This is a genomic window from Streptomyces sp. NPDC001832, assembly GCF_040297265.1.
GTDB lineage: Bacteria > Actinomycetota > Actinomycetes > Streptomycetales > Streptomycetaceae > Streptomyces.
Genome location: NZ_JBEOYU010000034.1, coordinates 1 through 57,671 on the forward strand (window position 1 = coordinate 1; position 57,671 = coordinate 57,671).

Consider the following 57,671-nt stretch of genomic DNA (forward strand, 5'->3'; position numbering starts at 1 on the left):
AACCGCAGCACGTCAGGCGCACTGAAGTCGCCGGCGACACCCTCCGCGATCAGACGCCCCATCACCTCGCCGGCGTCCGCACACCGCAGCGCGACTCCCCGCTCGGCATGGGCACCCGGCGTCACGACGTCGACCCGCTCTTCAGGTACGTACCGACAGCATCACCACGGCGCACGCCACGTGCGCCTGACGAAGTACGGCAACGCATCCGTCGTTCACAGTGCTGCGAGGACGAAGGTCAGCAGTGCCAGGGAGATGGTGGCGCTGCCCGCGAAGGCCAGGGCACCCCGTAGCAGGGCGGTGGCGTAGGTGGCTCCGTCGATGCGAGCAAGCAGGCCGGCCGCTGCTCCTACGAGGGTGCAGAAGAGCGCGATGACCGCCAGGAGCAGGACCAGGAGCATCAGGTGGATGGGTGAGGTGTTCATGGCTTCTTCCCGGGACGTTCGACGACGGTGACTCCGGGGAATTTCGCGGTTTTGCCTCGTTCCTGTTCGCGGTGCCGTTCCGGGCCGGACCGCGCGGACGCGGCTGCGGATGCCGCCGAGGTGGCGGTGGAGACGGGACTGCTCGGGTGGATCGGGCGGGGGATCACAGGAGTTGCGCGGCTGGTGCTGCGCGCGCTCGACTGACCGGGCTCACACGGGCGTGGCGCGGCGGCCAGGGTGTGGCCGGGCGGGGAACGGCTGTTTCGGCCGTCAACCGGCTGCGCGGGGGGCTGATCAACGCCGGGGAGGTGGACCTCGCCCGGACCCCGGCGGCCGGCCGGCGTGCGATGCGGTACCGGGCTCCCCACCCCGCCGTCGTCCCGCCGCGCGCCGCCGCTGCGCTTCTCGGGGACGTCCTTGCCCGGCCAGGGCCAGCCTGGCCGGGAGGTCCCGGGTCCGGTTTCCGAAGCCGCCGGGTACGGGGTCAGAGCATGCGCGAGAACATCTGCTCGCCGGGGAGTGGTGAGGCACCGACGCCGGTGTGCTTGGAGCCGCCAGCGAGGAAGACCGGCTCGCCCGGGGCATGGTGAACCCCTGGCGCTGGTAGAACCGGGCCAGGGCGGCGTCCCCGGCGGTGAACTGCCCGTACGCGAAGAACGCGCTGCACCCGGTGCCCGAGGACGACCAGCAGGCGCACCGCCCGCAGGAGCCCGGACCGCACCGTGGCCGGGAGGCCGGCCACTGAATGCACCCGATGCCGCGCCCCCGATGCCGTGCATCCCACCGGCGATGCACAACATCCGCGTTGTCAGTGGCCCTCGTTAGTCTCCCCTCATATCGCAGTTCAGGGGCTTCGTGGCCCTTGGTTCGGGCTGCGCTGACATCTGATGGACAGGCGGAGGGGCACGGCTGATGGCGTGGCTGGCAGCGGGTGAGGGGTACGAGATCACCCTCGAGGACGGGCGCGTGGTCGCACGGCGAGTCGGGGGGCGGCAGTTGAAGGCGCTGCCGAAGGCGTTGCGCGACAGTCCCGAGGTCGACCGGCTGAGGCAGCTGGCCGAGTGGCTGGACCGGCACGAGGCCTCGTGCGTGGCTCAGGTGGATGCCTGGATGGTGTCGTCGCTTCCGGTTCCGACGGAGCTGATCGCGCGGGTGTGGCCGGACGAGGCGTGGCAGGCGGCGCTGCGTGACATGGCCGTCGTGGGCGACGATCCGGACGAGGTCGGCTTCCTGCGGGACGTCACCGGCGGCGGGGAGCTCAAGGTGGTCGACCTCGACGGTGAGACCGTGCGGCTGTCGCCGCGCACGGTGACGCTTCCCCACCCCGTGCTCCTGCCGGACCTGGACGACGTACGGGACTTCGCGGCCGACCTCGGCATCACCCAGAAGGTGGAGCAGATCCACCGGGCGACCTGGACCAGGCCGGACGGGCCGGATGCCGCGCGTCCGGAGACGGCGACGGAGGTACGGGACTACGCGGGCGGGAAGTTCGCCTCGCGGTTCGGTCTCGCGGCGCGCGCCACAGGCCTCGGCTACCGGGTGTCCGGTGGCTACGCCACGTGCAAAGTACGTGATGGGGGCCGCAGCACGGAGGCGTCGGTGTGGATCGGCGAGCCGTACTGGGACGGGGAGTCGGAGACCGGCGGGCTGAGCTGGCACGACGAGGACGGCCGCGCGGTGCGGCTGACCGAGGTCGGGCTGGTGGCCTGGTCCGAGGGGATGCGCATGGCCGCTGCGCTGTACGCCGGCCGCACGATCGAAGAGGGTGGGGACGCGTGACCGGGACGGTTGGGAACGACAACAAGGAGCTGCTCGCGGCAGGCGCGGTCCTCCCGGCCGACGCGCGGGGTGCGGGCCCCTCGGCGGTCGAACTGACCGCACGGGCCTATCGCCACGCGGTGCTCGGCGAGGATCGGGTCGTCGTGCGGCTTGCCTCGGCGGAACTGGGCCCCGCCGAGGACCTCGCCGCCGGCTTCCTCGGACTCGAGCCGCAGGGCGAGCCGGCCGTGGTCGGTCTCGGTTGGCGCCAGGAACTCGGCTTTCCCGAGTGGGTGCTGGTGCACCACCCCGAGGACGGGCACCACGCCCTGGCGGTCGTGCCGGAGCTGGACCGGCTGGCCCGGCAGGCCAAGACCAAGCCCAAGGCCGCCCTGGACGCCTGCCACGAGCTGGCCGGGCGGCTCGCCTCGGCCGTCCCGCACTTCCTGCCCGTCTTCTACGAGCAGGCCGCGCGGATCTTCCTCGGCGTCGAGAACAGCACGTACGCCGGCCAGCTGTTCGGCCGTGCCCGCACGAGCGAGGCGCAGCACGGGCTGACAGTCGACGAGGACCGGCTCGACGCCCTGTTCCTGGAGTTCGCCCTGGCCGGCGCGCTGCCGGTGAAGGTCCTGACCGGTTACGGCAAGGACCTGTCGGCCCGGCTCGCGCCCGTCGAGGCGTACGAGCGGTTCCGGCGGCTGTGCGTGCGCCGGACCGCCGGCGGTCTCGCGCCGTCCGCCCAGGCCGCGGTGGAGCTGAAGCGGCTCGCCCGCGCCGCGGCCCTGTCCGGCAACGAGGCGGAGCAGGACTACCTCGCCGAGCTCCTTCCGCTGCCGGCCACCTTGCGGGCCGCCGCCGGTTGGTGGAAGTCGCACCGCGGCGCGCTGGTCGCGCTGGCCCGGCGCGTTCCGTCCGCGCGGGGCACGCTGCTGTCGATGACCCCGCCCGGGGACAACGGGGATATGACCGAGCTGTGGCTGGGAATCATGGCGGAGTCGGGGGCCGATGCCGGTCTCGTGGACGCCGGCCTGCCGCAGGAGGAGCGGTGCTCCGACGGCGCGGCGGGCTGGCTGGAGCGCTTTCACGGTGCCCGGCATCGCGGTTGGGGGCCGCGCCCGACGCCGCCCGCCCTGCTGGAGCTGGTCGAGCGGGCGGCCGGCCGGCTGCGTGCCGATCTGGCGGCGCGGCCCGAGAGCGAGCGGTTCCTGCGGATCGGTGTAGAGGACGTGAACCTGCTGGACCTCCTGCTCTCGCTGGAGATCGCGGTCGCTGACCCCGAGGAGAAGTCCGCCCACCACCAGCGCGGCAGCGCCCTGAACCTGTCGGACTGGGCCCGCGGCGAGGAGCCGCGGGACCTGGTCGCGCTGGCGGCCGACCCGCGCTTCCGGCCCGCCTTCGGACGCGGGGCGAACAGCTACAACAGCGCGTCCTCCGGTGCGGACGTGATGCGGCGGCTGGCCGCCTCGCCCGGCGGCCGCCCGATGCTCACCGAGTGGATGCGCGAGGTGGCCGCCTCGTCGGTGGCGGCCGGGCTGCCCGGACTGCCGAAGGCGATCGAGCGGCTTTCGTGGCTGCCCTCCGAGGCTCTCGCGCTCGCGCCGCAGGAGGTCGCGGCCGCGGCCGGTGCCGATCTCGGCGAGGCCGTGGCGCGCACGCTTCGGGGCGGTCTGTGGGAGGAACTGCGCTGGCCGGCGTGGGAGGAGGCGCTGACGGAGCTGGCACCGGGGCACCACACCACCGAGGGTCTGACGGTCGTCGAGGCCTGGCCGTATCTGATCGTGGCCAACGCGACGCAGGTGCGCGTCATCGACGCCGACTCCACCGTTCTCGTGCACGATCTGCGGCTGCCCACCACGTCCGTGTGGCGGACGGGCTTCCACTACGTGGACGGTGCGTTGCTGGTGTTCTGGAGCACGTACGGTCGAGGCGAGCCGCAAGGCTACTGGCACACCGCGCCCGACACGGTGTTCGCTCTCGCAGGAGCCGGCGCCGGCTCCTGGGCCATGCGTTCGGATCACCTCAGCCTGCAACTGCCCGGCGGCGGCCGCACCACCGGCGGCGGGGTCCTCCACAGCGGCGACACGAAGCTGCCCGCGGAGCGCGCGCTGCTGTCCGACGGCACGTCGTACTGGGTGTGGCAGGACAGGGACGGGGAGGACAAGGGCGGCTGGCTCGAATACGACCCCGTGGGCGGTGCGTACGGCCGACGCTCGCAGCCCGGTTTCCTCGCCGACGCGCTGCTGCGGCACGCCCCCGGGGCCGAGTTGGCGGCCGGCTCGTGCTGGCTGCGGCCCGCCCCGGTGGTGGCGGGTTCGGCCCAGGGGACGTCCACGGACGGACTCCTCGGCTGGCGTGTCCTGCGGCTGTCCGACGGCGGCCACCACGGCGAGGACACCACCGGACGGGTCGTCACCCTTCCGAAGGGCGCCGACAGGCCGGTCGCCGCGCTGACGTTCCCCGGCGACGACCGGCCGCGGGCACTGACCCAGCAGTGGCGCGAGCTGTCGCTCAGCGACCCGGAGGGCACGGTCACGACGACGGCCCAGTGCGACCACCGCAACGAGCTGTACGGGACCGCGGCTCAGGCCCTGCCGCCGCTGCCGTACCTGTACATGCTGCGCGCGCGTGATCCGCAGGGGTCGGCGGCGCTGCGGGGCGCCGACGCGGAGTCGGCCGGCGCCCTGCTGAAGGCGGCTGTGCTCGCGGAGCGGGTGGCGGACCTGCCCGAGCTGGTGAGCGCCGCGCTGCCGCAGGTCTCGGCACCCGAGCTGATCGCCGGCGTGGTGAAGGTGCTGCGCTTCGCGGTACGGCAGCAGAAGGCGCTGGACGCCGTGGCCGCACGGCTCGACCCCGCCGCCGAGCCCACGGAGGTCCGGGTCCAGGGACCGAGTGACCACGTGCTCGCCAAGGCGCTGCACGGCATCGTCAATACCGGCTACTACCGGTACGGCGCGGACACCGACGTGACCCACCAATACCTGGAGACTCTGGCGTCCGTGCGCGCGGACACCGCCGCCACGGCCCTGCCGGGCCGGCTGCACTTCGATCTGCCGTCGCTGCCCTACTCGGGACTGCCCTTCGTCTCGCTCCTGGACGAGCCGGCCGCGATCGCCTACCGGGCCGTCGCGCCCGGCAGCGGCCCAGCACACCGGGCGGCCCTGCTCGAAGTCCTCGGCCGGGTGGACGTGCTGGGGCTGGCCTCGACGGCGGCCTCGGCCGGTCACTGGCGCCGGGTCCTGGTCCGCCTGGCGACGCCCCACCTGCACACGCCGGACGGCCAGCGGCGCAACGTCACGCACCGCAGTGTGCTGCCCCTGGGCGGCGGTGCTGCGCTCGGCTTCACCGAGCACAACTCCGACGTCGACGACGGGTGGGAGTTCGGCGCGCTGCTCCACGACCCGAGCGGCCGTTTCGAGGTGCCCGGCCCCTACACCGTGAGCGGTGACGCGCCGGTGGGCGATCGGGTGCGCGGCGCCGACTGGCTGACCGGCTTCCTCGGGGAGGCGCGGTCCCGTGAGGCAGTGCCCTTCCTGCCGGAGGCCGCCGACGAGTTCAGTCGCCGCACCGGTGTGTCCCGGGCGCTGGCCCGGATCGTTCTCGCGGGCATGCCCGACGTGGACAGCTGGGAGAACAACTTCCTGCCGACCGAGCTGCGCAAGGCGCTCGGTCTGAAGGTGGCCGAGGCGGGACACGCCCGCGACGAACTGCGCGCGCTCCCGGTCGAGGTGCGCCGGGCGGTGCTCGCGGCGCTCCTGCCCGACGACCCGGCACGGCTGTGGAGCGAGGGCCCGGACGTGGCGTCGGCGGCCGCCGTGTGGAACGAGAAGGTGGGACGGCGCCGGCAGGTGCCCGACTGGCTGGCGGCGGAGGCTGCACGCGCCGCGCGCAGCGGCTGGCCCGTGCACCGGGCGCTCCCGGCGCTGCTGGAACCGGCGTCGTCGCCGGAGCTCGGCGTCGACGTACCGTGGCGCATCGAGGGCGATCACCCGGCGACGGCGTCCCCCACCGATGCGCCGTTCACCTCGGCGGTGCTGGCCGGCTCGATGAGCCTGACGGCCTGGTTGGCCCACCGGCTGCCCGCCGGCGATCCGGTGCGGGCGGCGCTGCCGAGTGCGCTGACCGCCGTGCGGCAGCGTCTTGCGGCACCCGAACTGCTGCTCTCCGCTGGGCACTACACGAGCCTCGCGGACTTCCGGAAGGTGGCCGGCGCCCCGACGGAGACGGCACCGGACCACGAGCGGTACGGCGCGGTGCTCATGGCCACGCAGGACGGCCAGCCCCAGCCGGCCATACGGCCCGCCCTACTGGACTCCACCGGCTCCGACCCGTACCTGGTGGCACTGCGCGGCGCCGATCAGCAGCAGACCGGGGTCGAGACGGCCCTGCGGCGGGCGTACGACCCGGCGTTCGCACGGCTGCTGGCCGACCCGGGCGCGCCCGCGGCCGGCGCGGCGGACGACGGGGGCCAGTGGTGGCCGCAGGATCCGTCTCGTTCGGTGCCCGAGCGGGTGGCCGAGGTCGCCGAGACGCGCGGTCTGACCGCCGACGCGGCGACGCTGTACCTGATGCTGCTGGCCATGCCCGACCCGACGGACCGCAACACCGCGCGATGGACGGGGTGGAAGCCGGCCCGTCTCAAGGCGGCACGGGCCGAACTGGCCGAGACCGACCTGGTGGTGTCGGTCGTACGGGCCCGGGCGGGACGCTCGCTGGTTTTGCCGGGCGCCTGGGCGGAGCAGTCGGCACCCGTCCTGCCCGTGGAGCAGTGGAAGCTGCCGATGTACGGGGTGGTCTCGGGCGGCCGGCCGGTGCTGGGCGCCCTGGTGCCGATCGAACCGGCCGCGGAGCTGTTCGCCCGGGCCTGGCAGCGGATCCGCGACGGCGACCTCCCGCGCTTCGAGGAGCTGAAAGTGCGGCGTACGAGGCGCCGCCGCTGAGGCACCGTCACTGTGGCGCCGCCGAACGGCACCTGATCCGCCGCTGACCGGCCGCCCGTCGTCAGCACGGCGCGGCGCGCCCGCCCCCCCCGGGCGCGCCGCGCCGGTTCCCCGACCCGTACGCAACACCTGTCGAACCATGACGAAGGAAACCCGCATGACCGTCACCGAACAGACCGCACCCGTCCGGCAGGGCCAGCCGGCCGAGGAGCGCCATGCCGCCGAACTCGCTTTCCTCGCCGCCCAGGAACCCGGCCCGCGGCCGCCCGGCTGGGCGCTCACCCCACGCGCGGTGGTCACGTTCGTCTGCGGAAGCGACGGCGTGGAGCTGGCCCTGCCCCGGCGTCGCGCCGGTCTGCCGTCGAAGCTGGTGATCGCCCCGAAGTTCGTCGGCGAGCGCGCGCTGGTCGAACGCTGTGTGGTCACCCTCGCCGGAGAGCGCGGGCTGCTGCTCACCGGTGAGCCCGGTACGGCCAAGTCGATGCTGTCGGAGCTGCTCGCGGCCGCTGTCAGCGGGACCAGCGCCCTGACGGTGCAGGGCACGGCGGGCACCACCGAGGACGCGTTCCGCTACGGATGGAACTACGCCCTGCTGCTCGCCCAGGGCCCCTCCCCGCAGGCCCTGGTGGACTCCCCGGTCCTCGCCGCCATGCGGGCCGGACGGGTGGCGCGGGTCGAGGAGATCACCCGCTGTCTGCCCGAGGTTCAGGACGCCCTCGTCTCCATCCTGTCGGACCGGCGGATCAGCGTACCCGAGCTGACCTCCACCGAGGACGCGGTCGTCCGCGCCGCCCCCGGCTTCACCGTCATCGCCACAGCCAACCTGCGCGACCGGGGCGTCTCCGAGATGTCGGCCGCGCTGAAGCGCCGTTTCAACTTCGAGACCGTCGACCCGATCGCCGACGCCGACGCTGAGGCGGTCCTGATCCGCCGCCAGGCTGTTGCCGCCGTGCAGCGGGCGGGCGCGGTCTTCGCCGTCGATGAAGCCGTCCTCGACGCCCTCGTCACCGTCTTCCGAGACCTGCGCTCCGGCCGCTCCAACGAGGGATGGGACGTGGAACGGCCGGGCACGGTCATGTCCACCGCCGAGGCCGTCCAGGTGGCGGCGTCGCTCGGGGTCGCGGCCGCCTACCTGCCCGGCGGGGATGTGCTCGACTTGCTGCCGGGACATCTGCTCGGAGTGGTCCGCAAGGACGACCCCGCCGACCACGCACGGCTGCTGGGCTACTGGGACGGCCCGGTGCGCCGCCGCGCAGAGAACGGCTCGGCGATGTGGCGCCGGCTCTGGGACCTGCGCGGGAGCCTGCGTTGACAACCGTCGATCCACGCACGGCCGTGGACGCACTGGCCGCATCGCGTGCGCCGTACCTGCTGGGAGTGCGCCACCACAGTCCGGCGCTGGCCGCGGTGGTACCCGCCCTGCTGGAAGAGGCACAGGCCGAGGTGGTCTGCGTCGAGCTGCCGACCGACTTCCAGCCCTGGCTGGAGCACCTGGCGGACCCCGAAACCGTCGCCCCGGTCGCCCTGGCCGGGGCGGGCGAGGGGGGACGGCTTTCGTTCTACCCGTTCGCGGACTTCTCACCGGAGCTCGCCGCGGTCCGCTGGGCCAGAAGCCGCGGGGCGGAGGTCGTGTGCTGCGACCTTCCCCTCGGCGACCCGCGCTGGTCGGCGGGGGCACTCGGACCGGTGCGCGAGCCGGACGGGAGCGAGGCCGTACGTCCGGAGGCCGATGCGCCCCTGGGTGCCGCGGGTGCGCTCGACGCCGGTCCTGACCCTGCTCCCGGCGACGGGACGGCGCAGGTGCAGCGCTCGTACGCCGAGGCGCTTGCCGCCGCCGGGACCGGTAGGGACGGTGACGACCTGTGGGATCGCGCGGTGGAGGTGCTGGCTCCGGGGTGCGCCCCGGACGCGGTGCGCCGAGCCGCACTGGGCGTGGGCTGGGCCCTTCGTGCCGACGCCGCCGTACCCGCCGCCGACCTGGCGCGGGAGGAACGGATGCGGCAGGTGATCGCCTCTGCCTCAGCGGACGGGCGCCGGGTGGCAGCCGTGATCGGCGCCTTTCACACACCCGCACTTCTCGCGTCCACGCAGGCGGACGCCGGAGCGGAGGCCGGGGCCGGGACGACGGGCGTCTCCGGCGCTATGGGGCAGGCGGCCGTCCCGTCCGAGGCCGGGCCGCGCGGTGCGGGGCCCCGCACGTGGGGGTCCGGTACGGACGCGGCAGGGGTTTGGGCGGCTGGCAGGGCCGGGGAAGACCGCACCGCAGCGACCGAGGGCTCGGCGGTGACCTCCCTCGTGCCGTACTCGTTCGACCTGCTCGACTCCCGGTCCGGCTACCCGGCCGGAATCCGCGACCCGTTGTGGCAGCAGGCAGTGCTCGCCGCCGCCGGCGATCCGGAACGGATCCGGGAGGCGGCTGCCGACGCGGTGACCGGCCTGTGCCGCGAGATGCGCCGCGGCGGTCACACCGCGGGGACCGGCGAGGCAGCCGAGACGCTGCGCCTGGCCTGTGACCTGGCCGCCCTGCGCGGACTGCCCGCGCCCGGGCGCGGCGAACTCCTGGAGGCCGTCACCACTGTCCTCGGCCAGGGCGAACCCCTCGGCCGGGGCCGGGCCCTGGCCCGCGCGCTGGAGGCCGTGTTCGTCGGCACCGCACGCGGCCGGATCAGCCCGCACGCGCCCCGGTCCGGTCTCGGCCCCTCGGTCGAGGCCGAGCTCGCGGAACTGCGGCTGCCCCGACCGGACGACCCCGACCGCCGCGACCTGCGCCTCGACCCGCTCCGTTCGCCTCTGGACGGCCGCCGCGAAGTGCTGCTCCAGCGGCTGCTGGTGATCGGCGCCTCGTACGGCGAACCCCTGGACGTGGCGAGCACGGGCGACGGCACGGCGCTCGGCACCAGATGGCGTCTGACGTGGACGCCGTCCGTGCCCGCGCGCCTCGACCTCGCGGGCGTGCGCGGGGTGACCGCGGCCCAGGCCGCTGCCGGCACGCTCGCCGCGACCGCGCGCCACGAGGCCGCCGAGGGCGGCCCCACCCCGGCCCAGATCCTCACCGGGTTGACCGCCGCCGCGCGCTGCGGCCTGCCCGAACTGGTCGACGTGCGCCTGTACGAGGCCTCCGCCGTGCTGCCCGACAGCGCCGACCTGCCCGAGCTCCTCCAGGCCCTGGACCTGTTGGAGGGACTGCGGCGCGGCCACTACCCCGGCACCATGCAGGACGCCCGCACGACGGCCGGCGCGCTCACGGAGGAACTCCTTGAGGCCGCGGTCCGGTCCCTGCCCGGCCTCACCGGGAGCGACAGCGGCGCCGACGCCGGGGCGCTGGTGGCGCTGGCAGACCGGACGGCCGCCCGTCACCTGGGCCTGCGACTGGACCGGGCGCTCGCCGAGCTGGCGGCCGAGGGCTCCCCGCTCATCCAGGGCGCGGCCCTGGCCGTACGCGTGCTGCTCGACCTGGACGACGCGGCCGGGCTGGGCGAGCGTACGGCCGGCTGGATCGACGGGGCCACGGCTCCGGACACGCGCCGGGCGCTGGCGAAGCGTCTTACCGGGCTGCTCACGGCCGCCGGTCCCCTGCTCCAAGCGTCGCCGGACGCGCTCGCCGCGCTCATGGACCGGGTTGACGCGCTGGCCGACCAGGACTTCCTCGACCGGCTTCCGGCACTGCGCGGCGGCTTCGACACGCTGGCCCCGGCCGCGCGCGACAGGCTACTCACCACTGTGACGGAGCGGCTCGGCGACCGGCTCGACCTGTCACTCGACGCCCCGCCCGAGCTGCTCGCCCTGTGGGCGGCGGCCGACGCGGCCGGATCGGCAGCGCTGAAGGCCCTGGGCCTGCCGGCCGCGGACACCGACGCAGGAACGGACCCGGGCTCGGATTCGGCCGACAATCCCCGCCCCGCACCCCCACCCGCAGCGGACAGCGCCGCCGCGGACGACGCAAACCGACGGCTCGGCCGTACCGACCGCTGGCGGCTGCTGCTCGGCCGCCACAAGGAACGGCTCACTGGCGACGCGCGCCGCTACGCCCACGCCCTGGACGAGCTCTACGGCCGCGGGCGCGGCGAAGGCGCCCAGGACCTGGACGGCGGCGCACCAGGTCAAGGCGGCGGTCAGGACCCGTCCTTCCCCACCGCGCGGGAGTGGGCACAGGAGCTGGAGGCCCTCTTCGGCACCGACGTACGCGAGGAGGTCCTCGCGGAGGCCGCCGACGCGGGCCGCACCGACGTGCTCGCGCAGCTCGATCCGGCGTCGGTACGCCCATCGGTGGAGCTGCTCGGTTCGGTGCTGTCCCTGGCCGGAGGAATGCCCGAGGCTCAACTCGCGCGGCTGCGTCCGCTGGTGAAGCGGCTCGTCGACGAGCTGTCCCGGGAGCTGGCCACCCGCCTGCGCCCGGCTCTCACCGGTCTGGCCACCCCGCGCCCGACCCGACGGCCCGGCGGGCGCCTCGACCTCGCCCGTACCCTGCGAGCCAATCTCGCCCACACCCGACGGACGGAGGACGGCCGGCTCGTCGTCGTACCCGAGCGCCCGCTGTTCAGCACGCGGGCGAGCAAGGAGGCGGACTGGCGCCTGGTACTCGTCGTCGATGTCTCAGGCTCGATGGAGGCGTCGGTTATCTGGTCGGCGCTGACGGCCGCGGTTCTCGGAGGGGTTCCGACCCTGTCCACGCACTTCCTGGCCTTCTCCACGCAGGTGATCGATCTGACCGACCGGGTCGAGGATCCGCTGTCGCTGCTGCTGGAGGTCCGGGTCGGCGGCGGAACGCACATCGCGGCCGGTCTCGCGCACGCGCGTTCGCTGATCACCGTGCCGAGCCGCACGCTCGTCGTCGTGGTCAGCGACTTCGAGGAGGGTGCACCGCTCAGCGGGCTGCTGGGCGAGGTGCGTGCCCTGGCGTCCTCCGGCTCCCACCTGCTGGGCTGCGCGGCGCTCGACGACACTGGCACGCCGCGCTACTCGGTGTCCGTGGCGCGCCAACTCGTCGCGGCCGGTATGCCGGTGGCCGCCCTCAGCCCGCTCGAACTCGCCCGCTGGGTGGGCGACCGCCTCCGTGGAGAACCCCGTTGAGCACCGAACTCCTGCCTCCCGTCGCCCCCGACGTCCTCGCCGACACCGTGCAGCAGCTCAGCGCACGGCTGCGCAAGAAACTCGACGCGGCGATCTCGGGCTGCGCCGACCAGGCCTCCGCCACAGCCGACGGGGCGGTCGAGGTCCACTTCGGCGAGGACGCCACGGTCACGCTGCGCCCGGGCCCCTCCGGCACGGTCACGAACGCGGAGCAGGCCGTGTGCACCTGCCTGTTGGCCCCGCGCTGCCTGCACCGGGCCGCGGTCCTGGGCGCGGCACCCATCACCGATAGGGAGGGCGACGCGGGCGGGGGTGACGACTCGGGTACGGGTAAGACCGCAGGCTCGGGCACAGCCTCCGACACGGGCGCGGGGCCAGAGGCGGCCTCACCCACCGCCCCCGCCGCCGACGTTGCGGCCACGGCGGTCGCACCGGCCGCCCTCACCGCGGCGCAGGTCCGCGCCGCCACGGCGCTGTGGGACGCCGCCGCCGAGGCCCTGTCCGCCGGCGTCACGGCGGGCGGCGCCGTGGTGCAGGCCGAGCTGCTCCGTGCCGCCCACACCGCGCGGCTGGCCGGGCTGCCGCGGGCCGAAGCGGCTGCGCTGCGAGTCGTACGGAGCCTGAGGGCCGCGCGGGAGCGGAGCGAGGGACAACGTCTCGCCGACCTCACCGGAGCCTTCCGTGAGCTGCTGGCCGGCACCGCCCTGCTCGCCTCCGGGTCGGCCGACACGGAGGCGGCGGGCTCCGCGCGCCGGGTCTACGAACAGGGCGGCAGCCTGCGGGTCTACGGCCTGTGCCGGGAGCCGGTGCTGTCCGCGACGGGGTACGGCGGAGTGACCACGCACCTGGTCGGTTCGGACGGCGCCGGTTACACGGTGTCCGACGTGCGCCCCGGTGGCCTCGCCCGCGTGAAGGGCGCAGGGTCCGCGGCCGTGGCGCTCGGCGGTGCCGTCCTCGACCATGCCGGGCTGGCGCGCGGGGGTCTGCGGATCGTCGGCGCGACCGTCTCCGCCGACGGGCGGCTCGGGGCAGGGCGGGGGGTCGGCGCGACGCCACTGCGCGGGGTGGACTGGTCCGAGGAACCCGCCGCCGCCCTCTTCACCCGACCAGTGCAGGAGGCGATGGCCGCCGTGCTCGCCGACGGCGCGCCCGAGACGGGCGGGCCCGGCAGTACGGCGCCGAGTTTGCTGGGCTGCGACGTCGAGGTGATCGGTGCGGCCGGCGACTCTGTCGTCGTCCGCGTCGCCGGTGAGGGGCCGCTGCTGCGGCTCCGCCCCGCACACCCCCACCCGGAGCTCCCGCACGCCGCCAACCTGCGCCGGATCGCCGAACACCCGGGGCTCGCTCTGCGTCTGCTCGGCCGTCCCGACCTAGGCAGGGCGGCGACGCTCCTGTCACTGGCGGTCGGGCCGGTGCCGGGGGCGTCCGCCACGCTGCGGCTGCCGGACGAGTGGAAGGGCCGTGCCGACCTGGGCTACGACCGGCTCCAGGGCGAGCACTTCCCCCGCGAGACGGCGGGACCCGCGGCCTGCGGGCCGGTCACCGCGGGCCCCGACCCGCTCGCGGAGGCACCGCTGTGGCGTGTCCGGCGCCTGCTGGAGACGGGCGTCGCGGGCGGTCGCCGTGCCGTGGCTGAGGCGGGCCGCGGCACGGACGCGGCCTCGCTCTCCGCCCGCCTGACCCGCGCGGAACTCGGCGTAGCCGCCCACCTCGCACAGGCCCTGACAACGGAGGCGGGCCGCCGTCCCCGCGACACCTTCGGCCGTCTGACCGACCCCTCGGCCGACGCCTACGCCAGGGCCTGGCTCGCCTCCGCCGTGCACCTGGCGGCTGCGGAACGCTCGCTGGTGGCCGCATCCTGGTCGTGACCTACCGCTGAACCCACCGGGCCGCATGGGCCGCCCGGTGGGATCAGGCGGTAGCCGAAGGGCCCGGGTCCCGATCCTTCCGGCGTTCCGCACGACCGCCGCTCGGGCCGTACCGACTCAAACGGGACCGGCCACAGGAGCCCCAAAGACCCGCGTTTACGAAGCCCAGCCGCGCTGACGTACTCCAGCTCGACGTACTCTGCCGACACCTCGTTCACATTCACCGGGCCTCCGGTTCGACGCCGATCAGCCACGACGACCGTAGTCAGCGCAGAGGCGGCGTACCCGGAGAAGACCGGGGCATCCCACCAAATGCCTGGAGATGACTGAGACGTCAGCTCACTTGCCCGGAGATCTCCGAGACTGCCCGGACATCACAGAGAACAGGACAACCACCTTCGCTGCGAGAGATCAGGAAGTGTGGACATCTCAGCCCCTCAACTCCGACGGAATGCAATGCGCACGCACTTCGTACGCTAAACGTACGCGCTTCGTACGTTCCGCGGGGTAGAGTGTGGGGGCAGGAGGTGTTTCATGTCCGAGTTGTTCGACGCGGTCGACGCATTGCTCGCGTCCCGTGCCGCGCTGCCGCCGCCGGCGGAGCGTAAGCGGCTGCGTGCCGCGCACGGCCTGACGATTGACGAGGTGGCAGGCGCACTGAAGGTGCGCCGGGCCACGGTCAGCGCGTGGGAGTCCGGCAAGACCGAGCCTCGCCCGCCGGAGCGGGACGCGTACGCCCGGCTGCTGGACAAGCTCGCGGAGCTCTACCCCGCCGACGCCACCGCGCCCGCCCAGGACACCTCGGTGCCGCCCGCGCTCGCCGCCGACCCCGCCCCGGCACAAGCGCAGCCGCGATCCACAGGCCCGGCATCCGAGGCTGCGGTCATGACTGCACCCGAGAACACCCAGACCACCCCCGCCCCCGTCGCTGCTGCTCCGGCTGCCGCGCCGCGTCCGGCGCGCACCACCAGGCCGACATCGTCGACGTCACGCCGCCCGGGTACGAAGAAGGCGGCCCCGGCCGCCATCCCGGCGGGTATCGACCCGCGGTTCGAGAACGGGCCGCTGGCGGTCTTGGACGTCGAGGACGGGAAGGTGCTGGCGTACTGCGTCGGCGGCCTGGTCCTGGACGTGCCCGCCAAGTCCCTGCCGTCCCTGGTGGACTGGACGCTCAAGGAGGCGAAGCTCGGGCAGCCGAAGCTGTCCGGGCCGGGCAAGGACGCCGACCCGCTGCTCGTGCTCACCGAGGCCGCACTGGAGCGCTACGGCCTCCCGGCGACGCTCACGGAGAAGGAGAAGCTTGCCGGGCGCCTGCCGGAGGGCCACAAGGTCATCAAGCACCTGGTGCGCGCGGAGTGGAAGCTGACGAAGCGTGGGTTCGGGCCGTGGGCGCGGATCTACCGTCCGGCCACCGGTTCGGAGCGGGCCTGCGTGCAGCTGTGCATTCCGTCCTGGCAGGCGCTGGACACCCGGCACTGGGGCACCGCCGGGCAGTTGCCGCCGGCGGAACTCGCCCGGGTCCTGGGCGTGTACGCGTCCCGGGTGATGACGCCGCGCGGCTCCACGGCCGTGACCGGCCTGGAGCTGATGACCGCGCTGCACCCGGCGACCCGCGCCTCCGAGCCCGACGTCGACGGCAAGCGGCACTCCGAGCACAACCCCGGCAGCCTGGGCAAGGACCCGGTCGACCCGGCACCGTGCGAAGCCCCCGACGGCCACCCCGTCCTCAAGGACCTGCCCCGGTTCCACGTCCGCGGCCCAGCGGAGAAGCTGTTCGAGGAGGCATACGACTGGGCGCGGCCGATGACCGATGCCGAGTGCACCCTGCGGCACCTGGTCGGCATCGACGTGAACATGGCCTTCGCGGCGGGCGCCAATGGGCTGAACGTCGGCCTCGGAGCGCCGACGCACGTCAAGGCCCCAGTGTTCGACCCGAAGCTGCCCGGCTCGTGGCTGGTCGACCTGAGCCACGTCGACCTGTTGAAGGTGAAGATCGGCAAGCAGTGGACGGACCTGGACGACGAGCTGCTGCCCAGCCCGTTCACGCCGAAGGGCGAGCGCCCCGAGGGGCCGGCCTGGTACGCGACGCCAACCGTGGCGTACGCCGTGGAACTCGGCTACGAGGTCCGGCCGGTGGAGGCGTGGGTGCGGCGCGAGAACGGCCGCTACCTGGACGGCTGGTACAACCGCCTGCGGGACGCCTACCTCGCCACGATGGCCGACCTCGGCGTCGACGCCGACCTCCCGCCGGCCGACTTCCTTGCGGCGATGGACGGCTACAAGAGCCGCGACCCGGAGCTGGCCATCGTCGTCTCGGCGGTCAAGGCGACGGTCAAGGGCGGCCTGGGCAAGCTGCGCGAGCGCCCCCGCAGCGAGGGCTGGCGGCCCGGCGAGCCGTGGCGCGCCCTGTCCCGCCCCACCTGGCGGCCGGACATCCGCGCGGCGGTCATCTCCCGCACCCGGATCAACCTGCACCGCAAGATCGTGAAGCACGCGGCGTTCACCGGGCAGTACCCGGTCGCGATCCTGTCCGACTGCGTCGTGTACGCGGCCAACGGGCCCTCGCCGCTCGACTTCCTGCCCTACCGCGAGGGCAAGCCGCTGCCCGGCGGCTTCAAGCTCGGGGTCAACCCCGGCCTGGTCAAGTGGGAGGGCACGCAGAGCGTGCTGTGGGGCGAGGGCGTCCGGGAACAGTTCAACGCCCCGGAGCTCAACCTCGCCCGGTACATCAAGGACGGCACCGTCACCGACAAGGACAACGGAGAGTAGGTAGACCGCTATGAGCATGTTCGGGGACGGCCTGGACCAGGCGGTGCAGAAGGCGTTCACCCGCCCGATCCCGAAGTCGGCCGGCGCGCAGATGCGGTACCTGGTCAAACAGCTCAAGGGCACCAAGGCGGTCGCCCAGATGCTGCGGGTCTCTCAGCGGACCGTCGAGCGGTACGTGAAAGACCAGATCAAGAAGCCCCGCCCCGATCTCGCCGCCCGCATAGAGCGCGAGGTGCAGGCCCGATGGCAGCCGCAGATCCGGGCGAAGGCCCGCGAGCAGGCGGCGAGCACCGGCGGCATCGTCATCGACACCCGCGCCCGCCTCGGCTACACCGCCCCGATCGGCTCCACCGACCAGGACCGGATCCGGCACCTCACCGTCGCCCTGCCGCCGCAGTACGCCGCCCGCCTCTTCGACGCCCAGGAGCAGGGCGCCACCGACCAACAGCTGCGGGAGATCGCCGCCGAAGCACTCAAGGAGGTGTACTTCCAGGACGGCGGCCGCCGCGCCGGCTCCCTGGAGGAAGTCCGCTTCACGGACATCGAGCACCTCGAGTTCGACCTGTAGCAGCCGTACCCCGAACAGCGAGCGAGCCCGGACCAACTGGTCCTGGCTCGCTCGCGCATCCGTGGGGTGGCGGATGTTCATGCACGCGACGTCGCTCAACGACACCGTCGTGCGGTGGTCACCCTGCGCCCGTGGTCGTGCCGGGAGAAGGCCGGCCTTCCTGCGGGGCGAGCGTCTTGTCGACGAAGGCCCGTACGAGCGCGGCCACCTCGGACGCCGTGACGTCCTTGGTCCAGTTGTCGGTCGCGTGCCAGCCGCCGCACTCCAGCTGGAACCGGTGGACACCGTGCGTGCGCTGCAGCTCGCGGGCGTACGGCTGCCTGCGGCAGCGACCGTGCCGCTCGGTCCGCTCCAGGTGCGCGCGGACCACGTCCAGGTGGAAGCGGCGCGGCAGGGTCCGCTGTTCCTGGCAGCCGCGGCACTCCAGGAGGTGCAGCGTGCCGCCCAGACCGGCGGTGACCTGTACGCGGTCATCATCAACGTGGCGGTCAACGCCTGGATGGCCGGCCACATCCACGGCGAGGACGGCTGCACCGGGTGCGACAGCAGCCGCGGCGACGTCGGGCACGACTGGCAGGCCCGGATGCGCGCCATCACCGAGATGCAGCCCAATATCACCAAATGGTTCGACCACCGCGACGTGTGGACCGCCGCTGTCAACGACAGCGGCTTCACCGTCACCCGCCGCTGATCCACAGCTCAGCTCTCGCCGAAGCCCTCGCCGTTGAAGCCCTTCAGAACCGGGTCCAGTTCAGCCGCCGCGCCGCACAGGGAGCACAGCCGGGTACCAGGGCGCTGCGCCGCATCCAGCGCGCGCTCCTGGTTCAGCACCGGCGTTCCTCCCGGGCTTCCTCGCAGTCGACCGCGTGCACGACACCTCGGCCGGGCCCGCGGCCGCCAGCCCTCGCCAGCACCCAGCCGGACGGACGGCGCGGCCCCAGCGCCTGCTCCACGACCGTGGGCGGCTCCAGGTACTCGGTGGGCACGTCGTCGTAGGAAACGCCGCCAACTCCCACCACCGCAGCCACACCACGCAAACCCAGGCACTGCACCGCTACCTGCGCTGGCGCAACGCCAACTTGCCGCCCAACGCAAGGAACGCGCCCGCATCCGCAGCGAGAAGGGCATCCGCTGGGGCAGACGCCCCCTCAACGCCGCAGCCTGACCGATTGCGAACCGCAGCCCCGGAGTGCCGAAAGAGACAAGTTCACGAGAAGGACAGCGACAGAAGGACGACTCAGGAGGCGGACGGCTCGATCTCCCCCGCAAAGACGATGACCTGGTCGATGAGGCTCCGCCGCAGATGGACGACGTCCGTTCCCGCCAGGCGGGGGCCTCCATCCGGCGTGGTGAAGACCCACTGGTACCGGGCCCACTCGTCAGGCATGTCCACCGCTGAGCAGCGCACCATCGTGCCGGTCCCCGCCGGGTGGCGCCGGATGTCCAGCACGAACCGCTCGACCACCGCGATTCCTTCGCTGCGACCCAACGGCCCCCAGAAGACCACGTCTGAGGTCAGGGCCTGGGAGAGCAGGGCAGTCACATAGCTGTCGTCTGAGGCGTTAAACGCGGAGATGAACGTGTCGATCGCGGAGCGTGCCGTCTCTTCCTGCATGCCCCAGTAATACCAGCCGTTGCGCGTGCGCTCGTCCCGCGAGCCGCCTTCCGATCACGGTGGACCATCCCGGTCACAGCACTAGAGCACGGCCGTGACCTGCGCGGATGCCGGTCGGAGCGGGGTCAGGACGCGGGGAGCGGCAGAATCCCGTGGATGACCAGCCGCCGCCCATAGGGAGTGGGTAGGGGCTCCATCTGGACGCCGGTGCGCAGCGGCTTCACAGAGAAACGGAAGCCCTTGATCGGGCCGTGGCAGATGAACCCCAGCGGTGTGGGGATGCCGATGCCGTCGGGGGAGACGGTGAAGCCGAGCCCGGCGTAGAAGTCCGTCAGCTCTGGCTCGTGCGTCACGTACAGCACGGCCGCGCCGAACTTCCCTTCCTCATGGGAACCGGCCGCGCGCTCCACGTCGGCGACCAGGGCGCGCGCGATGCCCTTGCCACGCCGTGCTTCGACCACCGCGAGGGAGTCCAGGGTGGCGACCAGACCGGCGATGATGTGCGCGTTGGGCGACCCCAAGAGCATGGGGTGGGTGAACGCCCAGGCCGCCGGCAGCGCCATCGCGCCGCCGACCAGCACGCCGGACTCGGTCTTCTCCACCGCGCGGACGCGGGTGTACTCGTCGGCCTCAAGGCTCTGGCGGATTGCTGTAAGCAGCTGCCGCCAGGAGCCATCGGGGTTGTCCGGGTCGGCCAGCCGGATCACGGGCTCCAACGCGGCCGCGTCGGACGGTGTCGCGTCCGGATCACCACGCCATCCGGCAAGGCCGGGACGCTCACGGGGATGACCTCGCCCGGTTGCACCGCAGCCCTGGGGGCCGAAGCGGCCTACATCCGCTCGCCCAACACGTTCCCCGAGTACAGCTCCGCCTCGCGGCGCGCCGGATTCCCCGACCGCCTGGCGCCCTTGCGCGCCCCGTTCCGCTTCCCCACGGCGTTCCTCCCCTTGTCACCGCAAACCTCCCCCACCCGGCCCCCACCTAACACCCGGCGGTGACAGGTAACTTGGACGCGGGAGCCCGGCGACTGTCCACAGGCGAACCATGGTCCCTGGAGGTATGAGTGCGTTGTGGCAAACCGGATCTCGTTCGAGGTGTGCGGCGCGGGTGATCATCCGGACGGAGGTACGGGTGCGGCCGCGGGCATGAAAGAACGGGCCCCTTGGTAGTGACGCGGTTACGACACCCAGCACGACCAAGGAAGCCCGTTGCCTGATCAGTTGAGCAGTACCACTGTGCCTGCGTCCACCGCGGTCACCCCTGGGTGTGACTGGTACGTGCACCGGTTCGGTTCGATCGCTCCAGGGCGGCGGGCAGCCTGCTATCCGAGTGACATGACGGATGCTGAGTGGGCCGAGGTCCGCTTCGCGATGCCGGTGCCGGCCTGGCTCCTCAAGCGTGGCGGGCGCCCCGAGGCGTTTTGCCACCGCGAGATGCTCGACGCGGTGCGCTACCTCGTTGACAACGGCGTGAAGTGGATGGCACTGCCGGCCGACTTCCCGCACTGGCGGGCGGTCTACGACTTCTTCCGCCGCTGGCGGGCCTACGACTACGCGCGTGAACTGTACGAACGCATGCGACGTTCGGCGCGGGAGCGGAATGGGCGCAACGCCGAGCCGTCCGGCGGGATCATCGACAGTCAGTCGGTGGACGCCTCCGAGACCGTCGGCGAAGACAGTCGCGGATACGACGGCGGCAAGTCACGTGACGGACGCAAACGTCACATCCTGACCGACACCGAGGGCCTGCTCCTGGAGGTGACCGTGACCACGGCCGATGTGCACGACTCCAAGGCCGCCCCCGCGCTGCTGGAGACGTTCATGGCCGATCCAGGCCGATTGCTGAAACTGGTGTGGGTCGACAGCGCCTACCAGGGTCCGGCGCTGGCGCAGGCGTTCGCCCGACACGGAGTCCGCATCGAGGTCGTGCGCCGACCCGACGGACAGCGCGGATTTGTCGTACTGGCCCGCAGATGGGTCGTGGAGAGAACGCTGAGCTGGCTCTCCCGCTCCCGCCGCCTCAACCGCGACCACGAACGCCGCCCCGACCACCACGCCCAGATGGTGTGGTGGTCCGCTGTGATCAGGCTGTCCCGGCGCCTGGCCGGAGACGCTCCGCGCTGGCCGGAGAAGCGCCCCGGCCGACTGCTCCAGACGCGGGTGTGAAGCGTCCGTCCTTCGCCCGCACCAGCCAGCCCCGCTTCTCCAACGCGTAGGCACGGTGACGGATCTTCTCCACCTCGTTCTTGATCGCCGCTTCCCGGCCCACCGCCCGCGTCAACTCCACCCCGTTCACCGGCCCCGACGAAGCCACCGCAGCGGCGAACACCTCCCGATACAGGCCGCTGAGCACCTTCTCGCCCATGCCCGACCGCCACACCGGCGGCCGCTTGCCATGCCCCGAGCCGGAGCCGCTCGATCTCATGGCGGCAGCCACCTCACCACCAGACGGCACGGAAACCGGCGTATTCACTGTGCCCTCCTCGGCCAGCACCGACACGAGCTCCTCACGCCCCACCCGGGCCCGCTCGACTCGCTCCCGCGCGGCATCCACCTCCACCTGAGCCTGCTCCAAAACTTCCGTCCAGGACTCCAGATCCTGCCTCGCCCGCGCCTCACGCCGTTCCATCAACCCCAGCACCGACGGCATCGCAACCTCCTCGATCAAACACAAGCCGCCCGCTGCCTGCCCCTACCCCAGGGCGATCATGCCCTGCACGCGAAGAAGCCCCTGCTCATCGAACAGGGACTCCCTTTGCCACAACGCACTTAGCCGGGTCCTTGCCGATGACTGTCGTAACGCTTGCCGAATTCTTGCCGTTGGCTGACCGTCATATCGAGTCAGCCGGACGCACGGGAGGCGCCCGCCATGGCGAGAAAACGACCATTGCCCACCTCGCGGCTTTCATGTTCGGGCCGCGCACCTCCCACGATTTCTCGCCCGAAAGCTGCACAGCGATGACCTCGTGATCGTCCCAGTGCAGATGGAAGCCGTTGGTTTCACCGACCGCGAGGTATGCGTTCGCGGAGGTCAGTTCGCCCGACCACCAGCTCAGGGCCCGGTAGGCGACTTCCAGCGTCGGGTCGAAGGAGTCCACGTGGTCCAGGACCACCGTGCCACCAAAAGCGCGGAACTGGTCCCCATGGCGAAGCTCCCGACCATCGCCCGTGAGGGGCGTCTCGAAGGGCCGCGGCGCGACGCTCCCGGGCGCGTTCAGGGGCTTCAAGAGCCCTCGGGGCTGAGGAGGAGCTTGCCCGTGGAGCGGCGCTGCTGGAGATCGCGGTGGGCGCGGGCCGCCTCCTCCAGCCGGTAGGTCCCGCCGACGGAGGCGTCGATCTCACCGTCGCGTAGCCAGCCGAACAGCTCCGCCGAGCGCTCCAGGAGTTCGGCCGGGTCGGTCGCGTGGTTGTTGAGTGTCGGACGGGTGAGGAAGAGCGAGCCGTGGGAGGCGAGCAAGCGCGGGTCGAATGCGGACACGGGGCCCGAGGCTTCGCCGAAGAGGACGAACGTGCCCCGCGGGCAGAGCGCTTTCAGCCCCGCCTCGAAGGTGTCGCGGCCCACGCCGTCGTAGACGACGTCGACACCGCGTCCCCCGGTCAGGTCGCGTACCTGGCCGGCGAGGTCGGTACCGCCGGCGGTCACCAGGGTCTGCCAGGCGCCCAGCGCCCGGACGGCCGCGGCCTTCGCCGGCGTGGAGACGGTGGCGATGACCTTGACGCCGTTGCGGGTGAGCATCTGGGTCAGGAGGCGGCCGACGCCTCCGGCGGCCGCGTGGACCAGGGCCGTCCCGCCTTCGCGCGCAGGGCGGGTGGAGGTCGTGAGGTAGTGGGCGGTCAGGCCCTGGAGCAGCAGGGCCGCCGCGTCCCGGTCCGTGATGTCCGCCGACAGGGGGACGGCGGCCCGCACGGGCACCACGACCTTCTCGGCGTAGCCGGCAGGGGCCGTGCACCAGGCTATGCGGTCGCCCGGCACGAGGGAGGTCACTCCCTCGCCCACGGCCGTCACCGTGCCCGCGCCCTCGGAGCCGGGAGTGAAGGGAGGGGACGGCTTCCCGCGGCCTTCACGCTCGTAGATGTCCTTGAAGTTGACGCCGATGGCCGAGGGACGAGCCAGCACCTCTCCGGGCCCGGGCGTCGGGGTGGGCAGTTCGGCGACGGTGAGGACCTCGGGGCCTCCGTACTGGGTGACGACGATGGCGCGCATGGTTCCTTCCGGGGCGGTGTGCGGGGGTGTAGAGGTCAGGGACGGGGGACGCGGAGGTCAGGGACGGGTGGTGTGCGGGGCGCGGGCGCGGGAGGGCAGAGCCGCGGGTACGGCCATGACGACGACCAGGAACGCGAGGGCGACGAGGGCGAGGCAGATCCGTAGCCCCGCCGGCCCGGGGGAACCGTCGAGCAAGGCGCCGAAGAGGGCGATCGCCACTGCCCCGCCGATCTGGCGCAGGGCGTTGAGCGCGCCGGAAGCCAGGCCCGACCGGTCGGCGGGCACTGCGCTCAGGACCACGGCGGGCAGGCTCGGCCCCATCAGCCCCGCGCCGAGCCCGAGCAGGGCACTGCCGCAGAAGAAGATCCACCAGCCGGGGTGTCCGCCGAGCGGCAGGAGCGCGCAGGCGCCGGCCGCGGCGGCCAGTGCACCGCCGATCAGCAGCGGGCGCGGGCCGGTACGGGTGACCGCCCGGGCCAGGACGAAGGAGGCCAAGGCCCACAGTGCGGCGAAGGGCACGAAGGACAGTCCCGCCCCGAGCGCATCGAGGCCCCAGGCGCTCTGCAGCCGCAGGGAGAGGGCGAACTGTGCACCGTAGGCACCGAACTGGAACAGCGCGCCGATGACCAGGCCGCAGGCGAACCGCGGCCGGGCGAGCAGGCCGAGGGGCAGCACGGGTGCCGCCGCACGGCGCTCGACAGCGACGAACACCGCGGCCGAGGCGAGGGTGACCGCCAGCAGCGCCCACGTCACGATGTCGGTCCAGCCTTGGGCCCCGCCCTCGATGAGCGCGCCGATGCCGCAGCCGACGACCATGACGGCCAGTGTCTGCCCGGCGGGGTCGAGGGCAGCTTCGCGGGTGGCGGAAGGCGGCACCTGCAGCCTGGTCAGCCACCAGGCCAGCAGTCCGACGGGCACGTTGATCAGGAAGACCGAGCGCCATCCGACGGCCGTGGTCAGCACTCCGCCGAGCACGGGGCCGAACACAAGGGCGAGGGAGCTGACCCCGCCCCAGACGGTGAGTGCCCTGGCCCGCAGGGCGAGGTCCGGGTACATGCGGGCGATCACTGCCAGTGAGGCGGGCAGCAGGCCGCCGGCGGTGACGCCCTGAAGCACCCGGGCGGTGACCAGGAAGCCCAGGCCGGGGCTCGCCGCGCATGCCGCCGAGGTCACGACGAACCCCAGCAAGGAGACTTCGAACACCCGCCGCGCGCCCCAGCGGTCGCTGACGGCCCCACCACTGAGCAGGAAGGCGGCCAGGGTGATGGTGTAACCGTTGATGAGCCACTCCAGGCCGGCCAGGCTTCCGGCGAGGTCCCCCCGGACGGCGGGCAGCGCGACGTTGAGGGCGCTGCTGTCCATGAGGACCATGAAGAAGCCGAGACAGACGGCGAAGAGGGCGAGCGGACCGGTGGGCCGGGAGGCTGCACCCGCTGCGCCCGGGGGCATGCTCCCGCCGGCCGCGTCCTGGCGGGATGGCGGGCGGCCGGGCATGACACACCACCGTGCTTCCTGGGACGTCTAAGGTATTTGACGGAGGTCGATCACCATGAATGTAAGACCAGAGTCGAACACTTCGTCAACCCCCCCGCCTCGCGCGCCGGATGAAGGGCGCGCCCAGTCACAGCGGGCCCGGAACCTCTCGCACGTCCATCCCGCCGACGTGACGCTGAGCGATGCGCTCACGGCCCTCGCCGATCCCGTACGGCGCACCATCGTGAAGGAGCTGGCGGGCGGGCCCGACTGGACCCGGGCCTGCGGCACGTTCGACCTGCCGGTCACCAAGGCGACGCGCAGCCACCACTTCGCGGTGTTGCGCCAGGCCGGCGTGATCGAGCAGCGGGACGTGGGTTCGCGCCGCCTGAACAGGCTACGCAGGCCGGAGTTCGACGCGGCCTTTCCCGGCCTGCTGGATCTGGTTCTGCACGAGCGCCGAGCGAGCCCCGGCGAGTCCTGAGCGATGAGTTCCGAAGACGGGTACGGCGGCGGGAAAAGATGGAAGACGTTCCTTTCATGACCGGATCCTAACCGGATGTGGTCCGGCCGTAAACGCAGTTCGGGTTTATAGGAACCTCACCACCGAAGCGCTCCGGTGAACCTGGCGAATGACCTCCACGCCATCGTCGCAGAGCGCCCTGGAAGCATGGGTAAAGGCACCGCCGACCGCCTGCTCCGACGGGCGCTGAAATTCATCCTGATGGCGTGGCACCGACCCCGCACCGGCGCCGCGCCACAACCTGGCTCCCCCTTTTCGCGGTTGCCCTTGCACACATCCGTCGAGCTGCTGTGATCGGCCGCAAAACCGGCCGCCGGACCGATTGTGAGTCGATTGTCGACCCGGCCTAAAAAATGGAACCAAGGGGAACTAAGGATTAGTTTAAATCTTCCAAGACTGGGGAAATCTATGCCTTTTAAAGTCGTTACATTCCCCATATCCGCTAATCGAATGAAATGTCCATGCATGGTGCATACATTTTACGGAGTTTTGATGGCGGCACCGAGCGACCGAAGTGCAAGCTTGTTCTACTGGTCCACGCGTATTCCGTGATACTGCACTTAATGGTGGTGTTATTGTGATGACGGGAATCATCGGTACTGAAACTGCTGAGCAAGAAATATGGCACGAACAACGCCGGCGCGTCGGCCTGTTAACCGAGCGGGAATGCCAGGTATTCCTTCTGCTGGGGGCTGGGTATTCGAACCGCAGAATTTCCGCACGACTTCAGGTGACCGAAGGAACAGTCAAGGCGCACATGGCGCAGATTCTCAGCAAGCTCCGTGTCGAGTCCCGGCTCCAGGCAGGTCTGGTCTCCCTCACGCACCAACTCTTCAACAAAGGTCCAATGGTTGCCGACCGCGAGGTCCGATAGAAATCTCCAGGGCGACGGCCGGACGTTCCATCCCGGCTCCCATCGGGATCGGGGACCGGGATCAGCCCCCGCGACGTCGATTCCCGCGGCCGTCGCCCCTGTTCGCCCTCCGGAAGGCGCAGGAGGACCGTTCCAGGAAAGTCCAGGAATGACAGACCCGGATCGACCTAGGAGAGCACGTGTCCGTTACCGATACCCATCCGCGGCAGGCGGGGCCGACCGCCGGCGCGGCCCCCGACCCGAGAGAGACCATGAGGAGTCTGCCAGGGCCCCTCCAGTCCCTACTCACCGTCTTCACGGGCAAACCCCTGGCCGGACAGGCCCCGTTCGGCTGGTCACCCACCTACCACCTGGCCGCCGCGGCCGCCGCGATGATCGTGGGAGCCGTCATCGGTGCGACCGGATGGGCGCTGGGGTCCTGGTTCCTGTTCCTGCTGCTGCCCGGCTGGGCCGTCACCCTGCACGGCATGCGCAACCTGCGCATGATGGTCTACCACCAGTGCTCCCACAAGAACATGTACCGCAAGCGCAAGCTCGACGCCGTCATCGGCCGGGCGACCTCCAGCCTCCTGATCATCCAGAACTTCGAGCGGTACAGCCGCGAGCACGTCAGCGACCACCACGCCGCTCACCACATGACCCTTCGGGACCCCACCGTGCAGGCGTTCCTCGTCAGCCTCGACCTGCACCCTGGCATGACACGACGCCAGATGTGGCGCCGTGTGCTGGCGAAGCTCGGCTCACCGCACTTCCACCTCGCGTTCGCCTTCGCCCGAACCCGCTCTTTCTGGAACAAGTCGGCCATGAGCGAGAAGGCCACCTCCCTGGTGCTCTACGGTGCCGCGGCCGCCGCCACGATCGCGACGGGCACGTGGGACGCCCTGCTCGTCGTCTGGTTCGTCCCGCTGATCCCGCTGTTCCAGGTCAGCAACACTTTACGCCTGTGCGTCAAGCACACCTTCCCCCCGGTCAGCACTGAAGTCCGGCGCGGCCGCGAGTACTTCGCCTCCCTGACCAACGCCATATTCATCGGCGAGCCGGCGCCCGACCGGGCCCTCCCCACCGGACGGCGCACGCTGGCCTGGGCCCGCTGGACCCTGCGCATGCTGTTCGTCCACGCCCCTTCCCGCTACCTGGTTCTCACCGGCGACACCGTCGTCCACGACTACCACCACCGCGCGCCTTCGAGCCGCATCTGGTCCGACTACCTCTTCGCGCGGCAGCAGGACGTCGACGCGGGGCACCCCGGCTGGCCCCCCTACCACGAGGTGTGGGGCCTGGTCCCGGCCATCAACTACGTCTTCGACTCCCTCGCGGCCGCCGACGCCGAGGAGTACGACGTCGCCCGGCTGCGCTCGGTCAGCAAGCGTGAGCTCTTCGCCGCCTTCGACGACTGATCCCCGCCCGGCCCACGCGCCATCACCCGCCCGGGCCACGGCGCCGACATCCGATCAGCCCGCGACGCCATCACCCGCCCGGCATCGTCACCCACCCGAAGGAGCAGCATTCCCATGTCGCACAGCGAACGCCGCCTCGTCATCCTCGGAGTCGCCGCCAGCGATAGCCACGCCGTCGCCAATCACCTCATCGCCCATGCCTTACGGGGCCTCGGCTTCGAGGTCGAGAACCTCGGCACCTGCACACCCGTCGAAGAATTCGCCCAGGCCTGCGAGCAGCACCCCGACGCGGAAGCCGTCATCATCGGCAGCCTCAACGGCCACGTCCACGAGGACCTGCGCGACCTTCCCGCCGCGCGCGAAGCCGGCCGCATCACCTGCCCCGTCATCGTCGGGGGCAACCTCTCCGTAGGCAGCAAGAAGGACCCCAGGGACCTGGAGCGCCTCCAAGCCCTCGGCGTCGATCGTATCCTCCAGGACCCGGCCCAGCTCCTTCCCGCACTCGACGAGCTGCGGGCGAGCCGGACGGCGGACCGGCAGCGCCTGCCCGTGATTTCATGACGAAGATCGGCTATCTGCCCGGGCACTCCGGGAGTCCCGGCACGGACGCCCTGCCGCCCCTCGCGGAGTCAGTCGACTACATCGCCTCCCTCGGCAAACCCACGGCCGCCCGCGTCCTCATGGACGCCCGCGACGCGGGCCGGGTGGCCATACAGCCGCGCTGCGGCGTCGGCGGCCATGAGGAGATGAAGGCCCTCCTGCGTGAACTTGAGGACCAAGCGGCCCCCGACATCCTCACCCTCACCATCGACTCGCACACCCGCCTCAAACGCTTCGAGCAGGCCCTGCGCTCCCTCAACCGGGCGCCCGCCGACCTCAACGGCTACCCCCTGGTCAGCCACGGCTACCTCCGCGGCCGGGAAGTCAACGAGTCCGTCGCCGCCCCGCTGGAGATACGCCACGGCTCGCCCGACGCCCGCATCCTCTTCGACGTCGCCGTCGCTTCCGGCATCACCTCCTTCGAGGGCGGCGGCATCTCCTACAACCTGCCGTACTCCAAGGCGGTCCCGCTCGCGGAGTCCATCGCCGCGTGGAACGCTGTCGATGCGGTGTGCGGGGAACTCGCCGGCCTCGGCCTGATCGTCGACCGTGAGCTCTTCGGCACCTTGACCGCCGTGCTCGTCCCGCCCTCGATCAGCCTCGCGATCAGCGTCCTCGAAGCGGTGCTCGCCGCCCGCGCCGGAGTGCGCTGCATCTCCGTCTCGTACCCGCAGAGCGGCCACCTCGTCCAGGATGTCGCCGCACTGCGGGCGATCCCCGTCCTCGCCCGCACCTACCTGCCCCCCGAGGTGGACGTGCACGCCGTCCTCCACGAATTCATGGGCGTCTTCCCCAAGAAGCGCGGCAACGCGGAGGACCTGATCTTCTACGGGGCTCTCGTCGCCCGGCTCGGCGGGGCCTCCAAACTCATCACCAAGACCTACCAGGAAGCGTTCGGCATCCCCGACACCCACGCGAACGTCGAGGGGCTCCGGCTCGCTGACCGTGCCAACTCGCCGCTCCTGGACTTCGTCAAAGCCGACGAGGAACGCGTCGCCGACGAGCTCTCCTGGATAGTCGACGAGGTCGCCGACATCGTCGAACCCGTCCTCGCCGCACCCGACACCAGGACCGCCGTGGTCGACGCCTTCGCGGCAGGCTGCCTGGACATCCCCTTCAGCGCCAGTCGCTACGCCAAGTCCGAGATCATCCCCAAGCGTGACGCCGAGGGCGCCATCCGCTATCTGTCCACAGGCTCCCTCCCGTTCGGCGACCGCACCCGGCGGCACAACAGCGACCTCCTCAAAGGCGCCGACCGCAAAGGTGCCAGTGGTACGGGCCCCGTCATCGGTTCGCTACTGACCGGCCTCACCGACGACATCAACTACTTCCCCGCCCTCTTCCGGGAAATGCAGAAAGAAACACAAGAAGAGGACGTCGAGTGACCACCGCCGCCCTCATCGGCTGAGCCGCGCCAGCTTTTCACGATTCGCTTCAGCTAGGAGAACTGATATGTCAACGGAAGCGGAAAGCGTACGCATCTGCATTGTCGGTGCCGGGCCGAGAGGGACCGTGGCGCTGGAGCGCATCTGCGCCAATGCCCCTGAAATCGCGGGGGACAAACGGGTGGAAGTGCATGTCGTCGATCCCTACCCAGCGGGAGGCGGGCGGGTGTGGCAGCTCGGCCAGTCGCGCCGACTGCTGATGAACACCGTCGCCGGGGACGTGACCGTGTTCACGGACGACACCGTTACCTGTGAGGGCCCGCTGACGTTCGGGCCCACGCAGTACCAGTGGGCGCGCATGGTCGCCGCGGGCGAGGTCACCGATGTGACCGATCAGGCGAAGGCCGAGGCCGCGGTGATGGAACCGTGGTCGTACGCCTCACGGGCCTTTCAGGGGGAATACCTCGGCTGGGCCTTCGCCCACATCATGCACAACGCGCCGTCCGGAGTCAGGATCCAGGTGCACCGGACGCGGGCTACCTCGCTCACCGAGTCCGCAGACGGCATGCAGCAGGTGTCGCTGGAAGGACAGGACCTGCCGCTGGCGGTCGATGCGGTGATCCTCGCGCAAGGCCACTACGACGTCGAGCCCACGGACAGGCAGCGTGATCTCGCCGGTTTCGCCTCCCGCCACGGTCTGCACTACGTGCCGCCGAGCAGCCCGGGGGAGGCGGACCTGGCGCCGATCGGTGCGGGTCAGCCCGTCGCTCTGCGGGGACTCGGGCTGAATTTCTATGACTACATGATCTTGCTCACCGAGGGCAGGGGCGGGCGTTTCGTCCCCGGTTCCGACGGCCGGCTGACCTATCTGCCGAGCGGCAACGAGCCGGTGATCCACGCCGGTTCGGGGCGCGGCGTGCCGTATCGCGCGCGGGCGGAGATCCGTCAGGAGATCGTGCCCCGCTACCGGGCGACGTTCCTGTCCGCAGACGAGATCGCCCGGCTGAGGGGCCCGGCGGGCACCGGTCGCACCGACTTCATGCGCGACCTGTTCCCCCTCGTGGCGAAGGAGGTCGCCTGGAACTACTACAAGGTGCTGTTGCAGGCCGATGACCCGACCGGGCACGCCCGGCTGCTGGCTGAGTATCCGCGGCACGCCTGGGGATCCCCCGAGATGGAGGCGCTCCTGAGCAACCTGGTGCCCGATCCGGAGCTACGCTGGAACTGGGAGGCGCTCGACCGTCCAGCGGACCGGAGGGAGTTCACCGACTCCGCCGATTACCGCGCGTGGATCCTTGGCATCCTCGATGAGGATCTGCGGCACTCCGATCTGGGCCCGGCCGTCAGCGCCATCAAGGCTGCCGCCGCGGTCATGCGAGACCTGCGCGACGAGGTGCGGCAGGTCATCTCCCACCGGGGCCTGAGCGGTGCTTCCTACCGGGACCACATCGACCACTGGTTCAGCAGCTTGAACAACTACGCCGCCAGCGGGCCGCCGGCCACGCGCGTCCGGGAGCTCCGCGCCCTGGTCGAGGCGGGGGTCGTCCAGGTGCTCGGCCCGCGTATGAGGATGACGGCGGACGAGGAGTCCGGCGCCTTCTTAGTCGGCTCGCCCCAGGTGCCGGGCGCGCCGCGTCGTGTGACGGCGCTCGTCGAGGCTCACCTGCCGACGACCGACGTGCGCCGGACCACCGACCCGCTGCTGGCGTCGCTGCGCACCGCGGGCGGATGCCGGGCCCACTTCATCCCCGACGCGGCAGGCGCCGGCTACGAGACGGGCGGTCTGGACGTCACGGATGTGACCTTCCAGGTCATCGACGGCCGGGGCGTTCCCCACCCGGCCCGATTCTCCTACGGTCCTCCGGTGGAGTCGGTGCAGTGGGTCACCGCGATCGGCGCCCGGCCGCACGTCAACTCCCGCACGCTGCTCCAGGGCGACTCGATCGCCCGGTCCTGCCTCAAGCAGGGCATGAGCCGGCTCGCCGGGACCGCGGGCTCTGCCGGGCGGGACGCGGAGCTGACGGCGCCCGTACGTTGACGAGGCCGCCGGACAGGCGGGACAAGAGGCATGGGGGCCGGTCAGCTTTGCTCCGGCCCGCTGCCGTGGGCCTCAGCCGTGGGCCTCAAGGGCGTCACGGACCTCGTGGACGTTGTGGACCTCATGGATCGCCTTCATCAGCGCGATGCCGGCCGGAGCACCGGCGTAAGCGGCGCATTGCAGGGTCACTTCGGCCATTTCTTCGTCGGAACACCCGTTGCGCAGGGCACCGTGGATGTTGAGGCGCAGCTCTTCGAGCCGGTTCAAGGCGGTGAGGAGGGCGAGGTTGAGGAGGCTGCGTGTCCGGCGGTCCAGACCCTCGCGTGCCCAGACCGAACCCAAGGGGTACGTCGTGATCAGGTCGAGCAGGGATTTCGCCGGGGGCCAGTGGCTCAGCGCAGGGAGTTGATGTGCTCGTCGCCCAGCACCTACCTGCGGATACGGTCGCCTTCCGCGTACCGTTCGGCCATGGACGGCTCGGGAAGGGTCGGTTCGGGCACGGACGGCTCGGGCGTTGACGATTCGGCGTGCATGGACGGTCCGGTCAATGCGCTGCGGAAGACGCGGGCTCGGAGGCAAGGGCGGGGGCGGGGGCGGGAAGGTTCGTGCACATCTCACCGCCGATCGCCCAGTTCTCCGTCGGGACGTCGCGGATGATGACGTAGATGCGTTCGCGCGAGCTCCCGCAGGTGCGCTGGAAGGCGTCGGTGAGCTCACGCGCCAGGGCGGCCTTTTGTGCTTCGGTCCGGCCGCGCAATATGTCGACAGAGATGACAGGCATGCAAATCCCTTCCCAGGAAGGTTCCGACAAAGGCAATCACCTCCATTTCTACCTTCGAAGCAGGGCAGCCGGGTATCCGACTTTGGTGCAAGAACTCGGCAGCGGAACCATGTGTCCCGGCGCCCGCGGCGCGGTACGCGCAGCGGTATTCGGCGACTGGGCAGGACCGTGTGGGTGCCGGGAATTATGTCACCGGGCACCGGGGCTGACCTGTTGGTTCGGTTCTGCCAGACCTCAGGAGCAGCCAGCCGTTCTGAGGCACCATGCCGGTCGTGGTGATACGGCTGATCTACCTGCTCGCCTGCCAGACCTTCCGATGGCTTGCTCTGCTCGCCCGCTCGGACGCCTCGAAGGACACAGAGATTTTGATGCTCCGGCATCAACTCGCCATCGCACGCCGTGCCCAGCCACGGCCGTGCTTCTCCTGGAGTGACCGGGCCGTCATGGCGACACTGCTCCGGATGATCGTCAGCAAGCAGCGGCGTTCACAAGTGGCCTTGCTGATCTCTCCGCGGTCGGTCCTGCGCTGGCACGCACGACTCATCGCCTGGAAGTGGACCTACCCATCCCGTCGTCCGGGCCGACCACCCAAACCAGAGGCCCTGCGCCAACTGGTCCTGCGTCTGGCGCGGGAGAACCCTGGATGGGGATACCGCCGCGTCCACGGGTAGCTCCGCGGCCTGGGGCACAACGTCGCCGCCTCGACCGTCTGGTCGATCCTGAAGGAGGCCGGGACCGACCTGTCGCCGAAGCGTACAGACCGCTCCTGGGCCAACTTCCGCAAAGCCCAGGCCTCCGCGATCGTAGCCACCGACCTGTTCGACATCGATACGGTCTTCCTGCGGCGGTGGTTCGTGCTGTTCTTCATCGACCACGGCACCCGGCGGGTGCACATCGCAGGCATCACCCGACACCCGACCGGACCCTGGAACGGTCATCGATGAAATTCAGCAGATCCGCAAGACAGCGGAGGCCGAGGCCGGGCTGTGACCGACTGGATCTGGGAGTACAACCCGAGCGAGGAGCACGTCGCTGGCGGACGTGCGCCGGGCGTAGTGGCAGAGGTTGAGCGGCTGGCAACCGAGCTCGCGGCCCTCGGAGTTGACGCGGCAAAGGTGGGCCGACCCTTGGACCGGGAAGGCGGACTCGGGGAATTTGACATTCTCGGCGGACGCGGCTTTATCAGCTTCCTCGCAGTGGCGCGCCACCACTGCGTCTACGTCTGCAGTATCACCTGGTACGGCTGACGTCGCCCGCGTTGCGCTCGAGGCAGGAAGATCAATCGGCCTGTCCCCCTCGGAACTACGATTCTGTCTCTGGCCTGCAGCTTCTCCGCTCTGAGCGGCGGCCTGTACGGCGTCTGGGATGATCTCCCGATGCCACTGTCGATCGTGTGCCGTTCAGAAACGTGTCACTGCTGGTCATGCTGCGTACCTGTACTTATTGATCAGGCGCCGCCAAGGACACGGGTCCGGAGCAGCCGTCGTGGGGTATTCAGGTCGGTCAGCGGCGCAGTGTGGTGGTCGGTGAGGGGAGGTAGTTGCTCTCGGGCCTGATGCGGTCGATGTCCGTTGTGGTGTCCGGCGTAGGTGCTGAGAACACGGAGAGCGTGGCGCTCGCTCCAAAGCAACAGGTGGTCGAGGGCCTCGCGCCGTAGTGTCCCGATGACCCTCGCGCAGTGTGCGTTCATCCGCGGGGGCTGCGGGGCGATCTTGACGGTTTCGATTCCCTCAGCTTCGAAGACGGCGCTGTCACGTTGTTGGGTGTGTGAGTGTCTGATGGGGCGTCGGGGTGTGGTGGGCTTGCGTTTCGGGCCTGGGGTCAGGCCGTGGTGGGCCGGCTTGCAGCGCCGGTGATCTGGTCCCAGATGGCGAAGCGGGTGGTCATCTCGGCGCGGTAGTGGGCGGCGGTCATCAGGTGGCGGCGGGGCCGGAAGTGGGGTGAGATGCCGCTGAACGCGGACAGGAACCGCTGTGCTCCACCGATGCTGCGGAATCCCTTCATCGCGCGTTCGCGCTGCCGGGTGGGCTGGTGGCTGTTCTCGGCCCGGTTGTTCAGGCCCTTGTGGGAGCGGTGCTCGACCGAGGGCATCACCTCGCGGTGGGCCGCCCCGTAGGAGCGCAGCTTGTCCGTGACGACTACCCTCGGCACCGAGCAGGTCGTCTTCAGCAGGCGGCGGAAGAAGCGCCTGGCCGCAGCGGTGTCCCGCCGGTTCTGGACCAGGATGTCGAGCACGTTGCCGTCGGCGTCGACGGCTCGCCACAGGTACTTCTGCTCTCCGTTGATTTTGATGAAGACCTCGTCCAGGTGCCACTTGTCGCCGGGCCGGGGTCGCCGGCGGCGCAGGCCGTTGGCGTAGGCCTGGCCGAACTTCGCGCACCAGCGGCGGACAGTCTCGTGGGAGACGATCACGCCGCGCTCGAGCATCAGTTCCTCGACCTCGCGGAAACTGAGCGGGAAGCGGAAGTACAGCCACACGCAGTGGGAGATGATCTCCACCGGGTACCGGTGCCCCTTGTACGACGGCGACGCGCCCCCCACGGACGATCCCCCTCCACCATGATCAACTCGAAGATCCTCCCACGCCATTCGCCAACGTGACAGTGCCTGGGAGAGGCTGTCGCCTTCCTTACGTACGGTCAGAGCAGGGTTGTCTCCGATCAGGAATTCGCCCTCTTCGGGCTCCAGGATCTCCAGGGCATACCGAGCCATGAGCTGGCGGGTTTGGTCGAAGGATGCCTCAATGCGCACGCGAAGCAGTGATCCGTCGTGGAACTGGTCGAGCATCGGGCTGAATACCTCGTCGGCGATGACAGCCAAGTCCTCCGGTCCGGCCGCGGGCCGCCCTGTGTGCTGCAAGTAGGCAGCCTCCAGATGGCCAGCACGCTCGGTGAGGAGCCACTCCCGTTGCCGTGGCAAGAACTCGGTGCGAACGCGGTTGAAGGCCTCGCGGTAATGGTGGGACCGGATGTAGTGCAACGCGATCAGGTCACGCAGAATCCCGGCAGTACCCGGCTCTTCCAGTGCGGTCCCCGCCTTGACCGCGGCGAGGGCGTTGGGTAGACCTCGCTCGACCAGACCCCACTTGATCTCCAGCGACGTGGAAGCCCACGGCACGAAGTTCTCGATCTTTCCGATGCCCCGAGGCGGTCGGGTGTTGAGCCGGCGCTCCGGGTGTTGCAGATCGTAGGGTTGCACGTGCTCAACGGTGGTGTGCTTCACGGCGGCGGCCCATTCACGCAACAGCACCTTCGAAACGATGTGCTGGCCCGTCACGTTCTCGCTCGCCTGGGGAGTGAGTTCGGCGATCCGTTCCGGATCTCTGCTTCCGCGCCCGGTGTTTTTGACGTTCACGGGATCTATGGTCGCGAATCGGGAGGGACCGCGCTTGGGTTTTCCGCTTCCGCCGACCGCTCACGGGCTGGGACGCGTAGAAGCGGCGGCTATATGCCAACCGGCAACAGTTGACCCCAGGCCTCGAAAGGCCCGGGGTTCGGCGGAGCGGGGAGTGGTGCCCGTTTCAGTAGTCGTCTCGGTTTGAGGGCGGTCCGTACTGCTCGATGAGGCCGCAGGTGCAGGTGCCGCCCTCGTACACCGACTTGTCGCACTCGTCACGGTGGCCCCGCTCCAGCAGCGGCTTCGCAGGAACGGGACGCGCGGTGGCTGCGGCGGGCGGGGCCGGGGCAGGCTGGTCGGCCGCGTGGAACTCGATGTCCACGACGGCGGAGGCGATTTCGTCCTTGCGCCACTTCTCGGGGGAGTTGTGGTTCACCAGGCCGCCCGCGTAGGCCATGCGCAGCAGTTCTGCCTTGGTGTGGTTGCGCATCAGCTCGTTCATCCGCTGCGCCCGCGTCCGCCAGCCCCGTGCTGCCTGGGTCTCGCGCTCTTCCCGCGTCACCGTGTCGCCCTGGCCGTGGTCTTCCGTGCGTCCGACGGCGAGGGCCGGACAGAACCGTCGTCCGTGCTGCCGGACGGGGCAGACACCGCTGCGGCCTTCGCCCAGGGCACACCCAAGGCGGCGAGGGCGGCTTGCTGCTCGCAAGTGAGCTTGTCTCGTCGTTGCTTCTGGTTGGCGTACCAGATGCCCAGAGCGAGCTCCTGCTCCTGGCCGTCGATGACGATCGTCTCGTGATGGGGGCGCTTCACGGTCGTGGTGCCCTCGCGCGCGATGTATTGCGCCAGGGCTGCCACGCCCCGGGTGAAGGCCGCCGACATCTTGGCGCCGGCCGCGCCCTTCCTGGCCGGGGCTGCAGAGGGCCGCTCGGCAGGTTCGATGCCCAGTGCGGTCAGTCTTTCCTGCTGTTCGGCCGAGAGCTGCGCCCAGTTGCCGGCCTGTCGCTGGATCCAGCGGCCGAGGTCGTCGCCCTCGAACAGCACCCCCGGCGCGATGTAGGGCAGGACGCCGTCGGCGTCGACCAGGTCGGCGAGGACGCGGTAGTGGCGCTGCCAGTCCAGCGGCCACGGGCAGTTCCAGTCCTCATCGACCGCGGCCAGCTGCTTTGCGCGCTCCTCCGCCCGCTTCGGGTCCTTCCCGAGGCCGCTCTTCCGGCGGAGGTTGGCCAGGTGCTGCCCGATTGGTACGGGGCTGTCGCCAGCCGGGTCGCCCCACACGGCGTCCTGCCGGGGCGCGAGGTGCCCGGTGGCCTGCCGGTAGGACCGGAGCGCGGCGAGCTTGTTCTCCCACGCTTCCTCGCCCGGCTCCCAGACCATCCCGGCTTCCGGGGCGTCCAGCAGGGTCTTGCGCCGCTCCTCCAGCTCACCCGCCCGCAGCGCCTTCCGCTGCTGATGGACCCATCGGCCAAGCGGAAAACCCTTCGTGACCCCCACTTCGACCTCGACGTCGTAGGCAACGGCATGGACGCCGGTGATCTCGTTCTCTGCCCGCCACCGGATGAGGGCCTGGTAGCCCTCCAGCCACACCAGCGACTCCGGCCGGTACACCCGGGCCCGCAGGAACGCCGCGATCGTCGCCGCGTCGCGCGGGCTGGAGAAGTGGAGCAGGACGGCTTCGGCGGCGGTCTGCGTGTCGTCGTCCTCCTGGTCCTCGCCGTCACCCTCACCACCGGCCCCGACAATCTGCCCGTCCTGGTCACGTCGGACGTGGACCTTGCGTTTCCCGCTGGTGAGCGCGCGGGAAGCGAGCTGCTCGACCAGACGTTCGTCATGCGAACGTAGGCCCTGGAGGACCGCGACAAGGGGGCGGAAACTGGCACTGGCGACCATGTCGGTGGGGTCCTCGCCGGGCTCCAGGAACACCGGGACGATGATGCGGGCGACCTTGGTGGAGCCGTCCTTGTTGAGGCGCAGCGCCCGGCCGATGTTCTGCACGATCTCCACCTGCGAGCCGCGGGTGTCCGCGAAGCAGATCGCCTCCACCCCGCGCTCGCCGGTGATGTCGACGCCTTCCCCGAGCACGCGGCAGCTGGCGAGGAACGCGCGGTGGACCCGGCGCCCGGCTGCGTTGATGCCGTTGGCGAACTGGCGCAGGACCTCACGCCGCTCACTGACGAGGTGGTCGCCGCACAGCCACGCCGACCACACCCGGTCCGGCGGAACATGGCGGCCGGCCTCCAGCTCGTAGAACGCCGCGTCGATCGACGACTTCGGCAGCCGGTCCGCAGCCGCCAGGTCCTCGTTCGAGGCATCGTTCACGTACAGCTCGGCAGCGGTCTCGGGGAGTTTGTCCGCGAACGCGCGGGCTTCCTCGACCTTCTGGTGGAACGTCATGACCGTACGCAGGTTGTACGCCGCCGCGTGCTCTAGAAGTGCGGTCTGCAGGAGTGCCAGGCGCCGGCCGCGCCGCGCCTCCTCGGACTCCCCGAGGACCGGCGAGGGGTCGCGGATCTCCAGGACGTCGATCTCGAAACCGGCGAGGATCTCGCGCTCGATCGCCTCCGAGAGCCCGAGCTCGGCGAGCCAGGCACCGTACGTGCCCTCCGGGTCGTCAGCCATGGTCGCGATCTCCACCTCCTGGCCGCCGGTGCCCTTCTGTGGGCGGGCCGCGGCGAGGATGCGCGGGGTGGCGGTGAGGTAGAGCCGGAAGTCGGCGGGGATCCGCTGGTTGTCGTGGATCGCGGCCCACGGCCGCCCAAGATCACCAGTGGTTCCGTGCGCCTCATCGACGATCGCGAGGTCGAACGGGGCCATCTGCTGCCCGTACAGGCGCTCCCCGCCCGCCAGAGCGGCCTCCAGCGGCCCGCGAACCTTCCGCTGGCTCTCGGGTGCGTCGATGTCCTCGCGGTCCACGAGGGAGGCGTACGTGGCGAACACGACGACCGGCCCGTGCCCGGCCCACAGGGCGAGCTGGATCGGGTTGGTGGTGGTGCGCACCCCCAGCGAGTTGAGGACCGCGTCGTTCTCCAGCGAGCACACCGCGACCATCGGCGCCCGGTGGCCCACCGCCCGCCACGCCTGGGCGGTCTGCGCGAGCAGGTCCAGGGTCGGCACGGTCACGAGGATCCGGCCGTCCGCGAACGACTCCAGCGCGCACGCGGCGGCTGTGATCGTCTTACCCGAGCCGGTCGCTGACACGATCGTGCCCCGGGCACCCTGAGGGGGCACAGATGACCTTGCAGGAAATCCCACCCAATTTCTAAACGCCGACTTCTGATCTACTTGGTGTTCTTTGAGATGAATCACAAAGATCCCCTTACTTATCCAAGCTCGACGATCAGGAATCCTCAGTGGAGCTTCAGATGTGATGGCGATGCACGATGGCGCGAACAGCAGCTTCGAACTCGCGCACAGCTAAGCCGTGTTCATCGCGAGCAGCATCCCAGGTCGACTCTTGCCCGTATGAATCCTGAAGTCGGTTGTATGCGTCGATCAAACGGGAAGCGTGGGAGCGAAGTTGTTCGCTACCAGGAGTCATGAAGAACTGGGTTGTTATTTCGTAGCGGAGCGGATCTGCAATGGCCAGATCTGACGCCGCTACACCAGCTATAGCAGCGTCAAGTAGCTGCCCACACAGCCGGTTGTACATGGAAGAGAGCCGTGAACTCACTTCTACGAGCCGATTCACTTCCTCCTTTCGCTTTTCGACTCTGCGTCGAATGAAGTCACCTAAGAGAACTAGAGTTCCACCGAGAATTGCTCCAAGCAGTGCCAGTAGACCTTGCACTTCCATCACTCCAGGGTAGGGATGTGAGGTTCGGCCGTGATGTCGCTGAGGTGTTCGGCGTTGTATGTCACTGATGTGTAGGTGTATTCGTGCTGTTCAGCGGCGGTTGGATCAGTCGATCATGGTGACAGTTTGCCGAGTATTTCGGTGACGTGAGGCCGTATCGGCCGGTGTCGTGTTCGCCGTGTCTCCTTTGTCTTCCTGGTCTTCATGGAGCCACCTGGGCGGAGGTGTGTGTCCGGCGGTTTCTGGCAGGTGCCGCGGGGCCTGGCTGGTCCAGATTCCCGCAGCAGTTTCGAGGGCTCGTTAGCATGCGCGTCCATCGAACTGGCGGGAATGTTCTGCTGTCACCCGTCCGAGTGGGTGGCTGGGCGGGAAGCCCATGTGCGGCTCGTAGCCTCGCATCAGACGCATCCGTCACACACGCGTCTGGCTGAACTGCCCTGTTAGCAAACGTTGTTCGTTGTTGGAGGCTGTACGTGATCACCGTGCCGTTATCCGCCCGCCGCCTTCGCGGGTGCCGGCACCGGTGAGGAGACTGATGAGCGCCTCGGAGGCGGGCTTGGGGCGGCATCGGGACGAGTTGCGGCCCGCTGCTGTGGCCCGGCTGCTGCGGTTGCGTGGGGCGGGGGAGTTGACCACCGCGCATGTGAGACTGGTCGCCGAGTCAGTGGACGTCAGCGTGCGGCAGGTGTGGCGCTGGCTGGCGCAGGCCGAGGAGACCGGCAGCACGGAGAAGCCTGAGCGTAGGCGGATCCGGATCACCGAGGAGATCATCGATGTCCTCGCCGACTACCGGGGCAACGTTAAGCGCGCCCACGAGTATCTGGTGCGTGAGGCCAAGGCGGCTGGGGAGAAGCCGATCGGTCTGACCACGCTGCACGACGCCATCGCCCGTGACCTCGACCCCGGTTTCATGGCGGGCCTTCGGGAGGGCATTCCGGCCGCCCGCGGCTTCGACCCCGCTTTCCAACGGCCTGCGGTAGCCCGGAACCAGGTATGGGAGGGCGATCACAAGCAGGCGCCGCTTGTTCTGATGATGCCCGACAGTACGTTGTCGAACGCATGGGTCACATGGTTCGAGGACCGCGGCACCAGCTACGTGATGGGCTGGGCAGTCACCGCCGGTTCGGCGCACCGCGGATCGGTCCTGGCGGCCATGCGCTCGGCGGTACTGCGGGAGGACCCTTACGGACCGCCCGGTGGACTGCCGCACTTGGTACGGGTCGACGGCGGTGCCGACTTTCTGTCCAAGACCGTCCGGCGATCCTTCGGGCTCCTCGGTGTGCCGATACACCGGGTGCGCAGCGCACGCCACAAAGGCGGTATCGAGCGGCTGAACCGCACCAGCATGACCCGCTTCTTCGCCGACCTGCCCCGTTACACCAAAGCACCCCGCCTTGATCACGTGAGCCGCGTCGGCGACCAGGACCCACCACTGACCTTCGAGGCGTTCGTCAACCTGCTGCGTGAATGGGTCACCGAACACAACACCAAGCACGTCGTGAAGCGCACGGGGCTGACGCCGCTTGAGGCGTGGATGGCCGACCCCACCGAGATCCGGCCCGAGCCTGCTCCGGCCGAGTTGCGTGCCTTCATGCTGGAGAGCGACCACCGGCCCCGGAAGATCACCAGCCACGGGGTCGAGTTCTCAGGCCGTTACTACATGCCTGAGAACGGAGTCGGCCGGATCGGGGTTGAGGTGCGGGTCCGGTGGATGCCGCATCACAGCCACGAGATCGACCTGCACACTTTCCGCGGCAACCGCTACCTGGGCCGGGCTTTCCTCAGCGACGAAGCCACCAAGGAACTGCGCACCAAAGTCCTTGAGGACCGTAAGGAGCACAGTGCTGAACTGCGCAAAGCGCTGCAGCGTTCCGGCGAACGCAGGCGCGACCGCTATCTGCCGGCTACCGAACCCCAACTACCCGTCCAGGCAATCCGCATGACCAGAGAGGAGGCGCTCGCCGAACTCGCGGGTACCAACCGACGAGCGCCTGCTGCTCACCGCCGACGCGAAGAGCCCTATCAGCCCTTGACCCCTATCCCGGCTGGCTGGGCACGCCCCGGCCAGATCTCTGCCCCCTCTCAGCCATCCTCGGAGGACACGTGACATCCACCGCACCCGCGCCGCAGCCGACCGGGGCGGCGGTACGCCGCCCGGATTTGCGCCCGCAGTTCTTCCTCGGTCTTGAGGACTCATCGCTGGTCGCCACCGACACGCTGCTGCAGATCAAGGACACCGTCGTCGACACCGTCGAGTCGCGGGCGCTGTCGGTGATTTACGGCGACGCGGGGCTCGGCAAGAGCTTCGGTACCCGGGCCACGATCCAGGAGATGAACCCCGATCTGATCCTCCCGCTGGACTTCGCCCGCTCCCGCCCAGGGCCGAAGGACCTGCGCGAGGAGCTGTTTCATCAGATGAGACTCTCCTGCAAGATGCCGGGCACCCCGACCGCGTTCGACAAGCTGCTGCGCGAGACCCTGCCCCGGCGCCCGTATGTGATCGTGTGCGACGAGGCCCAGCAATACCGACGGGAGAACTTCGAGTTCCTGCGCAAGCTGTGGGATACCTGCGACCCCAAGCCCGCCATCCTGTTCGTCGGCGGCCGGGAGGCCTACGAGACGCTGCAGAGCGACCCGGCGCTGGCCTCGCGGATCTACATCCGCCTGGAGATCCTCGCCATGACCGAGGACGAGATCCTCAAGACCGTGCCCGACTCGCACCCGGTGTGGAGGAGTGCGGACGAAGCGCTGCTCAGGAGGGTCGACACCCAGTACGCGCTTGGTTCTTTCCGTGAGTGGGTAAAGGTCACCAAACACGTGATCAAGGGCATGGAGCACTTCAAGGCCGACACGGTCGACGACCGCATCGTGGACTGGGCCCTGAAACGGTGCTGACCTCTCCGCCTCCGCCCTCGCCCATCTGGGGCACGGACGCCGCAGCCGAGCCCTTCGCCATCATGGAAGAAACGGCTCCACCCGGCCTGCACTATCTACAGACTCCGGGGCTACGCACCCTGCTCACCCCGAGCATGCTCGCCGTCGGCGATGCGCTCGCTGACGCCTACGCCCAGGGCCGGTTCGTGTGCGTGCTGGGTGCGGCCGGGGTCGGCAAGACCTTCGCCGTCCACACCGCCGCCCGCCGGGTCGGTGAGCTGCTGCCACTGGACTTCCGGGCCCAGCCGGCCCCGGCGGACCTGCGCGCCGCCCTCCACAAGGAACTGAAGCTCCACGGTGAGCCGCCTGCCGACCCCGGGGCCGCCGACACGCTGATCCGCCGCGCCCTGGTCCAAGGGCCGCGGATCGTCGTGGTCGAGGACGCCCACCGGCTGTCGGCGTCCTGCTTTGAGTACCTGCGTTTCCTCCACGACGACCTCCCCCAGGGGCTGTGCGTGGTCCTGATCGCCCAGGCGCGCGGCGAACGCTCCCTGCGCGCCCAGCGGATGCTCGCCTCCCGGTGCGCCGGCTGGCTTCAGATCCCTCCGCTCACCCGCGACCAGGTCCCGAAGGCTGCTCACGCTTTGCACCCCGTGTGGCAGAGTGTCCCGCCCGACGACCTCAAGGCGCTGGACGCCCGTATCGCCGACGGCGCTCTGCGCCGCTGGGCCGTGCTCACCCACCACACCCAACGAGCATTGGCCGCCACCAAAGCGAGCACACCCGATCAGGATCTGCTGCACGCCGTGGCGGACCGGGTCGATGGCGGACGCCGCCCATGACCACCCCCACACCTGCCCCCGCCCCTGCACGGGCCGCTGCACCGCCAACCACCCCGGCGGCGCGACCTGTGAGGCTGCTGCTGGACGGCGACGACGACCACGCGGTACACCGAGCCGCCTACCAGCGGGCCGATCCCGCCCGCGGCCGGATCACCGTCGACCCCACCCCGCACACCACCAGCCTGGCCTACCTCGCGCTGGACCTACTGCGCGCCAGGGGCCGCCACAGGTTCTCCCGCCCCGAGGCCGAGCGGATGTCCACCGACCCTGCCTGGAAGCAGCGGCAGAACCTGCACAACTGCGGCCACACCGCAGCCTCTCTTGCCCCCGGCGAGGCCGCCGCCCTGACCCGCCTGCTGTACCACACCGCCTGCGGCCATATCCCCGACCTGCCCGCCGAGCAGATCCCGCGTCTGGCCAACCGGCGTCTGCCCGCCCTCTCCGGCGAACAGCCGACTGCCCACCCGGACGTGTTGTTCGCCCTCGCCGCCCGCCCCCTCACGGACGCAGAGGCCGCCGCAGACGGCTGCGCGTCGGTGCCCGCTGCTGACCCGACACCACCACCCAGGCCGCGATGATGCCGATGCCTCGTACGACCACCATGCCTGCCACCACCACCGGAGCGTGGAAGCCCACATGGTCACCCAGCCACACCAGCCCCGGCCTGCCCCCGCTCACCGTGGTGCACGACCCAAACGATGACTACGCCTTCATGGCTGCCGCGCTGGCCGCCCATACCCCCGCGCGGGGCCGCATCACCGTCCACCCCACCCCGGTGGCGAGCGCTCCCGCCTCCCTGGCCCACGACCTGCTGCGCAGCATGGGTAAACACTTCGCGTCGGCTGGTAACGAGGACGGCACCTACTGGAGTGGCAACACCGAGACCGCCTGGCGCGCGGTTGCCGCCTGGATATCCGCGCTGCGGATCGGTCATGTCGTCGTCACCCGGGCCCATCGCATCAGCTCCCGGCACTTCGAGCACCTCTTCGCCCTGCGGGAGCTCACCAAAATCCGTCTGACTCTGCTGTGCCACGGCCCGTTGCCGCCCGCCCTGGCCACCGCGCTCGTCGCCCTCCCGCATGAAGCGGTGCACACCCTGGACGCGGCCCGCCGCGCCGTGGCCGCTCCCGCGCCTGCTCCACCGCCGGTCGCCGGCCGGTTCGCGTGGTGGGAGGCAAACGCGCAGTTCCCGCCCGACGAGGGCGAGCCGTGCTTCCTGCTGCCCACCCGCCGTGCGCCCGGCCGCGGCCACATCGAGGCAGCGGCCCGCCGCCTGGGCCGCGTGGTGCTCCCGCTGCCCGCCGCCGGCCGCTTCCCGCCCGAGCCCGACGAGCCGACCGAGCTCCTCGCGCACCGACTGCACGCGCGCATCGCCCATCCCGTCCACGCCGCGGCGCTGGCGGTGCGGGTTTTCGCCGCCCAGACGGACCTCCCGGCCCGAGCGGGCCGTGGCCGGGAGATGCAGACACCGTCCTGGGCAGTGGACTTGATCGAGGCAGCCTGTCACTTCAGGCAGCTGGAGGGGCGTGCGGATAACACTGCCACGCCCCACATCAGGTCCTGGGACCACGCGGCTCTGACCGAAGCAGCCCACGCCTGCGGCCTGTACGAGCACCAGGCACCGGACCCGAAGCGGCACTTCGCCGCCTCCACCTCGCGTTCCGGGCGGCCAGCCGCCATGCGTCCTGACGCGGGCGGCACACCAGCACCCGGCCGGGCAGCATGAAGCGTGCAGGAATCCAACCAACCGAGGGAAAACAGGAGCAGATGATGGCCGAGCCAGGGACAGGACTCTTCGAAGCGATCCGCCGCGACCACCGCGGCGGCGACAGGCTGCCGAGATCCCTGGCCGCCCGCCACGGTGTATCCCGCCAGACGGTCATGGAGGCGATCTCGACCGTGCTGCCGCTGCCGCATTCTCTCCCGGCCGACGAGGAGCAGCTGGGCGAGGCCCGTCAGCTTCTGGACGCGCTGCTCGCCGAAGACCAGGCCAAGGCGCCTGCCGAACGCCGCTCGGCCTTCGAGCTGTACGAGGAGCTGAGTCTTCGCACCAGCAGACTTCCGCTGTCCTACCGGTGGGTGTGGGAGTACATCACCGGCCGCCGCCCCCAGCATGCTTCCGGCGCCTCGCCGCAATCACACGAGCAGTCCTGGGCGGGCAACGTACCTTCCGACATGCCGAGTTTCGTGACCTACCTGATCAGCAGTGCGGCGCGCGACCTGGCGGAGCTGAAGATCGAAGGGACGCTGTTGGCCGCTGATGGGGTCGAGCTCGGCATGGTCTCCCTCGCAGGCGCCAGGGCCCGGATCAACCAGGCCCTACACGAGTTCGCGCTGGTCGGACGCCGGGCCGGCTTGTCCTACGCCCAGATGAGCGCCTTCACCGGCATCCCCGAAGACGACCTGGCGAAGCAGGTCGAGGACTACCACCGCCTCATGACGACCTGAGCAGCAGCCCGCCCAGTCGCCGACCGCTATGAAGGTGTGGCTGTCGACCGACGGGTGTGGGGCTGGGGGCGCACTCTGGCGGCGGGCGTTGAACGCGTTGCGGTCCCGCGGGCCGGTCGAAGACCGGCCCCACCGGGTCGTCGTAAGCGCGGATGACCCGGTTGCGGCCCGGGCTGGCATCTTCGACACGCCAGCAGTGGCCACCCCAGCTCTCAGCGTGCCACCGTGGCCCGTACAGACCCCAGTAGAGCTCTGCTGTCGGCGTCGTGGATCCGGCAGTGGATGTCCTCGTTCACGCCCTCGGCAGCTGCCAGCGGTTCACCGCGAGGCGGGGGTGTTGCCGTCAGGCTGCGGAGGGTTGGCCGGCTGCTGGCCAGTGCTGGCGGGTGACGAAGATTCGGGCGCGTGCGTTCGTCGATCTTGGCCGCGCCCCGTGCACCGCGGGCACGGTAGAGGCGGAGGGCGGAGCGCAGAGAGCCGCGGACCGGCCGGCCGGCGTGGTCTCGTCCTCGACCACTCCTGGTCTGCGGCCGTTTGGTGTTCGCGGCGCCAAGTGTCATCTCTGGTGCTGTGTCATAGCCTCTCGCACGGCGGTGATGGCGATGCGCTCCTGCTCCAGGCGCAGGTGCGGCCGGTAGGCGCCGGTCCGCAGATCCTGATCGAGGTGGGCCTCCTCGGGGGTGAGGTGTGTCAGGCCGCCGCGTGCCTGGCTCTTCTCCCGGCCCCAGTGGGACTCGTGGGCGAGGAGGGTGGCGCGGTCCATGAGCAGTGACGTGGTGTGCGGGAAGCGTCCTCGGACCTGGTTGAGGATGGCGAAGCCATGGGTGTCGATGTCGCCCCAGTAACAGAGGTCGACGTCGTCGAGCCAGGGCAGGTGACGCAGCAGGGCGGCGGCGTATCCGGAGCCGAGGATGGCGATGGCGTCGGGGACCGGCGGGAGCGAGAGGTAGGTGATCTCGTTCTCGAGGACGAAGACGGTGCGTACCCCGGTGGGCCAGTTGGCCAGTTCCTCGGCACGGACGGTGAGTTCGCTGAATGGCAGGGGAGAGGCGCCGAGGTAGCGCAGGCGGATGTAGATGGGTTTGGTGCGAAAGCCGTAGCGGGCGACGAGATCGCTTTTCGGTGCGCTGGTGTTGACGCGGCTTTCAGGGAGCACACAGTCGAGGAGTTCGGCGAGGATTCCTTTGTTGGTCTCGATGAATTTGGTGTCCACGCCCGGGGTGTCGATCTCGCGCAGGTAGACCGCTTTCGTGTCGTGGTCGCGGATCCAGCACGTGGTGAGTACGAGCTGGTGCCAGTCTGCGGCGTGGACGAGCACCTTCATGGGGTGGTCGGCCATCCACCGTGCGATGCCGGGGTCCTGGCGTGCGGTCTGCTCGTGCAGGGTGTGGAAGTAGTCGACCTGGGTGGTGACGCGGAGCAGCGTCCAGAGGCGGTCGCGGGTGTCGACCCAGGCTCGGGCTGGGACGGTATTCGACGGGGCGCCGTTGCGGCCTCCGATCGTTTTGGTCTGGATGCGCAGATGGGGGTTTCGGTCGGGGGCCCAGCACTGGGCCCAGGCGAGTGCCTGCTCGTAGTGCTGCAGGGCGTCGGCCGCGGTCGGGCCCTTCAGCGGTACTCCGATGGGTTCGAATGGGTGATTGCCCGCCGCGGCGGTGAGATAGCGGCCGCTGGTCCACTTGCGGCGCAGGGTTTCCACCACATGCTCGGGGCGGGTCCATTCTGCCGGGGTCACGCTTGCTCCTTCGGGGGCTGGTTCGCCTGCTGGGCTGCTGCCTGCTTGTGGGCGCGGAACTCCTCGATAGTGAGGTTGTTCAGGCGGGAACGGGTCTTGTCGGGGCGGTCGACGTAGCCGACGCGGGTGACGTGGGGCTCGATGACGTGGAGTTTCTGGAGCGGGGTGACGACGAGGAGTTGCAGGCCCAGGCGCTGGAACAGGTCGAGGGCGAAGTGGGCGGAGGGGTCGTCGCCGCGCCCGAAGGCTTCGTCGATGGTGACGAAGTGGAACGTCTTGGGTTTGGCGGCGGTGGGGTCGATGCGGAACTGGTAGGCGAGGGAAGCCGCGAGGATGGTGTAGGCGAGTTTTTCCTTCTGCCCGCCGGACTTGCCGCCGGAGTCGGAGTGGACCTCGTACTCGGCGTCGTCCTCGCGGTTGAGTTCGCTGGCGGAGAAGACGAACCAGCGCCGCACGTCGGTGACCCGGACGGTCCACTCCCTGTCGAGACGGGCGTGCTCCGCGCGGCCCTTGAAGCGGTCGAGGAGCGCCTTGACCTGGAGGAACTTCTCTTCGGTGTACGCGTCATCGGCATCATTCGAGAGCGCTTCGCTGGTGCAGGCGCGCAGGTCGTGCTGGAACTCGCGGACCTCCTTGTTCGGCGTGGGGGCGGCGTTGAGCCGGATGTAGCGGCCCGGGTTGTAGTCGATGCCGGCCAGCGAGGTGTTGATCACGTCCATGCGCTCGCGGATCTGCTGCTCCTGTGCGCCGAGATGGGCCTGGAAGGAAGCGATGTCGCGGATGACGTTGGTGCGCAGGTACAGGAGGAACTGCTCCTCGAATCGGGGCAGGTCATCGCCGGTGAGCCGGCTGTGCAACGCGCGGTAACCGTCGGCGGATTCGATGGTGTTGTCCAACTCGGCGGTGTGGACCGGGTACCTGCCGCGGAAGGCGGTCATCAGCCCCGCTGCCTGGCTGCTGGCGTGGCGCAGGGCCTCGTGACGACTGCCGCTGCTGCGCAGCAGACGTGCTTCGGCATGGCGCTCGGCGTCGTCCAGCATCTCCAAGAGGCCGTCGCCGTCGGCTGCGGGCAGGAACTTCCTCAGGGCTTCCTCGTGCTCCGCCATGCCGTCGAGGTCGCACTTCGCGAGGAACGTGGTGGTCCTGCCCAGCAGGTCGGCGATGTGCTGGACGTCGCGGCGCAGGCCGCCCAGCTCCTCCTGCCCCGTGGTGAACGTCTTGCTGCTCTGTACGATCTCGTCCTCGGTCCGCCGGAGCTGCGCGGTGAGCTTGTCCAGACCGGCTTCTGCTTCCAGGGCGCTCTTCTGCTGCTCGAACTGCTCGATGTCCGCGACGGTGCTCTGCCAGTTGAGTTCCGCGTAGGTGTCGACGCTGGCCAGCAGGGTGAGAGCGGCACCGGTTCCGGCGCGGGCCCGCTGCTGCTTCTCGAGTTCCCGGGTGGCCGTGGTGATGTCGGCACTCTCGCGGGTAAGGCGGGTGGCCTCGGCGAGGAGAGCGTCGAGCTTGGCCTGGTTGCTCCAGCCCAGCACCCAGTTGCGCCGGTCGTCGATGCGATGGGTGTCGTTCTTCTCGTGGCGGCCTGCGCCGCCCTTGATGAGGCCCTGCCGGGTGACGGCGGGCCGGGTCGCGCGGGCGAATGCGTCCAGGTCTTCGGCGCACAGGTAGTCGGCACGCGAGCGCAGCCGCGCGGCGAGCCAGTCGCGGGCCCAGCTGTCGGATTTGAGCTGGAGTTTGCCGGTCAGCAGGGTGGGGTCGTCCGGCAGCATGGTGAGGGGTGTGTGCGCGGGGACCTGGTAGTAGACCAGTCTGAGGCCCAGGTGACGGCCGTTGACCCAGGCCGAGACGGTGTCGTAGTGGGCGTGTGGGACCAGCAGGGACAAGGCGAACCCGTGCAGTACGCGCTCGGCGGCGCCGGCCCACTCGGATTCGTCGTCGCGGACCTGGATCAGCTCGCCAGCGAACGGCAGGACCTCGTCGGAGACGCCCGCGGCGGTGGCGAGTTCGCGGCGCAGGGCCAGCAGCTGGGCGGGGATGCTGGAGCGCTGCTGCTGCAGGCTGGTGATCTCGCGCCGCAGCGCGTCGGTCGCGGTGGTGTTGTCGTGGCGCGCGATGGCGAGATCGTCGAGTTTCCCGCGGGCCCGCTGCTCTTGTTCCTCGGCCCGGGAGCGGGTGGTGGAGATCTGGTCGGTGCGCTCGCGGAAGGAGGCGGCGTCGGTGACGGGATCCATGCCGGCCTGCGCGAGCCAGGCGCCGTACTCGGTGGCGCGCTTGCGGCGCCGTTCGCGTTCGCGGCCGAGCTCGTCGATCCGGCCGGTCAGGGAGATGAGCTTCTCCCCGCCGGCGCCGTCGATACGGCGCCGCAGGCCGTCGGCCGTCCCGCGCAGCTGCTCCAGCTGCCGCTCGCGAGTGGACTGCAGTTCCTCCAGTTCCGCCGCATCGGACATAAGCGCGGTGTGACGTGTCGTGAGGAGCCGGTGGCGGTGCTGGGCGAAGAACGCGGGGACGGCACTGCGGCGCTTGTCCAGGGCGGTGATCTCCCCCTGGACGGTGTCGTACCGGTTGCAGGCCACCACGATCGGCGTTAGGTCCTCGATCATCCGGCGGGCTCGGACGACTTCGTTGTGGCTGGCGGTGAGCGCGTCGAAGTGGGCGACGATCTTGTCGACGGCCGTTTTCGCGTCGAACGGCTCCAGCATCCGCTCGCGGACGAACTCGTCCAGGCTGCCCACGGCCTTCATCGACACCGTCTGGTGGAACAGGTCCAGGGCCTGCAGGCTGGGGATGCCCATGCCTCTGAGCAGTGCCTTGCCGTACTGGGTGTATGTGCTGCCGTGGATAGTGGCCCCGCGCTGTTTCAGCTGCCGGCGCAGGTCGGTGATGTCGGTGCCGAAGCCGGTGAAATCGGTGTCGATGGACAGCGGTGCCTCGGCGGTGAGGTAGAACCGCTCGGGCTGCCCGGTGCTGGTCGGGGATGTCCAGTAGAAGACCTGGGCGAGCGTGAGGTGGGTACCGAGGGCGTAGTTGGTGAAGACGCCCAGGATCACGCTGTACGACGTGTGGTCGCGCAGTCCCACAGGGCGTGTGGTGTCGGAGGCCTCGACGCGCTCGTTCTTGTGATGGCCCAGGACGTAGGACCGCAGGTCGCGCTCCTTGGCGTCGGCGCCCGCCGCCTTGTTGTAGGCGATCTTGTGGGCGGGCAGCAGCAGCGTGGTGAGCGCGTCCACGAGGGTGGACTTGCCCGATCCCACGCCCCCGGTGAGCAGGGCGCAGTGCCCGTCGATGGTGAAGGTGCAGGTGGTGCGGTGGAAGGTGCCCCAATTGAGCACCTCCAGGCGGGCGAGCCGGTAACCGGGGCCGACGTCGAACGTGCCGGCCGGCTCTGCGGTCGTTGCCTGCCGTGGGATGAGCGCTGCCGGGTCGGTGGTGAGGGTCATGTGTCGTCCTTGGCCGTGGTGGAGGCAGCGTCGCGGTAGGTGGCGAGCAGGTCGTTGAAGTCGTGGAGGGCCTGGGCGTCGACCAGGGCCTTGATGTGGCGGCGGACCTCGTAGGTACTGGTCTGTTTCGTCTGGCGCAGTGCCTTGAGGTCGACGAGCTTCTTGATGTGGGCGTCGATCTGGTCGACGAGCTGGGCTTCGTTGCTGCGGGGCGGGAGGAAGCTGCGGATCATCTCGACCAGGTCGTCGCGGGTGAGTACCAGGCGCGGGTCGGCGGCGTCGGCATCGCTGTCCGCGAGTCGCCCGCGCAGCAGGACGAGCATCAGGCTGACGGGGAACGAGAGCCGGTGGCGGGTGACCAGCCGCGGCACCGGGACGCCGTCGTCACGGGAATCGAGATCCTGCTGTCGGACGTAGGCGTAGCCCTCGGCGCGGTCGATGACGACATCAAGGCCGATCACGCTGAGGTAGTCGCCGATCGCCGCCTGATGGCTGACGATCTGCTCCCAGACGGCAGGTGCATCGCTCTGATAAAGCACACCCGCTTTCAGCAGGTGGACCACGGGGACGGTCAGGGCGTCGCTCATTCCTGCTCCGCCTTTCCGGCGGCGGTGCCGCCTTCGTCGCGTACGAACGTCACGTGCGGCACTCTCGCCTGCGTGTGCCCGGGCACGTGGACGCGCGGGTAGACCAGGAGGTCGGTGTGGTTCGGGTCCACGATCGTGTCCAGGCCGGGGTGCTCCACCTGGAAGTAGGCGAGCAGTTCCGCGAGCCCCAGGGTCAGCGGGTGGTCGTCGACGATGGCGGCCAGGTTCGCCTGGCCGCTCGGGCTTGCGGCGACCGCCTCCAGGACATGACCGGTCAGCGCCTCGGTGTCGACGTGGACGCCGGAGAAGAGCTCGGAGATGTCCACCTCCGCGTCGTCGGACTCCTCCACCGCGGCGGTGTCCAGCTCGATGCGTTCGACCGGCATGTACAGTCGTCGCTCCATCGGCAGCGTCAGATGTGCCCGTGGGACGTCTAGTGCCATGCCGGGCAGGTCTGCCTGGCCTTCCAGGGCGGTGACGTGACGTTGGATGGAGCGCACCAGCGCCAGTACGCGGCGGTCCTCTGCTCGGCTGCGGTCGGCCAGGAAGCGGCGCAGCTGCTCGGTCAGCTGCCGGACCGTGTCCTGGGTGTTCTCGGCCGCCTCCAGCCAGGCGAAGGGGATCTTGAGTAGGCTCTGGTTGGCCCTGTCTTCCAACTGCGGCAGCTGGTTGACCTGTTGCAGCAGTTCCCATAGTTCCTGCTGGCGGCGGGGGGAGAGGAGGTAGTCGAAGAACGCCTGGAAGCTCTGCCCCTGATCCGACCGGGCGATCTCGTCTCGGTCTAGCAGGAACGAGGCCAGTTGCTCTCCCTTCCCGCCCTCGGCGGTGGCGACCTGGTGGCGCAGACGTACGTCTAGTTGCCGAAGATTGGCCTCCACTTCGCGGAAGTCCCGCAGGAGTTCGACCGCGGTGCTTTCCACCTGCTGGTAGCGGTCCAGCAGTGCGAGCGGGGACAGCATGTCGACCTCACCGGCGCGCAGCCGTGCGATCTGGGCGTCGATTGCGTCACGCTCCCGGCGCAGTTCATCGATGCGTGTCTGCGGATCGGTCTCCGTTCCGAACGCCATCTGCCGCAGAAGTGCGACGATGGTGTTCAGGCGGGACTCGGTTCCGATGAACGAACGTGCGGGCAGGTCCCGCACCCAGGCCACGGCCTTCTCGAGTGCCGCAGTCGCGTCGAAATGCGCCTCGTCCTCCCCCGTTGGGTAGTACTTGCGCAGCCAGCCGTTCTTCGTCCACTCCGCCAGATAGGTGCCGGCGGGCCGGGGAAACGAGCCGGGCTTTTCCTCGTTGAGGAGGTAGAGCCGGTCGTCCAGCCGGGACTCCAGTACGGATTCCGGCACACCGCGCGCGTTCTCGTCGACGAACACCGTGCCGCAGAACGACAGCACCAAAGTGGCGTTGTCCGCTCGCAGCAAGACCCACGCCGGATGGCGGACAAGCGCTGTGACTTGGTCGAAATCCACACAACCCCCCGATCGCATGCAACATCTGTCCCGCTCTGAAGACAGCAGATGAATTCACTGTAGAAACCGGCACTGACAAAACCCGAAGAACGAATGAATTTGCGAATCCTGCTGGAATTTCACCCCGAGCACAGGCACCCGCGCAGGCGGCGACGCGGTGCTGGGCAAGCTTGTCCAGCCTGATCTGGTTGGCTTCCCAGCACCGGGTCGGTCGAGGGGTACTGTCCAGAAGATCGGCGATGCCCTCGCGGGCGACCACGATGCACGCTTGCCGGTGACGGGAGGCGAGCACGCACAGCCGCCCAGCCTTGAGGTGGAAGGCCGTGGCGTCCCGACGGCCGGACAACGGGTGCACGACGATGACGGCTTCGAACTCGCGGCCTTGTAGTCGGTTCGCGGTTTCCACCGCCACGCCTCGCGCGTCGGGGCTGCCGGTCCGGGCGAGCGCGGCCCGGACCAGGTCAGGTGGTGTTGAATTCCGCTACCGCCGCCGTGGCTCGTTGGTCTGCTTCTGCTTGCAGGGTCTCCCAGTCGGCGGTTGCCTGTTGTGTTCCTGTCGCGAGGACTGCGGCGCGTACGGCGGTGCGGACATCGCCGGGGCCCACCCGCAGCCCGGCGCCCCGGAGGCCCTGGATCTCCGAAAGCGCCTCCGCGGCGGCCTGGTCAAGGTCGAGGGCTGCCCCGGCAGACGTGTCCGCGGCGTCCCGGCACACCACGATGACGTCGATGCGGTTGGGCTCCGCCGCTGCGGTCTTGGAGAGACTGGTCGCCACTTCGGCGATCACGGCGCGGGTGGTGGTGACGGTGAAGCCCGCGTCCGACAGCGACCGCATCAGAGCGCACCAGCCCGTGGTCTGCGACTGGTGGAAGCTGAACAGGAGGCAGCCGCCGGGTTTGAGGACGCGCCGGCACTCACGCCAGACGAGGGCTGCGGTGGCTTGGAATCCATAAGGGGTGGCGTTCTGTACTTCCTGGACGGCACGGGTGCTGGGCACGTCCGGGTAGCCCTGGTAGGGGTGCATGGCGCTGAGCCACGCGTGGAAGAAGTCAGCCAGTTCCGAGTAGTGGACGTTGTCGACGTAGGGGGGGTCGGTGACGATGAGGTCCACGCTGTTGTCGGGCAGATCTGTCTGCGAGGCATCACCGGTGGTGGTGTAGGCCGTTGCGGGATCCTGTACGAACTGCTGCCACGTCGTGCTCAGGGGGCGGGCGATGGGCAGCGAGGACTGGTCGACGGAGAGGATCCGGTCGGCCTCGGCCCTGAAGTCCAGCGGGGTTTTCTTGTACTGGGCCGCTTTGTGCAGCCGGGTGAGCACCCCGGAGAACCCGGCCGATCCCCCCTGGGCGCCCCAAGGGTCTCCTTCGATGCTGCACCGCTCCGGTCGCAGTACGTGGTTGTGGAAGATCGAGCGGACCGGGCCGGTGCCCTCCCCCTTGTAGGAGCAGAAGAGGTTGTGGTGTTCGACGGTTCTGCCGAACGATGCGATGAGCGCCTCGCGTTCCGCGGACGCCCCGGGGAGATCGCGCAGCGCCGCGCCGATCAGCCCGAGGCTGTATCGCTGGCGCTCGTTGAAGAACTGCTCCCAGGATTTGTACCCCCAGCGCAGCGCCTGGACCGTGCTGACGCCTTCCTCCAGCGTGCCGAGCGGGCGTACGAGCTCATCGGGAGATGTGTTGGCGAGGGACTTCGCCGCTTTGTCGTAGAGGTAGAGGTCGAAGTCGTCGATTGCCCGGTACTCACGCTTGCCGTCGGCGCGCAGCACCAGTTTCGCGTACATGCGTCGTTCCGGGACGGTGCCGTTCAGCGCGGCAATGACAGGGGTGCGGTGTCCGAGACGGCACGTCATGAACCGTCCGCGGGCGGCCCCTTGGAACGAGAAGGTCAGGCCGCAGGCGGGGCAGTGCCCCCTCTCGTCCTTGCTCAGGTCGGTGACGCAGATGCCCCGGCAGTCTGGGCATACGGCCTGTGCGCGGGGGAATCTGCGCGGGTACGCATGGCGGGCGAAGACCCGGGTGGTGAAGAGCTCCACGTCCTCGCCGCACTCTGGGCAGTGCGCGAGGGCCACCCAGAAGTAGTGCAGGACCGGTTCATCGGAGACGGTGCGGTGCAGTTCCTGGACGGGGCGGGCGCACTTCCTGACGACCTGACCGAAGAGGTCCGCGAGCACCTCGAGGTCCCATGGCTGCAGCGCCTGCCGCTGGGTGAGCGTCGCGACGGGGTTGATGTCGCGGCCGACGGCGGCGGCCCCGAGTTTGGCCGCCTCGACAAGGGTGGTACCCGATCCGGCGAAGGGGTCGTAGACGACGAGCCCCCGCAGCCTGTCCGAGGCGTCCGCGATGGATTCGTCCGGCCCGGACACGGCAGCCAACAGTAAGTGGCGTGCGACGCTGCCCAGGCGCCTCGCCCACCACTTGTGAACGTAGGTCGCGGGCCGGTGCAACTCCTTGCGCCATGACTCGTGCTCGGCGATCCGGCTCCACTCCACTGGCGCCGGCCCGGCCTCGAGAAGCGAGACCAAAGGGAGGCCCGCTCCTGACTTTTCGTTCATGTGTACGCCCCCGGTGGTCCGAACCCGGATCCACCACCCTCGGGTTGGGCTGGAGCAGGTGACGGCCTGTCAATGTGCGTTACTGTAACGGCAGGTAGCGGGGGGATACCAGGTGGGTGATGACGCGCGTGACATATTTGGACTGCCTCGTCCCTCCTGACGCAGGTCCCGCTGACTTCTTCGAGCGCGTGCAGGCCCTTCGCATGACCGACCGCGGCCATACCGTTGATCTCGGCCCGCTGGATCGTGCCACCCTGACCCTGTTGTTGCGCGCGTTGTCGAGTGATCAACGCAGCGTCTACCTGGCCCTCCCGCGCGGGCGGCACGACCTGGCCGTGCTGATCGGGATCTACCTCCAGCTCATACGGCGCGGGGCAGAGCTGACCGGCGGATCACCCTGCCCGGTCCCTGTCGGGCCGGTGGTCGTTGTCGGACTGCGCACCAACGTCACCGTACGGCTGGCACAGCTCGCGATCGGCCGGCAGAACCTCTCGCGAGCCCTGCGCATGCAGAGAATTCGCGGTGACGGCCGGGTCGTCGACCTCCAGGGAAAGATCACGAGGGCCGTCGACTCACCCTCGGGACTGTTCTACCTCAACACCGCACTCGGCAGGCCCTCGCTGGGCACTAGCGTCGGCACCGTCGTCATCGACCGCACCAGCATGGCCAACGACCATTCCTGGGAGCGCGCGCTGGCCTGGGCAAGCGAGCACGACGCCGCCCGTGTCGTAGCCGTGGCCGACCTTGGCACCCAGCCGGGCGGTAGCCGGGCCTGGACGCAATGGCCGTGGAGTCCCGCGCTGCGCGCCGACGTGCGGCACACCCTCGGGCACCGCCCCGCGTACGGCCCGCTGACCAGTAACGCCCTCCTCGCCCACCGCCCGGCAGTCGCGCCGAGCGTGGCCGTATACCGCCACAAGCAGCTCGCCGAGCTTCTCCGGAAGGTTGTGGTGGGCGTGGTCGCAGCACGGCGTGTGCGCGCGTCGGAATCCTGGCCGCAGCCGGTCGCCGACGCCGTGCGTCTGCTCAACCTGCTGTGGTGCAGCTGGGGTTCGATCGGAAGGCAAGACACCTGGCAGGTACTGATGGGGCGCGGCAGCGGCGCACGGGCGCTGGCCCGGTCGGTGTCCCGAGGGACATTGGAGGGGCGGGGCGGGCCGTGGGGGCTGTTCCGCGAGACTCAATGGCCCGACCTTCGGCGTGGCGTGCTGGACCTGTATGAACTGCTGTACGACGACAACCCGCGCTGGGACCTGCTGCTTGCGCTGATCGATTGGGCACGGGCCAGCCGGACAGGCGCTCCCATTCTTGTCCGTACCCGCTCCCGCTCCGCCGCCGCCGCTGTCGCCGGGGAGCTGGCCGACGCACTCGGCGGTGATGCCGACTGCCTGCTGCTCGCCCCCCAGCCCGGGGCTGCCGCCGGCAGGGGAGCCGGTGCTCTGCATGTGATGCCCTATGCGGAACGTCTGGCCTGGGACGCCTCGCCAAGGCTCGAGCTTCACCTCGGTGCCCCCTCGCCTTTACGCACCGGCGTGTTGTTCTCCGGTGCTGCCGATGAACACGTCGCCGTTGTAGAGCAGAGCGAGTACACCTGGCTGGAGCGTTCGGCCGACCGCGCGTTGAGCGGCTGGCACGAGCAGATACGCCAGACGGCCGCAGTGCTGAGGCTGGGCGAGGTACCGGAGCCGACGACCCCCTCGCTGCCCGTCGCGTACGGCCCTGTCGACCTCTCCGGACCGTCCTCCGCACCAGAGGATTCACCCCAGCACGACAGCTGGCTCGCCCTCGATCTCTCAGCGCTTTTTGAGGACTACGACGTTCCGGCCCGAGCCATCGGCACCCCGGAGGACCCCGGCCGCAGCGCCACGACAGCAGCGGACGACCCGGTGCCGGCCACGGCCGTGCTCACCGAACCCGAAGGGGCGGTGCTCTGGCTGCGCAGCGACGAGCCGGTCGACGTCCTCATAGGCCAGCGCTACGCCAGGGTGCCCGTGGCCGCGCTCACCCCCGGCAGTCGGCTGCTGCGCGCACGCGGCGACGGTAAGTCCAGACTCCACGACCGGCTCGTCATGGTGATGCATGACAGCGCCGAGGTGACCGCCATGGACACGATGATCGGCTTCTTCCGCCAGGCCATCACCGCCGTGTACGAGCAGCGAGGGTCGTGGCCGGACGTGCTCACAGCCCTGAACAACCTCGGGAGCGAGGTCTCGTCATGGCAGGCGGTGAGCAAATGGGCCGATGGCAGCGTCATCGCCCCGGAGGACCCGCAAGACATCCACCGGGTTGCCCTGCTGGCCCGGGATACCCGCCTGACCGCAGGAGG

The 57,671-nt window shown here is 70.1% G+C and carries 44 protein-coding genes and 5 pseudogenes (1 of these 49 running past the window's edge); 25 read left to right on the top strand and 24 right to left on the bottom strand.

The features are described from left to right. Both ABT115_RS23070 and ABT115_RS23075 read right to left on the bottom strand, forming a co-directional pair. A pseudogene (locus tag ABT115_RS23070) lies at positions 1 to 152 on the bottom strand (kynureninase/PvdN C-terminal domain-containing protein); the annotation flags it as partial. A gap of 63 nt (positions 153 to 215) precedes the next feature. After that, positions 216 to 425, bottom strand: coding sequence for a hypothetical protein (locus tag ABT115_RS23075; RefSeq protein ID WP_351792966.1), 210 nt, complete (start codon positions 423 to 425; stop codon positions 216 to 218). Positions 426 to 1,337: 912 nt separating this feature from the next. Here ABT115_RS23075 and ABT115_RS23080 point away from each other — a divergent pair. The 7 genes from ABT115_RS23080 (at position 1,338) to tpg (ending at position 17,395) form a co-directional block, all read left to right on the top strand. Next, positions 1,338 to 2,204 (top strand): DUF4132 domain-containing protein, encoded by an 867-nt coding sequence (locus tag ABT115_RS23080; protein WP_351792969.1) that lies wholly within the window; start codon positions 1,338 to 1,340, stop codon positions 2,202 to 2,204. Continuing rightward, the gene (locus ABT115_RS23085) at positions 2,201 to 7,120 is read left to right on the top strand and encodes a DNA-binding protein (RefSeq protein ID WP_351792972.1); all 4,920 of its coding nucleotides are present in this window, start codon (positions 2,201 to 2,203) and stop codon (positions 7,118 to 7,120) included. Before ABT115_RS23080 ends, ABT115_RS23085 begins: the two co-directional genes overlap by 4 nt. 157 nt (positions 7,121 to 7,277) lie before the next feature. Next, positions 7,278 to 8,432, top strand: a complete 1,155-nt coding sequence (locus tag ABT115_RS23090) for an ATP-binding protein (RefSeq protein WP_351792974.1) — start codon at positions 7,278 to 7,280, stop codon at positions 8,430 to 8,432. Beyond that, the gene (locus ABT115_RS23095) at positions 8,429 to 12,190 is read left to right on the top strand and encodes a DUF5682 family protein (RefSeq protein WP_351792977.1); all 3,762 of its coding nucleotides are present in this window, start codon (positions 8,429 to 8,431) and stop codon (positions 12,188 to 12,190) included. The genes ABT115_RS23090 and ABT115_RS23095 overlap by 4 nt, the downstream gene beginning before the upstream one ends. Next, on the top strand, positions 12,187 to 14,058 hold the full coding sequence (locus tag ABT115_RS23100) for a hypothetical protein (protein ID WP_351792980.1): 1,872 nt from the start codon (positions 12,187 to 12,189) through the stop codon (positions 14,056 to 14,058). The genes ABT115_RS23095 and ABT115_RS23100 overlap by 4 nt, the downstream gene beginning before the upstream one ends. 534 nt (positions 14,059 to 14,592) lie before the next feature. Next, positions 14,593 to 16,827, top strand: coding sequence for a telomere-associated protein Tap (gene tap / locus ABT115_RS23105; protein ID WP_351792982.1), 2,235 nt, complete (start codon positions 14,593 to 14,595; stop codon positions 16,825 to 16,827). 10 nt (positions 16,828 to 16,837) lie between these two features. Further along, on the top strand, positions 16,838 to 17,395 hold the full coding sequence (tpg, locus tag ABT115_RS23110) for a telomere-protecting terminal protein Tpg (RefSeq protein WP_351792985.1): 558 nt from the start codon (positions 16,838 to 16,840) through the stop codon (positions 17,393 to 17,395). A gap of 118 nt (positions 17,396 to 17,513) precedes the next feature. On the opposite strand, the gene ABT115_RS23115 is transcribed toward tpg, so the two are convergent. Beyond that, complete coding sequence (locus ABT115_RS23115) at positions 17,514 to 17,765, bottom strand: hypothetical protein (RefSeq protein WP_351792987.1); 252 nt, start codon at positions 17,763 to 17,765, stop codon at positions 17,514 to 17,516. Between the two features lie 6 nt (positions 17,766 to 17,771). Here ABT115_RS23115 and ABT115_RS23120 point away from each other — a divergent pair, with 6 nt between their 5' ends. Beyond that, positions 17,772 to 18,086 carry a hypothetical protein gene (locus tag ABT115_RS23120; protein WP_351792990.1) on the top strand — a complete coding sequence of 105 codons (315 nt, stop codon included), beginning with the start codon at positions 17,772 to 17,774 and terminating at the stop codon, positions 18,084 to 18,086. An 8-nt stretch (positions 18,087 to 18,094) separates the two neighbouring features. On the opposite strand, the pseudogene ABT115_RS23125 reads toward ABT115_RS23120, so the two are convergent. Continuing rightward, a pseudogene (locus tag ABT115_RS23125) lies at positions 18,095 to 18,405 on the bottom strand (DUF6233 domain-containing protein); the annotation flags it as partial. Here ABT115_RS23125 and ABT115_RS23130 point away from each other — a divergent pair. Then, positions 18,400 to 18,560 (top strand): annotated as a pseudogene (locus tag ABT115_RS23130) (IS630 family transposase); the annotation flags it as partial. The pseudogenes ABT115_RS23125 and ABT115_RS23130 overlap by 6 nt on opposite strands. Before the next feature lie 72 nt (positions 18,561 to 18,632). Here ABT115_RS23130 and ABT115_RS23135 read toward each other — a convergent pair. Together ABT115_RS23135 and ABT115_RS23140 are read right to left on the bottom strand one after the other, a co-directional pair. Continuing rightward, positions 18,633 to 19,010: a nuclear transport factor 2 family protein gene (locus tag ABT115_RS23135; RefSeq protein ID WP_351792992.1), complete on the bottom strand. Its 378-nt coding sequence runs from the start codon at positions 19,008 to 19,010 to the stop codon at positions 18,633 to 18,635. Positions 19,011 to 19,135: 125 nt separating this feature from the next. Further along, the gene (locus tag ABT115_RS23140) at positions 19,136 to 19,717 is read right to left on the bottom strand and encodes a GNAT family N-acetyltransferase (protein ID WP_351793074.1); all 582 of its coding nucleotides are present in this window, start codon (positions 19,715 to 19,717) and stop codon (positions 19,136 to 19,138) included. 627 nt (positions 19,718 to 20,344) lie between these two features. Here ABT115_RS23140 and ABT115_RS23145 point away from each other — a divergent pair. Then, positions 20,345 to 21,175 carry an IS5 family transposase gene (locus ABT115_RS23145; protein WP_351792994.1) on the top strand — a complete coding sequence of 277 codons (831 nt, stop codon included), beginning with the start codon at positions 20,345 to 20,347 and terminating at the stop codon, positions 21,173 to 21,175. On the opposite strand, the gene ABT115_RS23150 is transcribed toward ABT115_RS23145, so the two are convergent. From ABT115_RS23150 to ABT115_RS23165, 4 genes are all read right to left on the bottom strand, one after another. Next, positions 21,093 to 21,659, bottom strand: a complete 567-nt coding sequence (locus tag ABT115_RS23150) for a BAR domain-containing protein (RefSeq protein ID WP_351792997.1) — start codon at positions 21,657 to 21,659, stop codon at positions 21,093 to 21,095. The two genes, ABT115_RS23145 and ABT115_RS23150, sit on opposite strands and share 83 nt — an antisense overlap. 181 nt (positions 21,660 to 21,840) lie before the next feature. Continuing rightward, positions 21,841 to 22,107 carry a JmjC domain-containing protein gene (locus ABT115_RS23155; RefSeq protein ID WP_372458604.1) on the bottom strand — a complete coding sequence of 89 codons (267 nt, stop codon included), beginning with the start codon at positions 22,105 to 22,107 and terminating at the stop codon, positions 21,841 to 21,843. 125 nt (positions 22,108 to 22,232) lie between these two features. Continuing rightward, positions 22,233 to 23,213 (bottom strand): quinone oxidoreductase family protein, encoded by a 981-nt coding sequence (locus ABT115_RS23160; protein ID WP_351792999.1) that lies wholly within the window; start codon positions 23,211 to 23,213, stop codon positions 22,233 to 22,235. Between the two features lie 57 nt (positions 23,214 to 23,270). Next, the gene (locus ABT115_RS23165; protein WP_351793002.1) at positions 23,271 to 24,707 is read right to left on the bottom strand and encodes an MFS transporter; all 1,437 of its coding nucleotides are present in this window, start codon (positions 24,705 to 24,707) and stop codon (positions 23,271 to 23,273) included. Positions 24,708 to 24,762: 55 nt separating this feature from the next. Here ABT115_RS23165 and ABT115_RS23170 point away from each other — a divergent pair, with 55 nt between their 5' ends. The 6 genes from ABT115_RS23170 to ABT115_RS23195 all read left to right on the top strand — a co-directional run bounded on the left by ABT115_RS23170 (position 24,763) and on the right by ABT115_RS23195 (position 31,503). Beyond that, positions 24,763 to 25,170: an ArsR/SmtB family transcription factor gene (locus ABT115_RS23170; RefSeq protein ID WP_397803641.1), complete on the top strand. Its 408-nt coding sequence runs from the start codon at positions 24,763 to 24,765 to the stop codon at positions 25,168 to 25,170. Positions 25,171 to 25,789: 619 nt separating this feature from the next. Further along, positions 25,790 to 26,083: a response regulator transcription factor gene (locus tag ABT115_RS23175; RefSeq protein WP_216346804.1), complete on the top strand. Its 294-nt coding sequence runs from the start codon at positions 25,790 to 25,792 to the stop codon at positions 26,081 to 26,083. 179 nt (positions 26,084 to 26,262) lie between these two features. Next, complete coding sequence (locus ABT115_RS23180; RefSeq protein WP_351793005.1) at positions 26,263 to 27,480, top strand: stearoyl-CoA 9-desaturase; 1,218 nt, start codon at positions 26,263 to 26,265, stop codon at positions 27,478 to 27,480. A gap of 114 nt (positions 27,481 to 27,594) precedes the next feature. After that, positions 27,595 to 28,041, top strand: a complete 447-nt coding sequence (locus ABT115_RS23185) for a cobalamin-dependent protein (protein ID WP_351793008.1) — start codon at positions 27,595 to 27,597, stop codon at positions 28,039 to 28,041. Beyond that, positions 28,038 to 29,465, top strand: coding sequence for a methylaspartate mutase (locus tag ABT115_RS23190; RefSeq protein ID WP_351793010.1), 1,428 nt, complete (start codon positions 28,038 to 28,040; stop codon positions 29,463 to 29,465). Before ABT115_RS23185 ends, ABT115_RS23190 begins: the two co-directional genes overlap by 4 nt. A 67-nt stretch (positions 29,466 to 29,532) precedes the next feature. Next, the gene (locus tag ABT115_RS23195; RefSeq protein WP_216347937.1) at positions 29,533 to 31,503 is read left to right on the top strand and encodes an FAD/NAD(P)-binding protein; all 1,971 of its coding nucleotides are present in this window, start codon (positions 29,533 to 29,535) and stop codon (positions 31,501 to 31,503) included. A 72-nt stretch (positions 31,504 to 31,575) separates the two neighbouring features. Here ABT115_RS23195 and ABT115_RS23200 read toward each other — a convergent pair whose 3' ends face one another. After that, a complete protein-coding gene (locus ABT115_RS23200) occupies positions 31,576 to 32,121 on the bottom strand; it encodes a carboxymuconolactone decarboxylase family protein (protein WP_351793012.1) in 546 nt (181 codons plus the stop codon). Next, a complete protein-coding gene (thmT, locus tag ABT115_RS23205; RefSeq protein WP_351793015.1) occupies positions 32,048 to 32,284 on the bottom strand; it encodes a 2-hydroxymuconate tautomerase in 237 nt (78 codons plus the stop codon). The genes ABT115_RS23200 and thmT overlap by 74 nt, the downstream gene beginning before the upstream one ends. A 272-nt stretch (positions 32,285 to 32,556) precedes the next feature. Here thmT and ABT115_RS23210 point away from each other — a divergent pair, with 272 nt between their 5' ends. Further along, positions 32,557 to 32,955, top strand: coding sequence for a helix-turn-helix domain-containing protein (locus ABT115_RS23210; protein WP_351793018.1), 399 nt, complete (start codon positions 32,557 to 32,559; stop codon positions 32,953 to 32,955). Between the two features lie 315 nt (positions 32,956 to 33,270). Further along, positions 33,271 to 33,531: a hypothetical protein gene (locus tag ABT115_RS23215; RefSeq protein WP_351793021.1), complete on the top strand. Its 261-nt coding sequence runs from the start codon at positions 33,271 to 33,273 to the stop codon at positions 33,529 to 33,531. Positions 33,532 to 33,731: 200 nt separating this feature from the next. Here the strand turns inward: ABT115_RS23215 and ABT115_RS23220 are convergent, their stop codons facing one another. From ABT115_RS23220 to ABT115_RS23245, 6 genes and pseudogenes are all read right to left on the bottom strand, one after another. Next, entirely contained in the window at positions 33,732 to 33,974 is a 243-nt protein-coding gene (locus tag ABT115_RS23220; protein WP_351793023.1) for an integrase core domain-containing protein, read from the bottom strand. A 131-nt stretch (positions 33,975 to 34,105) separates the two neighbouring features. After that, the gene (locus ABT115_RS23225; protein WP_502969144.1) at positions 34,106 to 34,873 is read right to left on the bottom strand and encodes an IS6 family transposase; all 768 of its coding nucleotides are present in this window, start codon (positions 34,871 to 34,873) and stop codon (positions 34,106 to 34,108) included. Positions 34,874 to 34,924: 51 nt separating this feature from the next. Continuing rightward, positions 34,925 to 35,638 (bottom strand): annotated as a pseudogene (locus ABT115_RS23230) (DUF4238 domain-containing protein); the annotation flags it as partial. A gap of 166 nt (positions 35,639 to 35,804) precedes the next feature. Then, entirely contained in the window at positions 35,805 to 36,182 is a 378-nt protein-coding gene (locus ABT115_RS23235) for a hypothetical protein (RefSeq protein WP_351793026.1), read from the bottom strand. Beyond that, positions 36,179 to 38,923, bottom strand: coding sequence for a DEAD/DEAH box helicase (locus tag ABT115_RS23240; protein WP_351793028.1), 2,745 nt, complete (start codon positions 38,921 to 38,923; stop codon positions 36,179 to 36,181). Before ABT115_RS23240 ends, ABT115_RS23235 begins: the two co-directional genes overlap by 4 nt. Before the next feature lie 52 nt (positions 38,924 to 38,975). Next, positions 38,976 to 39,410, bottom strand: coding sequence for a hypothetical protein (locus tag ABT115_RS23245; RefSeq protein WP_351793031.1), 435 nt, complete (start codon positions 39,408 to 39,410; stop codon positions 38,976 to 38,978). A gap of 535 nt (positions 39,411 to 39,945) precedes the next feature. Between ABT115_RS23245 and ABT115_RS23250 the strand changes: the two genes are divergently transcribed. From ABT115_RS23250 to ABT115_RS23275, 6 genes are read left to right on the top strand one after another with little or no spacing between them, the layout of a single operon-like run. Continuing rightward, a complete protein-coding gene (locus ABT115_RS23250) occupies positions 39,946 to 41,517 on the top strand; it encodes a Mu transposase C-terminal domain-containing protein (RefSeq protein ID WP_351793034.1) in 1,572 nt (523 codons plus the stop codon). Continuing rightward, positions 41,514 to 42,305 carry an AAA family ATPase gene (locus tag ABT115_RS23255; protein ID WP_351793036.1) on the top strand — a complete coding sequence of 264 codons (792 nt, stop codon included), beginning with the start codon at positions 41,514 to 41,516 and terminating at the stop codon, positions 42,303 to 42,305. The genes ABT115_RS23250 and ABT115_RS23255 overlap by 4 nt, the downstream gene beginning before the upstream one ends. Then, positions 42,299 to 43,126, top strand: coding sequence for an AAA family ATPase (locus ABT115_RS23260; protein ID WP_351793039.1), 828 nt, complete (start codon positions 42,299 to 42,301; stop codon positions 43,124 to 43,126). The genes ABT115_RS23255 and ABT115_RS23260 overlap by 7 nt, the downstream gene beginning before the upstream one ends. Then, entirely contained in the window at positions 43,123 to 43,704 is a 582-nt protein-coding gene (locus ABT115_RS23265) for a hypothetical protein (protein ID WP_351793041.1), read from the top strand. Before ABT115_RS23260 ends, ABT115_RS23265 begins: the two co-directional genes overlap by 4 nt. A 5-nt stretch (positions 43,705 to 43,709) precedes the next feature. Continuing rightward, the gene (locus tag ABT115_RS23270) at positions 43,710 to 44,852 is read left to right on the top strand and encodes a hypothetical protein (protein ID WP_351793044.1); all 1,143 of its coding nucleotides are present in this window, start codon (positions 43,710 to 43,712) and stop codon (positions 44,850 to 44,852) included. 44 nt (positions 44,853 to 44,896) lie between these two features. Then, positions 44,897 to 45,574, top strand: coding sequence for a hypothetical protein (locus ABT115_RS23275; RefSeq protein WP_351793046.1), 678 nt, complete (start codon positions 44,897 to 44,899; stop codon positions 45,572 to 45,574). A 556-nt stretch (positions 45,575 to 46,130) separates the two neighbouring features. Here the strand turns inward: ABT115_RS23275 and ABT115_RS23280 are convergent. From ABT115_RS23280 to ABT115_RS23305, 6 genes and pseudogenes are all read right to left on the bottom strand, one after another. After that, positions 46,131 to 47,309 carry a Wadjet anti-phage system protein JetD domain-containing protein gene (locus tag ABT115_RS23280; RefSeq protein ID WP_351793049.1) on the bottom strand — a complete coding sequence of 393 codons (1,179 nt, stop codon included), beginning with the start codon at positions 47,307 to 47,309 and terminating at the stop codon, positions 46,131 to 46,133. Continuing rightward, positions 47,306 to 50,743, bottom strand: coding sequence for an ATP-binding protein (locus tag ABT115_RS23285; protein ID WP_351793051.1), 3,438 nt, complete (start codon positions 50,741 to 50,743; stop codon positions 47,306 to 47,308). Before ABT115_RS23285 ends, ABT115_RS23280 begins: the two co-directional genes overlap by 4 nt. Continuing rightward, a complete protein-coding gene (locus tag ABT115_RS23290) occupies positions 50,740 to 51,330 on the bottom strand; it encodes a DUF4194 domain-containing protein (protein ID WP_351793054.1) in 591 nt (196 codons plus the stop codon). The genes ABT115_RS23285 and ABT115_RS23290 overlap by 4 nt, the downstream gene beginning before the upstream one ends. Beyond that, positions 51,327 to 52,814, bottom strand: coding sequence for a DUF3375 domain-containing protein (locus tag ABT115_RS23295; RefSeq protein WP_351793056.1), 1,488 nt, complete (start codon positions 52,812 to 52,814; stop codon positions 51,327 to 51,329). The genes ABT115_RS23290 and ABT115_RS23295 overlap by 4 nt, the downstream gene beginning before the upstream one ends. Before the next feature lie 130 nt (positions 52,815 to 52,944). Then, positions 52,945 to 53,253 (bottom strand): annotated as a pseudogene (locus tag ABT115_RS23300) (helicase); the annotation flags it as partial. A gap of 4 nt (positions 53,254 to 53,257) precedes the next feature. Further along, positions 53,258 to 55,156 carry a DNA methyltransferase gene (locus ABT115_RS23305; protein WP_351793059.1) on the bottom strand — a complete coding sequence of 633 codons (1,899 nt, stop codon included), beginning with the start codon at positions 55,154 to 55,156 and terminating at the stop codon, positions 53,258 to 53,260. A gap of 392 nt (positions 55,157 to 55,548) precedes the next feature. Here ABT115_RS23305 and ABT115_RS23310 point away from each other — a divergent pair, with 392 nt between their 5' ends. Continuing rightward, positions 55,549 to 57,671, top strand: partial view of a DISARM anti-phage system protein DrmE domain-containing protein gene (locus ABT115_RS23310; protein ID WP_351793061.1) — the 5' portion only. Its footprint extends 286 nt past the window's final position; only the first 2,123 of its 2,409 coding nucleotides appear in the window; its start codon is at positions 55,549 to 55,551; its stop codon lies off the right edge, out of view.

Coding starts and splice junctions, on each gene's coding strand:
- ABT115_RS23075 (WP_351792966.1), bottom strand. CDS start 425: ATGAACACCTCACCCATCCACCTGATGCTCCTGGTCCTGCTCCTGGCG.
- ABT115_RS23080 (WP_351792969.1), top strand. CDS start 1,338: ATGGCGTGGCTGGCAGCGGGTGAGGGGTACGAGATCACCCTCGAGGAC.
- ABT115_RS23090 (WP_351792974.1), top strand. CDS start 7,278: ATGACCGTCACCGAACAGACCGCACCCGTCCGGCAGGGCCAGCCGGCC.
- tap (WP_351792982.1), top strand. CDS start 14,593: ATGTCCGAGTTGTTCGACGCGGTCGACGCATTGCTCGCGTCCCGTGCC.
- tpg (WP_351792985.1), top strand. CDS start 16,838: ATGAGCATGTTCGGGGACGGCCTGGACCAGGCGGTGCAGAAGGCGTTC.
- ABT115_RS23135 (WP_351792992.1), bottom strand. CDS start 19,010: ATGCAGGAAGAGACGGCACGCTCCGCGATCGACACGTTCATCTCCGCG.
- ABT115_RS23145 (WP_351792994.1), top strand. CDS start 20,345: ATGACGGATGCTGAGTGGGCCGAGGTCCGCTTCGCGATGCCGGTGCCG.
- ABT115_RS23150 (WP_351792997.1), bottom strand. CDS start 21,659: ATGCCGTCGGTGCTGGGGTTGATGGAACGGCGTGAGGCGCGGGCGAGG.
- ABT115_RS23160 (WP_351792999.1), bottom strand. CDS start 23,213: ATGCGCGCCATCGTCGTCACCCAGTACGGAGGCCCCGAGGTCCTCACC.
- ABT115_RS23165 (WP_351793002.1), bottom strand. CDS start 24,707: ATGCCCGGCCGCCCGCCATCCCGCCAGGACGCGGCCGGCGGGAGCATG.
- ABT115_RS23170 (WP_397803641.1), top strand. CDS start 24,763: ATGAATGTAAGACCAGAGTCGAACACTTCGTCAACCCCCCCGCCTCGC.
- ABT115_RS23175 (WP_216346804.1), top strand. CDS start 25,790: ATGACGGGAATCATCGGTACTGAAACTGCTGAGCAAGAAATATGGCAC.
- ABT115_RS23185 (WP_351793008.1), top strand. CDS start 27,595: ATGTCGCACAGCGAACGCCGCCTCGTCATCCTCGGAGTCGCCGCCAGC.
- ABT115_RS23190 (WP_351793010.1), top strand. CDS start 28,038: ATGACGAAGATCGGCTATCTGCCCGGGCACTCCGGGAGTCCCGGCACG.
- ABT115_RS23195 (WP_216347937.1), top strand. CDS start 29,533: ATGTCAACGGAAGCGGAAAGCGTACGCATCTGCATTGTCGGTGCCGGG.
- thmT (WP_351793015.1), bottom strand. CDS start 32,284: ATGCCTGTCATCTCTGTCGACATATTGCGCGGCCGGACCGAAGCACAA.
- ABT115_RS23220 (WP_351793023.1), bottom strand. CDS start 33,974: ATGAACGCACACTGCGCGAGGGTCATCGGGACACTACGGCGCGAGGCC.
- ABT115_RS23225 (WP_502969144.1), bottom strand. CDS start 34,873: ATGGCGTGGGAGGATCTTCGAGTTGATCATGGTGGAGGGGGATCGTCC.
- ABT115_RS23245 (WP_351793031.1), bottom strand. CDS start 39,410: ATGGAAGTGCAAGGTCTACTGGCACTGCTTGGAGCAATTCTCGGTGGA.
- ABT115_RS23250 (WP_351793034.1), top strand. CDS start 39,946: ATGAGCGCCTCGGAGGCGGGCTTGGGGCGGCATCGGGACGAGTTGCGG.
- ABT115_RS23265 (WP_351793041.1), top strand. CDS start 43,123: ATGACCACCCCCACACCTGCCCCCGCCCCTGCACGGGCCGCTGCACCG.
- ABT115_RS23270 (WP_351793044.1), top strand. CDS start 43,710: ATGCCTCGTACGACCACCATGCCTGCCACCACCACCGGAGCGTGGAAG.
- ABT115_RS23275 (WP_351793046.1), top strand. CDS start 44,897: ATGGCCGAGCCAGGGACAGGACTCTTCGAAGCGATCCGCCGCGACCAC.
- ABT115_RS23285 (WP_351793051.1), bottom strand. CDS start 50,743: ATGACCCTCACCACCGACCCGGCAGCGCTCATCCCACGGCAGGCAACG.
- ABT115_RS23290 (WP_351793054.1), bottom strand. CDS start 51,330: ATGAGCGACGCCCTGACCGTCCCCGTGGTCCACCTGCTGAAAGCGGGT.
- ABT115_RS23295 (WP_351793056.1), bottom strand. CDS start 52,814: ATGCGATCGGGGGGTTGTGTGGATTTCGACCAAGTCACAGCGCTTGTC.